At 63.6% G+C, this 54,982-nt stretch carries 60 protein-coding genes and 1 tRNA gene (2 of these 61 only partly in view); 44 read left to right on the forward strand and 17 right to left on the reverse strand.

The window, feature by feature from the left end; translation table 11 throughout:
* Positions 1 to 33 carry the beginning of a porphobilinogen synthase gene (gene hemB / locus EN862_RS21070; protein ID WP_127867823.1) on the reverse strand. 999 nt of this gene lie to the left of the window's left edge, so the window shows 33 of its 1,032 coding nt (coding positions 1-33); its start codon is at positions 31 to 33; its stop codon lies beyond the left edge, outside the window.
* A 265-nt stretch (positions 34 to 298) separates the two neighbouring features.
* Positions 299 to 1,120, reverse strand: a complete 822-nt coding sequence (locus EN862_RS21075; RefSeq protein WP_127867824.1) for a DUF2066 domain-containing protein — start codon at positions 1,118 to 1,120, stop codon at positions 299 to 301.
* Between the two features lie 90 nt (positions 1,121 to 1,210).
* Here EN862_RS21075 and EN862_RS21080 point away from each other — a divergent pair, with 90 nt between their 5' ends.
* The 5 genes from EN862_RS21080 to EN862_RS21100 all read left to right on the forward strand — a co-directional run bounded on the left by EN862_RS21080 (position 1,211) and on the right by EN862_RS21100 (position 5,814).
* On the forward strand, positions 1,211 to 1,759 hold the full coding sequence (locus EN862_RS21080) for an isoprenylcysteine carboxylmethyltransferase family protein (protein WP_127867825.1): 549 nt from the start codon (positions 1,211 to 1,213) through the stop codon (positions 1,757 to 1,759).
* Between the two features lie 110 nt (positions 1,760 to 1,869).
* Complete coding sequence (locus tag EN862_RS21085) at positions 1,870 to 2,913, forward strand: enoyl-CoA hydratase/isomerase family protein (protein ID WP_127867826.1); 1,044 nt, start codon at positions 1,870 to 1,872, stop codon at positions 2,911 to 2,913.
* The gene (locus EN862_RS21090; RefSeq protein ID WP_127867827.1) at positions 2,910 to 3,332 is read left to right on the forward strand and encodes a DUF6163 family protein; all 423 of its coding nucleotides are present in this window, start codon (positions 2,910 to 2,912) and stop codon (positions 3,330 to 3,332) included. Before EN862_RS21085 ends, EN862_RS21090 begins: the two co-directional genes overlap by 4 nt.
* A 251-nt stretch (positions 3,333 to 3,583) precedes the next feature.
* A complete protein-coding gene (locus EN862_RS21095; protein WP_040983294.1) occupies positions 3,584 to 4,099 on the forward strand; it encodes a MarR family winged helix-turn-helix transcriptional regulator in 516 nt (171 codons plus the stop codon).
* Positions 4,100 to 4,560: 461 nt separating this feature from the next.
* Positions 4,561 to 5,814 carry a L,D-transpeptidase family protein gene (locus tag EN862_RS21100; protein ID WP_127867828.1) on the forward strand — a complete coding sequence of 418 codons (1,254 nt, stop codon included), beginning with the start codon at positions 4,561 to 4,563 and terminating at the stop codon, positions 5,812 to 5,814.
* A 162-nt stretch (positions 5,815 to 5,976) separates the two neighbouring features.
* Here EN862_RS21100 and EN862_RS37420 read toward each other — a convergent pair whose 3' ends face one another.
* Complete coding sequence (locus tag EN862_RS37420; RefSeq protein ID WP_281035858.1) at positions 5,977 to 6,702, reverse strand: LuxR C-terminal-related transcriptional regulator; 726 nt, start codon at positions 6,700 to 6,702, stop codon at positions 5,977 to 5,979.
* 537 nt (positions 6,703 to 7,239) lie between these two features.
* Between EN862_RS37420 and EN862_RS21110 the strand changes: the two genes are divergently transcribed.
* The 9 genes from EN862_RS21110 to EN862_RS21155 all read left to right on the forward strand — a co-directional run bounded on the left by EN862_RS21110 (position 7,240) and on the right by EN862_RS21155 (position 15,875).
* On the forward strand, positions 7,240 to 8,880 hold the full coding sequence (locus EN862_RS21110) for a Na+/H+ antiporter (protein ID WP_127867830.1): 1,641 nt from the start codon (positions 7,240 to 7,242) through the stop codon (positions 8,878 to 8,880).
* Positions 8,881 to 9,005: 125 nt separating this feature from the next.
* Complete coding sequence (glyA, locus tag EN862_RS21115; RefSeq protein ID WP_127867831.1) at positions 9,006 to 10,319, forward strand: serine hydroxymethyltransferase; 1,314 nt, start codon at positions 9,006 to 9,008, stop codon at positions 10,317 to 10,319.
* A gap of 104 nt (positions 10,320 to 10,423) precedes the next feature.
* On the forward strand, positions 10,424 to 11,017 hold the full coding sequence (locus EN862_RS21120; protein ID WP_245519660.1) for a hypothetical protein: 594 nt from the start codon (positions 10,424 to 10,426) through the stop codon (positions 11,015 to 11,017).
* A 116-nt stretch (positions 11,018 to 11,133) separates the two neighbouring features.
* The gene (nrdR, locus tag EN862_RS21125; protein ID WP_095818383.1) at positions 11,134 to 11,613 is read left to right on the forward strand and encodes a transcriptional regulator NrdR; all 480 of its coding nucleotides are present in this window, start codon (positions 11,134 to 11,136) and stop codon (positions 11,611 to 11,613) included.
* Positions 11,614 to 11,615: 2 nt separating this feature from the next.
* Positions 11,616 to 12,743, forward strand: coding sequence for a bifunctional diaminohydroxyphosphoribosylaminopyrimidine deaminase/5-amino-6-(5-phosphoribosylamino)uracil reductase RibD (gene ribD, locus EN862_RS21130; RefSeq protein ID WP_189401271.1), 1,128 nt, complete (start codon positions 11,616 to 11,618; stop codon positions 12,741 to 12,743).
* Between the two features lie 61 nt (positions 12,744 to 12,804).
* On the forward strand, positions 12,805 to 13,422 hold the full coding sequence (locus EN862_RS21135) for a riboflavin synthase (protein WP_127867833.1): 618 nt from the start codon (positions 12,805 to 12,807) through the stop codon (positions 13,420 to 13,422).
* Between the two features lie 250 nt (positions 13,423 to 13,672).
* A complete protein-coding gene (gene ribH, locus EN862_RS21145; RefSeq protein WP_127867834.1) occupies positions 13,673 to 14,167 on the forward strand; it encodes a 6,7-dimethyl-8-ribityllumazine synthase in 495 nt (164 codons plus the stop codon).
* Positions 14,164 to 14,658 (forward strand): transcription antitermination factor NusB, encoded by a 495-nt coding sequence (gene nusB / locus EN862_RS21150; RefSeq protein ID WP_095818388.1) that lies wholly within the window; start codon positions 14,164 to 14,166, stop codon positions 14,656 to 14,658. The genes ribH and nusB overlap by 4 nt, the downstream gene beginning before the upstream one ends.
* Positions 14,655 to 15,875, forward strand: coding sequence for an MFS transporter (locus tag EN862_RS21155; RefSeq protein WP_245519661.1), 1,221 nt, complete (start codon positions 14,655 to 14,657; stop codon positions 15,873 to 15,875). The genes nusB and EN862_RS21155 overlap by 4 nt, the downstream gene beginning before the upstream one ends.
* A 47-nt stretch (positions 15,876 to 15,922) precedes the next feature.
* On the opposite strand, the gene EN862_RS21160 is transcribed toward EN862_RS21155, so the two are convergent.
* Complete coding sequence (locus EN862_RS21160) at positions 15,923 to 16,495, reverse strand: NADPH-dependent FMN reductase (RefSeq protein WP_127867835.1); 573 nt, start codon at positions 16,493 to 16,495, stop codon at positions 15,923 to 15,925.
* 240 nt (positions 16,496 to 16,735) lie between these two features.
* On the opposite strand from EN862_RS21160, the gene EN862_RS21165 reads away from it, so the two are divergent.
* From EN862_RS21165 to EN862_RS21180, 4 genes are read left to right on the forward strand one after another with little or no spacing between them, the layout of a single operon-like run.
* Positions 16,736 to 17,647: an ABC transporter substrate-binding protein gene (locus tag EN862_RS21165; RefSeq protein WP_127867836.1), complete on the forward strand. Its 912-nt coding sequence runs from the start codon at positions 16,736 to 16,738 to the stop codon at positions 17,645 to 17,647.
* Between the two features lie 52 nt (positions 17,648 to 17,699).
* Positions 17,700 to 18,866 carry an ABC transporter permease gene (locus tag EN862_RS21170; protein ID WP_127867837.1) on the forward strand — a complete coding sequence of 389 codons (1,167 nt, stop codon included), beginning with the start codon at positions 17,700 to 17,702 and terminating at the stop codon, positions 18,864 to 18,866.
* Positions 18,863 to 19,801: an ABC transporter ATP-binding protein gene (locus EN862_RS21175; RefSeq protein WP_127867838.1), complete on the forward strand. Its 939-nt coding sequence runs from the start codon at positions 18,863 to 18,865 to the stop codon at positions 19,799 to 19,801. The genes EN862_RS21170 and EN862_RS21175 overlap by 4 nt, the downstream gene beginning before the upstream one ends.
* Positions 19,798 to 20,547, forward strand: a complete 750-nt coding sequence (locus EN862_RS21180; protein WP_127867839.1) for an ABC transporter permease — start codon at positions 19,798 to 19,800, stop codon at positions 20,545 to 20,547. The genes EN862_RS21175 and EN862_RS21180 overlap by 4 nt, the downstream gene beginning before the upstream one ends.
* Before the next feature lie 6 nt (positions 20,548 to 20,553).
* Here the strand turns inward: EN862_RS21180 and EN862_RS21185 are convergent, their stop codons facing one another.
* Together EN862_RS21185 and EN862_RS21190 are read right to left on the reverse strand one after the other, a co-directional pair.
* Entirely contained in the window at positions 20,554 to 20,760 is a 207-nt protein-coding gene (locus EN862_RS21185) for a type II toxin-antitoxin system HicA family toxin (protein ID WP_127867840.1), read from the reverse strand.
* Positions 20,757 to 20,960 carry a type II toxin-antitoxin system HicB family antitoxin gene (locus tag EN862_RS21190; protein WP_095818392.1) on the reverse strand — a complete coding sequence of 68 codons (204 nt, stop codon included), beginning with the start codon at positions 20,958 to 20,960 and terminating at the stop codon, positions 20,757 to 20,759. The genes EN862_RS21185 and EN862_RS21190 overlap by 4 nt, the downstream gene beginning before the upstream one ends.
* 329 nt (positions 20,961 to 21,289) lie before the next feature.
* Here EN862_RS21190 and EN862_RS21195 point away from each other — a divergent pair, with 329 nt between their 5' ends.
* Positions 21,290 to 23,431 carry a sodium-translocating pyrophosphatase gene (locus EN862_RS21195; protein ID WP_127867841.1) on the forward strand — a complete coding sequence of 714 codons (2,142 nt, stop codon included), beginning with the start codon at positions 21,290 to 21,292 and terminating at the stop codon, positions 23,429 to 23,431.
* A 95-nt stretch (positions 23,432 to 23,526) separates the two neighbouring features.
* On the opposite strand, the gene EN862_RS21200 is transcribed toward EN862_RS21195, so the two are convergent.
* From EN862_RS21200 to EN862_RS21210, 3 genes are all read right to left on the reverse strand, one after another.
* Positions 23,527 to 24,516: a glycosyltransferase family 2 protein gene (locus tag EN862_RS21200; RefSeq protein ID WP_127867842.1), complete on the reverse strand. Its 990-nt coding sequence runs from the start codon at positions 24,514 to 24,516 to the stop codon at positions 23,527 to 23,529.
* 1 nt (position 24,517) lies between these two features.
* A complete protein-coding gene (locus EN862_RS21205; RefSeq protein WP_245519662.1) occupies positions 24,518 to 25,063 on the reverse strand; it encodes a dTDP-4-dehydrorhamnose 3,5-epimerase family protein in 546 nt (181 codons plus the stop codon).
* 132 nt (positions 25,064 to 25,195) lie between these two features.
* Positions 25,196 to 25,717, reverse strand: a complete 522-nt coding sequence (locus tag EN862_RS21210; protein ID WP_127867843.1) for an outer membrane protein assembly factor BamE — start codon at positions 25,715 to 25,717, stop codon at positions 25,196 to 25,198.
* Positions 25,718 to 25,834: 117 nt separating this feature from the next.
* Between EN862_RS21210 and EN862_RS21215 the strand changes: the two genes are divergently transcribed.
* From EN862_RS21215 to EN862_RS21245, 7 genes are all read left to right on the forward strand, one after another.
* Positions 25,835 to 26,377 (forward strand): ubiquinol-cytochrome C chaperone family protein, encoded by a 543-nt coding sequence (locus EN862_RS21215; protein ID WP_127867844.1) that lies wholly within the window; start codon positions 25,835 to 25,837, stop codon positions 26,375 to 26,377.
* A gap of 11 nt (positions 26,378 to 26,388) precedes the next feature.
* Complete coding sequence (locus EN862_RS21220) at positions 26,389 to 26,937, forward strand: DUF177 domain-containing protein (RefSeq protein WP_127867845.1); 549 nt, start codon at positions 26,389 to 26,391, stop codon at positions 26,935 to 26,937.
* Between the two features lie 130 nt (positions 26,938 to 27,067).
* Positions 27,068 to 28,138, forward strand: a complete 1,071-nt coding sequence (plsX, locus tag EN862_RS21225; RefSeq protein ID WP_127867846.1) for a phosphate acyltransferase PlsX — start codon at positions 27,068 to 27,070, stop codon at positions 28,136 to 28,138.
* A gap of 9 nt (positions 28,139 to 28,147) precedes the next feature.
* Positions 28,148 to 29,119 carry a beta-ketoacyl-ACP synthase III gene (locus tag EN862_RS21230; RefSeq protein WP_127867847.1) on the forward strand — a complete coding sequence of 324 codons (972 nt, stop codon included), beginning with the start codon at positions 28,148 to 28,150 and terminating at the stop codon, positions 29,117 to 29,119.
* A gap of 105 nt (positions 29,120 to 29,224) precedes the next feature.
* Positions 29,225 to 29,548, forward strand: a complete 324-nt coding sequence (locus EN862_RS21235) for an integration host factor subunit alpha (protein WP_040983242.1) — start codon at positions 29,225 to 29,227, stop codon at positions 29,546 to 29,548.
* A gap of 132 nt (positions 29,549 to 29,680) precedes the next feature.
* Positions 29,681 to 30,220: a MerR family transcriptional regulator gene (locus EN862_RS21240; protein ID WP_042640150.1), complete on the forward strand. Its 540-nt coding sequence runs from the start codon at positions 29,681 to 29,683 to the stop codon at positions 30,218 to 30,220.
* A 94-nt stretch (positions 30,221 to 30,314) separates the two neighbouring features.
* Entirely contained in the window at positions 30,315 to 30,617 is a 303-nt protein-coding gene (locus EN862_RS21245) for a DUF883 family protein (RefSeq protein ID WP_127867848.1), read from the forward strand.
* Between the two features lie 100 nt (positions 30,618 to 30,717).
* Here EN862_RS21245 and EN862_RS21250 read toward each other — a convergent pair whose 3' ends face one another.
* The 3 genes from EN862_RS21250 to EN862_RS21260 all read right to left on the reverse strand — a co-directional run bounded on the left by EN862_RS21250 (position 30,718) and on the right by EN862_RS21260 (position 32,844).
* Complete coding sequence (locus EN862_RS21250; RefSeq protein ID WP_127867849.1) at positions 30,718 to 31,689, reverse strand: ATP-grasp fold amidoligase family protein; 972 nt, start codon at positions 31,687 to 31,689, stop codon at positions 30,718 to 30,720.
* Between the two features lie 115 nt (positions 31,690 to 31,804).
* A complete protein-coding gene (locus EN862_RS21255) occupies positions 31,805 to 32,008 on the reverse strand; it encodes a hypothetical protein (protein ID WP_127867850.1) in 204 nt (67 codons plus the stop codon).
* A 230-nt stretch (positions 32,009 to 32,238) separates the two neighbouring features.
* Complete coding sequence (locus tag EN862_RS21260; protein WP_189401274.1) at positions 32,239 to 32,844, reverse strand: hypothetical protein; 606 nt, start codon at positions 32,842 to 32,844, stop codon at positions 32,239 to 32,241.
* Positions 32,845 to 33,135: 291 nt separating this feature from the next.
* On the opposite strand from EN862_RS21260, the gene EN862_RS21265 reads away from it, so the two are divergent.
* The 7 genes from EN862_RS21265 (at position 33,136) to EN862_RS21295 (ending at position 40,274) form a co-directional block, all read left to right on the forward strand.
* Positions 33,136 to 33,402 (forward strand): helix-turn-helix transcriptional regulator, encoded by a 267-nt coding sequence (locus EN862_RS21265; protein ID WP_127227536.1) that lies wholly within the window; start codon positions 33,136 to 33,138, stop codon positions 33,400 to 33,402.
* A gap of 154 nt (positions 33,403 to 33,556) precedes the next feature.
* Positions 33,557 to 34,015: a YbaK/EbsC family protein gene (locus tag EN862_RS21270; protein ID WP_127867851.1), complete on the forward strand. Its 459-nt coding sequence runs from the start codon at positions 33,557 to 33,559 to the stop codon at positions 34,013 to 34,015.
* Between the two features lie 246 nt (positions 34,016 to 34,261).
* On the forward strand, positions 34,262 to 35,590 hold the full coding sequence (locus EN862_RS21275; protein ID WP_127867852.1) for an NAD(P)H-dependent oxidoreductase: 1,329 nt from the start codon (positions 34,262 to 34,264) through the stop codon (positions 35,588 to 35,590).
* Between the two features lie 2 nt (positions 35,591 to 35,592).
* On the forward strand, positions 35,593 to 36,621 hold the full coding sequence (locus EN862_RS21280; protein WP_127867853.1) for a thiamine pyrophosphate-dependent dehydrogenase E1 component subunit alpha: 1,029 nt from the start codon (positions 35,593 to 35,595) through the stop codon (positions 36,619 to 36,621).
* Entirely contained in the window at positions 36,621 to 37,619 is a 999-nt protein-coding gene (locus tag EN862_RS21285; RefSeq protein WP_127867854.1) for an alpha-ketoacid dehydrogenase subunit beta, read from the forward strand. The genes EN862_RS21280 and EN862_RS21285 overlap by 1 nt, the downstream gene beginning before the upstream one ends.
* Before the next feature lie 3 nt (positions 37,620 to 37,622).
* Positions 37,623 to 38,996: a pyruvate dehydrogenase complex dihydrolipoamide acetyltransferase gene (locus tag EN862_RS21290; RefSeq protein ID WP_127867855.1), complete on the forward strand. Its 1,374-nt coding sequence runs from the start codon at positions 37,623 to 37,625 to the stop codon at positions 38,994 to 38,996.
* Between the two features lie 135 nt (positions 38,997 to 39,131).
* Positions 39,132 to 40,274: a DUF930 domain-containing protein gene (locus tag EN862_RS21295; protein WP_127867959.1), complete on the forward strand. Its 1,143-nt coding sequence runs from the start codon at positions 39,132 to 39,134 to the stop codon at positions 40,272 to 40,274.
* On the opposite strand, the gene EN862_RS21300 is transcribed toward EN862_RS21295, so the two are convergent.
* Both EN862_RS21300 and EN862_RS21305 read right to left on the reverse strand, forming a co-directional pair.
* Entirely contained in the window at positions 40,271 to 40,945 is a 675-nt protein-coding gene (locus EN862_RS21300; protein ID WP_127867856.1) for an HAD family phosphatase, read from the reverse strand. The genes EN862_RS21295 and EN862_RS21300 overlap by 4 nt on opposite strands.
* 87 nt (positions 40,946 to 41,032) lie before the next feature.
* A complete protein-coding gene (locus EN862_RS21305; protein ID WP_127867857.1) occupies positions 41,033 to 41,674 on the reverse strand; it encodes a hypothetical protein in 642 nt (213 codons plus the stop codon).
* A gap of 188 nt (positions 41,675 to 41,862) precedes the next feature.
* On the opposite strand from EN862_RS21305, the gene EN862_RS21310 reads away from it, so the two are divergent.
* From EN862_RS21310 to ptsP, 5 genes are read left to right on the forward strand one after another with little or no spacing between them, the layout of a single operon-like run.
* Positions 41,863 to 42,300 carry a transcriptional regulator GutM gene (locus EN862_RS21310; RefSeq protein WP_095818409.1) on the forward strand — a complete coding sequence of 146 codons (438 nt, stop codon included), beginning with the start codon at positions 41,863 to 41,865 and terminating at the stop codon, positions 42,298 to 42,300.
* 52 nt (positions 42,301 to 42,352) lie between these two features.
* The gene (locus EN862_RS21315; RefSeq protein ID WP_127867858.1) at positions 42,353 to 43,120 is read left to right on the forward strand and encodes a PTS glucitol/sorbitol transporter subunit IIC; all 768 of its coding nucleotides are present in this window, start codon (positions 42,353 to 42,355) and stop codon (positions 43,118 to 43,120) included.
* 15 nt (positions 43,121 to 43,135) lie between these two features.
* Positions 43,136 to 44,140 (forward strand): PTS glucitol/sorbitol transporter subunit IIB, encoded by a 1,005-nt coding sequence (locus EN862_RS21320; protein WP_127867859.1) that lies wholly within the window; start codon positions 43,136 to 43,138, stop codon positions 44,138 to 44,140.
* 27 nt (positions 44,141 to 44,167) lie between these two features.
* Positions 44,168 to 44,548, forward strand: coding sequence for a PTS glucitol/sorbitol transporter subunit IIA (locus tag EN862_RS21325; RefSeq protein WP_127867860.1), 381 nt, complete (start codon positions 44,168 to 44,170; stop codon positions 44,546 to 44,548).
* A 47-nt stretch (positions 44,549 to 44,595) separates the two neighbouring features.
* Positions 44,596 to 46,578, forward strand: coding sequence for a phosphoenolpyruvate--protein phosphotransferase (gene ptsP, locus EN862_RS21330; protein WP_127867861.1), 1,983 nt, complete (start codon positions 44,596 to 44,598; stop codon positions 46,576 to 46,578).
* Between the two features lie 16 nt (positions 46,579 to 46,594).
* Here ptsP and EN862_RS21335 read toward each other — a convergent pair whose 3' ends face one another.
* Positions 46,595 to 47,380 carry a hypothetical protein gene (locus tag EN862_RS21335; RefSeq protein ID WP_127867862.1) on the reverse strand — a complete coding sequence of 262 codons (786 nt, stop codon included), beginning with the start codon at positions 47,378 to 47,380 and terminating at the stop codon, positions 46,595 to 46,597.
* 141 nt (positions 47,381 to 47,521) lie between these two features.
* Between EN862_RS21335 and EN862_RS21340 the strand changes: the two genes are divergently transcribed.
* On the forward strand, positions 47,522 to 48,535 hold the full coding sequence (locus tag EN862_RS21340; protein ID WP_127867863.1) for a sugar-binding transcriptional regulator: 1,014 nt from the start codon (positions 47,522 to 47,524) through the stop codon (positions 48,533 to 48,535).
* 1 nt (position 48,536) lies between these two features.
* Here the strand turns inward: EN862_RS21340 and EN862_RS21345 are convergent, their stop codons facing one another.
* Positions 48,537 to 49,607 (reverse strand): acyltransferase, encoded by a 1,071-nt coding sequence (locus tag EN862_RS21345; RefSeq protein WP_127867864.1) that lies wholly within the window; start codon positions 49,605 to 49,607, stop codon positions 48,537 to 48,539.
* A 188-nt stretch (positions 49,608 to 49,795) separates the two neighbouring features.
* A tRNA-Pro gene (locus EN862_RS21350) sits at positions 49,796 to 49,872 on the reverse strand.
* A gap of 148 nt (positions 49,873 to 50,020) precedes the next feature.
* Between EN862_RS21350 and EN862_RS21355 the strand changes: the two genes are divergently transcribed.
* The 5 genes from EN862_RS21355 to EN862_RS21375 form a co-directional block, all read left to right on the forward strand.
* Positions 50,021 to 51,235, forward strand: coding sequence for a YcaO-like family protein (locus EN862_RS21355; RefSeq protein ID WP_210235676.1), 1,215 nt, complete (start codon positions 50,021 to 50,023; stop codon positions 51,233 to 51,235).
* Positions 51,232 to 52,554: a TfuA-like protein gene (locus tag EN862_RS21360; RefSeq protein ID WP_127867865.1), complete on the forward strand. Its 1,323-nt coding sequence runs from the start codon at positions 51,232 to 51,234 to the stop codon at positions 52,552 to 52,554. The genes EN862_RS21355 and EN862_RS21360 overlap by 4 nt, the downstream gene beginning before the upstream one ends.
* Positions 52,555 to 52,634: 80 nt before the next feature.
* Positions 52,635 to 54,005 carry a hypothetical protein gene (locus tag EN862_RS21365; RefSeq protein ID WP_189401277.1) on the forward strand — a complete coding sequence of 457 codons (1,371 nt, stop codon included), beginning with the start codon at positions 52,635 to 52,637 and terminating at the stop codon, positions 54,003 to 54,005.
* A 22-nt stretch (positions 54,006 to 54,027) separates the two neighbouring features.
* Entirely contained in the window at positions 54,028 to 54,210 is a 183-nt protein-coding gene (locus tag EN862_RS21370; protein ID WP_127867866.1) for a hypothetical protein, read from the forward strand.
* A 60-nt stretch (positions 54,211 to 54,270) separates the two neighbouring features.
* Positions 54,271 to 54,982, forward strand: the 5' portion of a protein-coding gene (locus EN862_RS21375) for a hypothetical protein (protein ID WP_127867867.1). 134 nt of this gene lie beyond the right edge of the window; the window shows 712 of its 846 coding nt (coding positions 1-712); it begins with the start codon at positions 54,271 to 54,273; its stop codon lies off the right edge, out of view.

Here is a 54,982-nt window from a genome sequence, read left to right on the forward strand (position 1 = left end):
ACCGGCAGGCTTTGCGGGGGTGAATTTGTTCATGGCCGAAACTCTCTTTTGCGCCGGCTTTTACCACGCGTCTTAGCCGCTGACCAATGCGACACGATAGTGCCAGCGGCAGAGCCGCGAGTTCCTCGCAACCCGCCAAAGGCGGGGAGAGGTGTCCGCGAAGCGGACGGAGAGGGGGCCTTCGTAGGGCGGAAGGTCTTCCAATACGAGGGCCTTTGCCGACGGAGCCGGCGTTCCCCTCTCCGTCTCGGCTTCGCCGAGCCACCTCTCCCCACTTTCGTGGGGCGAGGAAACGCCGTCACGGCTGCCCGTGCCCTGACAAAATCTGCGCCGCGCCCCTCATCGCCACTCGAAACGCCTCGTCGAAGCTGACGCCGCGCACCTGCCAGCGAAAGGTCTTGCCGCGATCGGCAAGCCGCCAGTCGGCGATCCAGCCGAGTTCCTTGTCGCTCCACACGATGCTGCCGGCGAGCGCCCGAGCCGCTCCTGCTTTCTTCGCCAATCTGTCGAGCCTTGCGATGTCCGCCTCCGAAAGCGCCTTCTCATCGAGGCCACCAAGCTGCCCGGCCTTTGGAAAGGTGACGCGCATCAGCAGCGGACCGGCCGCATTGGCGAAGGATTCGCGCATCGCGTTGCCGCGCTGATCCTCTTGCGTCAGCACGAATTGCCGCGCGCCCTGCTCGGCGGTCATGAAGACGGCGATCGGCGGCCGCTCGCCGGGCCAGGGCCTGCTGCCGAGCTGCGCGAGCAGCCTGTCGACGACGGCCGGCTTGTAGAGGCAGGTCAGGTCGTGCGGCCGGTCATGCGTGCCTTGCTCGTCATGGATCGGGATGCCCTCGAGCCGGTCATGGTAGCGGAAGGACTGGACGAAATCGGCAGCCTTCTCGCGCAGCGCCAGCATCTCCGTCTTCTGCGTCAGCCGCGGATCGCCGGAGACCTTGACCAGCACCTTGTCGAGACAATCCTTGAAGCCGATCTGCCGGTTCACGTCTCCGGTGCCGGTGACGATCGTTTGCGCCTGGTAAAGCTCGGCGGGCGTCGCGGCGATGACGGGGCGACAGACGAAACAGATGGCGATCATGCCGATCACCATGGCCGCGAGGCGAGAAAATCCGGGCATGGCTTGCCGTCCGGTTCAAGATGCCCATTTTCTAGCACCGGGCGCGCGCGGTGGCCAAGGCGGATTGCCGGCTAACCGAAGGAGCAGGGCATGGCCTTCATCTGGTTCATCTATGCCGCCTGGCTCATGCTGATCATCTTCCTGACCGTTCAGGCAATTGGCGTGAAGCGGGACACCGAACCGCATCTTTTGCAGAGCTTCGGCTTGATATTTGCCATCATCGCCGCCTTCCTGCTGCCGCGGCTGCCGATTTTCGACTTAGTCAATTTCGCACCCGTCAGCACGGTCCTGGGCGGCATCGGCGCCGCGATCACCGTCGCGGGCATGGCGCTGCTGGTCTGGGCGCGGCAGGCTCTCGGCCGCAACTGGAGTCAAACCGTTTCGGCCAAGCAGGAGCATGAGCTGGTAAGGTCCGGTCCATACAGTCGCCTGCGTCATCCCATGTACACCGGCGGCCTGCTCGCCTGTATCGGCTCGGCGATCGCGGCCGGCGGCCCCTTCGTCTTTCTGTTGATCCTGCTTGGGACGATTTTCATCTGGAGGGTGGGTGCCGAGGATCGGCTTTTGGCGCGGCAATTCCCCGACGAGTTCCCAGATTATGCGCGCCGCACGAACGCGCTTATCCCGTTCGTCTGGTAGTCTGCCCGCCGCAAGAGGCGCGGCCTGTCCTCGGTACTCGACAATTGACGTTGGCCCGGTCGCCGCTTAGCACTTCACCTCCCGCAGGCGCGGGGGAGGATTCTCTGACGATGGATTTTGGCGGAGGCGACGAGATCCGCTTCGAGCGGCTGGGCAGGGCGGGCGTGGTCACATTGACCCGGCCGAAGGCGCTCAACGCAGTCACGCACAACATGGTCAAGGCGCTCGGCAAGGCGCTCGACGCCTGGGAACAGGATCCGGGCATCGGGGTCGTCGTGGTCAAGGCCGAGGGCAGGGCGTTTTCCGCCGGCGGCGATATCCTGCACATCTACGAGGCCGGCCGCGCCGGCAGGCCGCCTGTCGACTTCTTCGCCGACGAGTACCGGTTGAACGCCCGCATCGCGCGCTTCAAGAAACCCTATGTCGCGCTGATCGACGGCATCGTCATGGGCGGCGGCGTCGGCATCTCTTTCCATGGCTCGCATCGCGTGCTGACCGAGAATGCGCAGTTCGCCATGCCCGAGGTCGGCATCGGCTTCTTCCCCGATGTTGGCGGCAGCCATTTGCTGCCGGATCTCGGCGGTTCGTTCGGCATGTATCTCGGGTTGACCGGAAACCGCATCCGCTATGGCGACGCGCTATGGTCCGGGCTCGCCACCCACACCATCAAGGCCGAGGACCAGGCGGGCCTGCTCGACGAGCTGGCGGCGAGCGGCGACGCCAATGCGGAGCTGCGCGATTTCTTCGTGCCGGCCAGACGCGAGACCGAGCGGCAGGACCTGGAGGCGATCGCGCGCCACTTTTCGCAATCTTCGCTCGCCGGCATCATCGACAGTCTGGAGCGGGCAGGGGCCGACGATGCTTTTGCCGCAAAGACGCTGGCGACGCTGAAGACCCGCTCGCCGACCAGCCTCAACATCGCCTGGCGCCAGATCAGCGCTGGATCGACGCTGTCGATGGACGAATGCATGAAGATGGAGTTCCGCATCCTGAACCGCATGTTGGCCGGCCATGATTTCTACGAAGGCATCCGCGCCGCCATCATCGACAAGGGCTCGACGCCCGCCTGGCGGCCGGCGAGCCTGGATGAGGTCAGCGCCGCCGATATCGACGCCTATTTCGCGCCACTCGGAGACCAGGAGCTCGTGCTGTGAGCGAGGTCACCTCCAGGCGCGTGGTGCTGCAGCCCTCGACCACCGAGGTCATCTTCGCCTGGTTCCAGCGTGTGATCGCCGGCTACTGCCTCTTGTTCGGCATCCTCTACTGGATCCGCCTGATCGGCATTTATCCAGGCGAATTGTGGCGCTTCGACCTGATGCCGGTGCACTGGCAGGTGGCGGCGGCCACGCTTGCCGTCTTTTTCCCTTTCGCCGCGGCAGGTCTTTGGATGCTGGCGTCCTGGGGGCCGGTGATCTGGTTCATCTGTGCGGTGACCGAGACGGTGATGTATGCCGGCTTCCCGAACCTCTTCGGCCACCGGATGCTGATCGTGATCTCGCATGCCTGCGTGGCCTTGCTCTACATCGTCTTCCGCGTCACCATCTGGCTGCAGAAGCGCCAACTCCGGCAATAGGCCGACGCGGCATCGTGCCCTATCTGTCCAGGGCCGATTTTGCGGCCTCGTTCCGCCCAAAAACCATTGGCTAAATCTTTAGGTTAATTGTTCTTGCTCGGGTGACCGATCGTTAAGCGTCTTCCGAAACCTCTTACCGGTAAGCTCTTGTTAGCCCTGGCGTTTAAGTCGAATTTTATGAGTATTCGATAGTGTCGCGATCAAGGTGAAAAACAAAAAATCACCAAGGCGACAAACGAGAGGCAAAGACAATGATCAATTCGCGTCCGGCGGCGAAGACCGCAAACGTATCCGACGATCGCCGCGAGGCTATCCGCTCGCTGTACATGGAATCGCTGCAGCTGGTGGAGCGTCTGCACCGCCGTCTGCTTGACGTGATCAAGGACGAGTTCGACCGCAACGGCCGTTCCGATATCAACGCCATCCAGGCGCTGCTGCTCTTCAACATCGGCAATTCGGAGCTGACCGCCGGCGAGCTGCGTTCGCGCGGCTACTATCTCGGCTCGAACGTCTCCTACAATCTGAAGAAGCTGGTCGACCTCGGCTTCATCAACCACCAGCGCTCGCGCATCGACCGCCGTTCGGTCCGCGTCTCGCTGACGCCGAAGGGCAACGAGGTGGCCGACGTCGTCGCCGGCCTCTACGAGCGCCATGTCGGCTCGATCGAAGCGGTCGGCGGCATCAATACCGACGAGTTCAAGCAGATGAACCGCGCACTGCAGCGCCTCGACCGCTTCTGGAACGACACGATCGCTTACCGGATGTAAGCGCTACGAATTAGGACAGGGAAGCCGCGCCGAAGAAGCGCGGCCGGGGGAAGAATATGGGGCCGGTGCGCCGGTCCGAAGGCGCCAGCCACGGGAATTTGACCGTAGCTCCGCGCGAGTTGAAGCTCTGTGCCTGACGGGGAGGGGCGCAGACTTCGCGAGGGCGCGCTGGCGTCGCTGCGATGCAAAAAAGCATCGCCCCCATTTCTTTCACCTTCTCGCCATATGCAAATCGCGGGCCAAGGCCACGTTGCCGCCATAATCGCGGGCAATGCGAAATGTGGATGATGCTGCGGGCCTATGCCCCGCGCTCCTTGGAACCTGCGTGGCGGCAGCGCGTTTCTGGCGGCCGGTGAAGCGGGGTCATGGTTGGCGAATTGTTAAGTTTGCCGACCCTAGAGTGTGGACAAAGCCGCCCGGCAAGCGATTGAGCGAGAGCGATCAAACAAAGAATGTCTGCCATGAGAACCAGCCGCCGTTTCTTCCTTACCGGAGCCTCCGTGCTCGCCGCCGCCGTAGTCGCCGGCCAGGCCAGCGCGCAGGATGTGATCGGGGACATCCTGAAATCCTCGACGCGCGGCAACTGGGACGACCAGTTCGACGCCCGCGGCAACGACACCAACAAGGTCGCCTCGACGCTGCCGATCTTCAGCCAGCAGACGGTGGCCTTCACCGAGCAGGCTGTCGCGCAGTACCAGAACATCGTCGCCCAAGGCGGCTGGGAACAGGTTCCGGCGACCAAGAAACTGCAGCTCGGCGTCGACGATCCGGATGTCGTTCCACTGCGCAAGCGCCTGATGGTCTCGGGCGACCTGCCGCAGAGCGCCGGCATTTCGACGGCTTTCGATTCCTATGTCGACTCCGCGGTCAAGCGTTTCCAGCTTCGCCACGGGCTGCCGGCCGACGGCGCCATGGGCAAGTACACCTATACCGCTATGAATGTCTCGGCGCAGATCCGCCTCGGCCAGCTGCAGACCAACCTGCAGCGCCTGAAGGAGAAGGCCGGCACGCTCGGCGATCGCTACGTGCTGGTCGACATTCCGGGCGCGCAGATCGAAGCGGTCGAGAACGACCGCGTGGTGCTTCGCCACACGGCAATCGTCGGCAAGATCGATCGCCAGACGCCGATCGTGAACTCGAAGATCAACGAGATTATCGTCAATCCGTACTGGAACGCGCCGGTCTCGATCGTGCGCAAGGACATCATTCCGCTGATGCGGAAGGATCCGAACTACCTCAAGGACAGCCATATCCGCCTGTTCGCGCCGGACGGCAGCGAGGTCGATCCGATGACCATCGACTGGTCGACGGACGATGCCGAGAAATACCGCTTCCGCCAGGATCCGGGCAGCAACAACGCCATGGCCTCGGTCAAGATCAATTTCCCGAGCCCGGACGGCGTCTACATGCACGACACGCCGCAGCAGAGCCTGTTCGGCAAGCTGATGCGCTTCGATTCCTCCGGTTGCGTGCGCGTCCAGAATGTGCGCGACCTCGTCACCTGGATCCTGCGCGACACGCCCGGCTGGGACCGTCAGCATTTCGAGGCGGCAATCAAGACCGGCGAGAACACGCCGATCCAGGTCGTCAATCCGGTGCCGGTCCACTTCCTCTATCTGTCGGCATGGTCGACCGCGCCGGGCGTCGTGCAGTTCCGCGATGACATCTACGGCCTCGACGGCGCCCAGGAGCTGCAGATCAGCTCGGCTCAGTAAGCATCTGATCTTGAACAAAAAAGGCCGCTCTCGTAGCGGCCTTTTTGTTGGGAAATGCTGACTAAAGCGTTTCACCGTTTCACGGAAAACGGCGAAACGCTTTATCTCCTTGTTTGACGCAATTCCTGACGGAAAACCGCTGACACTTTTCCTGGAATTGCTTTAGATAAGCCGCTGGTTTACCAGCCGCGCCACCGCTTGCGCGCGGTTGACGGCGCCGAGCTTGCGTCTGGCATTGTCGACATGGAAACGCACCGTGGCCTCGGCGATGCCGAGGATCACCGAGATTTCCCAGTCGGTCTTGCCCTCGGCGACCAGCGCCAGGCTGTCGCGTTCGCGCCGCGTTAGCCTGACGACAGTGGTCGGCGGCGGCGAGGTCAGGCTCATCAGCCTTTCCGTCAGCGCAAGGCCCGCCATATGGACGGCGAAGCGCTCGTCCGGGCCAAAATCCCGCCTGCGAAAGCCCAGATGCAGCGAGGCGATCACGCCATCCGCCCCGTAGGAGGTGGCGCAGAGCGCGTCGTCGATGTTGGCTTCGCTCAGCGCTTCCCAATAGGCGCCGTATTGGGCATCGTCGTGCGGCGCGAAATCGCTGAACCGGTAGCTGGTGCGGTTCTCGCGGATCGCGCCGAGCAGCGGGTTGCACTCGAAGCAGATATAATCGAAGGCTGGGCTGCCGGGCCAATCGACTGGCGCCAGCCTGGTGATGAAGCCGCCGGCCGCCCAGTGGCTGGCCGACGTCAGGATCGCCGCCGGCCGCCGGTAGAGCCTTGTCTGCAGATAAGAGGCGCCGAAATCTTCCATTGCCGCGAAGAAGGCCACGCTGGCGTCTTCGGCTGTAGGCGCCGCATACGCCGCCGCCACATGCGTCATCAATCGTGACAGCATCGCTCGCCCCAGTTCTAATCCCACCCGCAACGCAGGATCGCACGGGCCGTTCCGTGCCGCAAGGGCAGGCGCGCTTCGCCTGTCAACCCGGCGCTTTCGAGGGGTTGATGGAGTTGGCCTCTCGCTTATCAGGAAAGGTGCGGCGCCAGCCACCCGCGCACTTCCGGCGAAAGAGTGCGGATCCGGCGTCCTCTTCTGCATTTGCCGCGCTGATTCCAGGGCCTTGGCGTGGCGGCCGGCCACCCGGCGCCCCTTAGCAGCCTTGTGCTGACGCCGGGTGCCGGCCGGTTTTTTCGAATTTGGCTGGCGCTCCGGATATCGCTCGCCGCCGGATGCGCCCCGACATTGGGGGACGCTCTCGACCAAACGCCGCGACCGCGGCGAAAGAGCAGGCGTGGGGCCGTCGGGGCGCATCTTCGGCTTACTCAAATCTTCTATGGCCGCTTCGAAATCCACATTGCCTCGCCGGTCGCAAAGCCGTTGCTGGACGGCGCGCATCCAATTGCCCATGGTCGGCAGAACCGCTGGAATCGCGCCATGGACGTCGCCGTCTTCATCCTCGTCGTGCTCGCCTTCGTGACCGTTTCGGGCGCGCTGGTTCGGCTGGTGCGCGTGCCGCTGCCGGTGCTGCAGATCGCGATCGGCGCCGCCCTTGCTTGGCCGGCGAGCGGCCTGCATGTCGAGATCGATCCGGAGCTTTTTCTGCTGGTGTTCATCCCGCCGCTTCTGTTCGGCGACGCCTTCTCAGCACCGAAGCGTGAGCTGATCGCCCTGCGCGGTCCGATCCTCGACCTTGCGATCGGGCTGGTCTTCTTCACCATCGTCGGTTTCGGTTACGCCTTGCACTGGCTGGTGCCGAGCATCCCGCTGGTTGTCGCCTTCGCGCTCGCCGCCGTGCTGTCGCCGACCGATGCTGTCGCGGTGTCCTCGATCGTCGACCGCAATCTCGTCCCGGCGCGGCTGATGCACATATTGGAAGGCGAGTCGCTGCTCAACGACGCCTCCGGCCTGGTGATGTTCCGGTTCACGGTGGCGGCGGCGCTGACCGGCAGCTTTTCGTTTGCCGCGGCATCGCTGAGTTTCCTCCTGGCTGTGGCGATCGGCATTCTCGCCGGCATCGCGGCGCTGTTTATTGCCGCGAAGTCGTTGCAGATCCTTAGCCGCATCACCAGCACGCCGGCCGAAGCGCAGGTGCTGGTCATGGTGCTGCTGCCCTTCGTCGCCTATCTGATCGCCGAGCATTTGGGCGCGTCAGGCATCCTGGCGGCGGTGACGGCCGGGCTTTTGACAGGATATTCCGGCATCGTCCGCCACATGGCAGTCTCGGCGCGCATCCAGACGATCTCGCTCTGGTCGATGCTGATCTTCATGTTCAACGGCTCGCTCTTCATCCTGCTTGGCCTGCAGCTGCCGGACATCATCAGCAAGGTGCCACCGGAACTGACCGCCCGGCACTGGCTGTTCGAGCCAGCATTGACCGTGCTGTTGCTCACGCTCTGCCTGATCGGCCTGCGCTTCGCCTGGATCTGGATCGGCGATATCGGCGCCGTGCTTGCCGCGCGGTTCGGCAAGCGCAAAGCCGAGCCCTTTGGTTTTCGCGTCAGGCTCGCCGGCTCGATCGCCGGCGTGCGCGGCGCCGTGACGCTTGCCGGCATCCTGTCGCTGCCGCTTACCTTGCAGGACGGCACGCCCTTTCCAGCGCGCGACCTCGCGATCTTCCTCGCCGCCGGCGTCATCATCTGCTCGCTGGCGATTGCCAGCCTTGCTTTGCCGGCGGTCGCGCGCGGCCTCGTCGAACCGGGCAAGCATCCGGGCGCGGCCGAAGAGCGCAGGGCCCGGGTCGGCGCCGCCAACGCGGCCATCGCCAGGATCGAAGGCCTGGCCAGCGACGGCAGTGAAGGAGAGGCGGCTGAGATGAAGCTCGCCATCGCCGAGAGCGTCGCGTCCATCTACCGGCGCCGCATCTCGCTCTCCTACGGCGCCGATGAAGCGCGCGCCGAGGCCCGCGAATCCGGGCTGATCGAGCTGGAGCTCAGGCTGGCGGGAATCGAGGCCGAGCGCGCCGAGCTGCAGGCGATGCTTCGCCGCGGCGACATCAACGACCATACGGCGCGCAAGCTGTTCACCGAGATCACCTTCTCCGAAGCGATCCTGAAGGGCCGTGAACCGCGGGATTAGAGCCGGGTGCACTGTCTTGGCGCAAACCGGCCAGCAAATTTCGCGCCGCAAACGTGGCGGCCCGAAAACAACTGTGTTAATGCGCGGCGACCTCGCAGACCTCCGGCCCCAAGGGAAAGCAAGCCATGTCAAATGCAGCGGCAGCCTCCAGCAAATTCGAATCCTTCTTCGAGACCACGCTTGCCGACGCCGATCCGGAAATCTTCGGCGCCATCCGCAACGAGCTCGGTCGCCAGCGCCATGAGATCGAGCTGATCGCGTCGGAAAACATCGTGTCGCGCGCCGTGCTCGAAGCGCAGGGCTCGATCATGACCAACAAATATGCCGAGGGCTATCCGGGCAAGCGCTACTATGGCGGCTGCCAGTTCGTCGACGTGGCCGAGGAACTGGCCATCGAGCGCGCGAAGAAGCTGTTCGGCTGCAACTTCGCCAACGTCCAGCCGAATTCGGGCAGCCAGATGAACCAGGCGGTGTTCCTGGCCCTGCTGCAGCCCGGCGACACCTTCATGGGCCTCGATCTGAATTCGGGCGGCCATCTCACCCACGGCTCGCCGGTCAATATGAGCGGCAAATGGTTCAAGGTCGTCTCCTATGGCGTGCGCAAGGACGATCATCTGCTCGACATGGACGCCATAGAAAAGACTGCGCATGAGACCAAGCCGAAGCTTATCCTGGCCGGCGGCACCGCCTATTCGCGCATCTGGGACTGGAAGCGTTTCCGCGAGATCGCCGATTCGATCGGCGCCTATCTGATGGTCGACATGGCGCATATCGCTGGCCTGGTCGCGGGCGGCATGCATCCGTCGCCGCTGCCCTATGCCCATGTCGTGACCACGACGACCCACAAATCGCTGCGCGGCCCGCGCGGCGGCATGATCCTCTGCAACGACGAGGACATCGCCAAGAAGATGAATTCGGCGGTGTTCCCGGGCCTGCAGGGCGGCCCGCTGATGCATGTCATTGCCGCCAAGGCGGTGGCGCTCGGCGAAGCGCTGAAGCCGAGCTTCAAGGCCTATGCCGAAAGCATCGTCGCCAACGCCAAGGCATTGGCGTCCAGCCTGCAGGAGACCGGCCTCGACATCGTCTCGGGCGGCACCGACAACCATCTGATGCTGGTCGACCTGCGTCCGAAGAACGCCACCGGCAAGCGCGCGGAGGCAGCGCTCGGCCGCGCCAATATCACCTGCAACAAGAACGGCATTCCGTTTGACCCGGAAAAGCCGTTCGTGACCTCGGGCGTGCGTCTCGGCACGCCGGCCGGCACCACGCGCGGCTTCGGCCAGGCCGAATTCCGCGAGATCGGCAAGCTGATCGCCGAGGTGCTGGACGGTCTGAAGGTGGCGAATTCCGACGAAGGCAATGCGGCGGTCGAGGCCGCGGTGAAGGCCAAGGTCACGGCGCTGACCGACCGCTTCCCGCTCTACCCCTATCTCGGTTGATCCTTCGGCTGTCAGCCCTCGGTTGACCGGGCGCCGCGCGTCATCTTTTATCCTCGCGCTTCGCGCCGCTCCTTGATCGGGCGGCGCAGCTTACTGGAGATTTGATGATGCGCGCTTTCCATCTTGCCGCCCTGGCCTTGTCCGGCTCGCTGACCGTTTTCGTCCTGTCCGGCGCGGTTGCGCAGGAGCAGACGCAGCCTGCCTCCGACATGCCGGTCACAAACACCTTCGGCAGGTGGACCACCATCATCGACACGCTCGACACAGGGCAGGATGCGCACAAGACCTGCGCCGCCTCGACGGCCTTCGTCGATGGCAACGGCAACGCCGGCTCCCTGACGCTGTCGATCTCGACCGGCGACGCGCTGCCGCCGGACGCCTATCCGGCCATCATGTTCATCATCGACAACAAGACGCTGCCGACCGGCGACAAGATCGCCGCGACTTTCGGCGATCCTGGCGTGAAGGTCACCGCGACCGTCAGCTCCAACGCGGCAGCGGGCGGTCGTCCCAGCTGGATGGTCGACAACCAGGCCAAGACCAGCCTCGCCCTGTTGCGCGCCATGCGCAAGGTTACCTCGCTCGATGTGACCTTCGGCAAACAGCAGGTCACCAGCATTCCGATGGACGGCTTCACCAAGGCCTATCGCAATCTCGGCACGTCCTGCGGGTTTTCGACCAAGGACGTCGCGCCCTGACGCTTGCCGGCGGGCAGGGGGCGCAGGCGCTGGCAATCTTGCTCATGCCTCGCTATCTCTGAGGCATAAAAGGCTCTAAGCCTTTCGCCCACAGAATCGCGAACCCAAGGCTCTCCATGCGCTGCCCTTATTGCCAGTCTGAAGATACGCAGGTGAAGGATTCGCGTCCCGCCGAGGACGGCGCGGCGATCCGCAGGCGGCGGGTGTGCCCGGATTGCGGCGGCCGCTTCACCACCTTCGAGCGCGTCCAGCTGCGCGACCTCGTCGTCATCAAGAAGTCCGGCCGCAAGGTGCCTTTCGACCGCGACAAGCTCTTGCGCTCCGTCGAGATCGCCGTGCGCAAGCGCAATGTCGACCCCGAGCGCATCGACCGCGCCGTCACCGGCATTGTGCGCCAACTCGAAAGCTCCGGCGAAACCGAGATCGCTTCAGGCGAGGTCGGCCGGCTGGTCATGGAGGCGCTGAAGTCGCTGGATGACGTCGCCTATGTCCGCTTCGCCTCGGTCTATCGCAATTTCCGCGAAGCCAAGGATTTCCACGAGTTGCTGGGCGAATTGAAGGGCGACGAGGAAAAGGCCGAAGAGGACGCCGACTGATCATGCCGGGATCTCGATTGAGCAAGGCCGAGCAGGCGGCCCTTGATCGCCGTTTCATGGCCGCGGCCATCAGGCTGTCGCGGCGCAATGCCGGCCGCACCTCGACCAACCCTTCCGTCGGCACCATCATCGTGCGCGACGACGGCGCCGGTCCGATGATCGTCGGCACTGGCGTCACGGCTGTCGGCGGGCGCCCGCATGCCGAGACCGAGGCGCTGGCCGAGGCCGGCGAGCTCGCGCGTGGCGCCACGGCTTACGTTACCCTGGAGCCCTGTGCCCATCACGGCCGCACGCCGCCTTGCGCCAACGCGCTGGTCAATGCCGGCGTAGCGCGCGTCGTCGGCGCCGCGAGCGATCCCGACCCGCGCGTCTCCGGCAAGGGCTACGCCATCCTGCGCGCCGCAGGTGTCGAGGTGGTGGAGAAGGTGCTGGCAGCCGAAGCCGCAGAGCAGATGGCCGGCTATCTCACTCGTTCTCTGAAGAAGCGCCCGGAAGTAACTCTGAAGCTTGCGCTTTCGAGCGACGGCAAGATCGGCCGCAAGGGTGCCGGCCAGGTCGCCATCACCGGCGAGATCGCGCGGCGCGACGTCTATATGATGCGCGCCGAGTCCGACGCCATCCTGGTCGGCATCGGCACCGCGCTTGAGGACGACCCAGCGCTGACCGTGCGCCTGCCGGGGCTGGAGAACCGCTCGCCGGCGCGCATTGTCCTCGATCGGCAGATCCGGCTGCCAGAGACATCCAAGCTGGTGTCCGGCGTCGACCGCGTCCCGCTCTATGTCGCCGCTTGCCTGGAAGCCGACCCGCATCGGCGGGCCGCGCTCGAACGCGCCGGCGTGCGCTTCATCGGCACCGAAACCCATGATGGCGTCGTCGCTTTGCCGGAATTGCTGGAAGACCTTGCCGCGCTCGGCATGGCAAGCGTTTTGGTCGAAGGCGGCGCCCAGGTGGCCAAGGCCTTCCTCGAGGAAGACCTTGTCGACCGTATCGTCCTGTTCCAGGGGCCGGACGCCATTGGCGAAGACGGTATTGCATCGCCGATCGACGCCGACCATATCCCGGCTGGATTTCGCAAACTGCGCGACATGCGCTTCGGCGAGGACAGCTACGCCGAGTGGGTAAGACCATGATCCCAAAAAGTGGGAACCGGTTTTTGGATCAGATCATGGTCAAAACGAAAGACAGCCTCTGATGTTTACTGGGATTGTCACTGATGTCGGTACAGTTGCGACGGTGAAGCCATTGGCTGAGGGCGTCGGCCTGCGCATAGACACCGCCTACGATCCCGAGACCATCGCTATCGGCGCTTCGATTTCCTGCGGCGGCGTCTGCTTGACTGTCACGGCTCTGCCCGAGCATGGCTCCAACGCGCGCTGGTTCGAGGTCGAGGCCTGGGAGGAAGCACTCAGGCTGACCACCGCCTCGAGCTGGAAATCAGGCACGCGGATCAATCTCGAACGGGCGCTGAAGATCGGCGACGAACTCGGCGGCCACATCGTCTCCGGCCATGTGGACGGCATGGCCGAGATCGTCGAGCGCAAGGAGGAAGGGGATGCCGTGCGCTTCACGCTGGAAGCGCCGCGTCATCTGGCGAAGTTCATCGCGCCGAAAGGTTCGATTGCGCTCGACGGCACATCGCTCACCGTCAACAAGGTGGAAGGCACCCGCTTCGACGTGCTTCTCATCCATCACTCGCTGAGCGTCACCACCTGGGGCGAGCGCCAGGCCGGCGACCGCCTCAACATCGAGATCGACACCATGGCCCGCTACGCCGCGCGCCTGGCGGAGGCCGCGAAAGAGGGGCTGTGATGACCAAAGACGAAATTGGCTCCGCTCGGCGAGAAAAGCTCCATGTCGAGGACGCGCCCGACCTCAATCTGTCGGTCAACGATCGCAAGGTATTCACTGAAGCGCGCTAACCAATCCGCGGCCGGTGAACGACCGTCTAAGGGACACGGTGCGTCGCTATCGCCAGGCTAGTGGCGTCTGACTGCAGCAATCTTCCGCTTGCGATCAACCCCGCTTCGGCCTAAGTCACCGGCAACCCCCGGAGACTTCTATGGCAGGCACATCCCAACACGGCAAAGCGTTCATTCGCCCGAAGGCGAAGGCGCATCTGCTTATTGTCGAAGCGCGCTTTCACGACGACCTCGCCGACGCTCTGCTCGAAGGCGCGACCGGCGCGCTCGACGAGGCTGGCGCCACCTATGACGTCGTCACGGTTCCCGGTTCGCTGGAGATACCGGCCGTGATCACCTTCGCGCTCGATGGCGCGGCCGAAGGCGGCACGCATTATGACGGCTTCGTCGCGCTTGGAACCATCGTCCGCGGCGATACCTATCATTTCGACATCGTCGCCAATGAATCGAGCCGTGCCCTGATGGACCTTTCGGTGCAGGAGGCGGTCGCGATCGGCAACGGCATCCTGACTACCGAGAACGACGCGCAGGCATGGACACGCGCGCGAAAGACGGAAGGCGACAAGGGCGGTTTTGCCGCGCGCGCGGCGCTGACCATGATCGCGCTCAAAGAGAAATTCGGAGCCCAATCGTGACCGAGCCTGCCCCGACCGGAGCGGTACGCCACGCCAACAAGCGCGGCGCCGCCCGTCTTGCCGCCGTTCAGGCGCTCTATCAGATGGATGTGGCCGGCAGCGGTGTCTTCGAGATAACGGCCGAATACGAAACCTTCCGCCTCGGCAAGGAAGTGGATGGCGCGCTCTACCGCGAAGCCGACGCGCAATGGTTCCGCGCCATCCTGACCGGCGTCGTCGAGAACCAGAAGACCATCGACCCGGTCATCCGCCAGGCGCTGACCGAGGACTGGCCACTCTCGCGGCTGGATTCGACGCTGCGCGCCATCCTGCGCGCCGGCGTCTATGAATTGATGAAGCGCGAGGACGTGCCGGTAGCCGTGATCGTGTCCGAATATGTCGACATCGCAAAAGCTTTTTACGAGGAAGACGAGCCGAAGCTGGTGAATGCCGTTCTCGATCGCGTCTCGCGCCGGGTTCGCGGCGAGGGGCGTGGCAAGGACGCTTCGTGACGACCGCAACGGCCGCGATAGGCCGGACCGGCAGGGAAGGGCGCCGCACAGCCGTCCTGCTAGCCGCCGCGCAGGCGATCGTTGGTTCGGCCGCTCCGATAGCCATTTCGCTCGGCGCGCTCGCCGGTCAATACCTGCTCGGCCCGGACAAGTCGCTGGCGACTGCCCCGGTCACCGGCTTCAATCTCGGCGTGGCGCTCGGAGCCTTGCCGGCCGCCGCCATCATCCGCAGCCTAGGCTATCGCGGCGGCTTCATGACCGGCACCGTGGTCACGGCGCTCGGCGGCCTGATCGCGACGCTTGCGCTCTTCCAAGGGAGCTTTTGGCTGTTCGCCTTCGGCCTCTGCGTCATCGGCGTCGGCGGCGCCTTCGTGCAGCAGTTCCGCTTCGCGGCCGCCGACAACGCGCCGCCTCAATTCAAGGCGCGCGCGATCTCCTTCGTTCTGGCGGGCGGCATCATCACCGCCGTCCTCGGACCGCAGATCGTCATTTACACCCGCGAACTGCTGGCTCCGGTCATGTTCGCGGGATCCTTCGCCTCGATCCTGCCGCTTGCGGCGGTTGGCGCGCTCGTCCTGTCGTTCCTGCGGGTTTCCTCCCGGACCGGAGCCGTCACCGAAACCGCTGCAAGCGATGCCCGGCCGCTGGCCGAAATCGTCACCCAGCCGCGGTTCGTCGCAGCACTTTTCTGCACCGTCGGCAGCTACGCGCTGATGAGCTTCGTCATGACCGGCGCGCCGCTCGCCATGGTCGGCTGCGGCCTGTCGGAAGACGACGCGACGCTCGGCATTTCCTGGCACGTCATGGCCATGTTCGGGCCCAGCTTCTTCACCGGCTCGCTGATCCATCGCTTCGGCGCCGAACGCATCCTGGCCACCGGCCTCGTGCTCCTGATCGGCTGCGCCACGGTGGCGCTTTCCGGGCTGCATCTGTGGCAATTCTGGACGGCGCTGATCCTGCTCGGGCTTGGCTGGAACTTCGGCTTCATCGGCGCCACGGCCATGGTGGCGGCCAGCTACCGCCCCTCCGAGAAGAGCAAGGTGCAGGGTTTCCACGACTTCGTCCTGTTCGGCTCCGTCGCGTTCTCCTCACTCATGTCAGGCGCGATCTACAATGCATGGGGCTGGACGATGCTCAACTGGGTCGTCTTCCCGGTCGTCGCGCTTTGCTTCGTCGCGCTCGGCACGTTGAAGATGGTAGGCCCGCGCGAACTCTGAAGAAGGTGCCGAAGGCCGCTCCGGCGAGAAGTTCGAAGCGACCGGCATCATGCATCCGGCGGGAGCACCTGCAAGACCCGCGCGATGAACATGTGGAACTCGTCCATGTAGTTGCGCAGGAATGTTTCCGTTGACTCCACAGTCACCTCGCCATCGTCGGTGATCAATCCCGGGGTAAACTGGATGTAGGCTTCGGGAGAGTTCATCTGGGGTGCGTTGCAGAAGCTGAGCACGCTGCGCAGGCTCTGCTGGGCGACGGCTGTCGCGATCGCGCCCGGCGACGTTCCGATGACGGCTGTCGGTTTGCGGGCGAAAGAGTTCTTGCCGTAGGGCCGGCTCGCCCAGTCGATTGCGTTCTTCAGGCCGCCGGGGATCGAGCGGTTGTATTCCGGCGTGACGAAAAGCACTGCCTGGACGGACGCGATGGCCTTCTTGAACTCCTGGGCGACCGGCGGAAAGTCGGCGTCATAGTCGTAACTGTAGAGCGGTAGGTCCTTGAAGGGGATTTCCGTCATCTCAAGCTCGGGCGGCGCCAATTTCACGAGGGCCTTCGCAAGCTTGCGGTTGATGGAGCCCTTGGCAAGGCTGCCGATGAGGTAGCCGACTTTATGCTTGGCCATGACACACTCCCTGTTTTTGGCCGCCGACCCGCCTTTCCCTAATATTCCCCAGAACAGGGCAGGCCGCCAGCCGACCTTAGGTCGGCATCGCCATGTCGGGGTGCGGCCATGGCCTTCGTCCGGCCGAACAAAATTATTGCGTGTATCTCCCTAGTTATGAAACCGTATGCCCCGACCGGCCGTTGAAGCTGTGCTCATATGCGACCACCGATTGATCGGCTCATACAAGGGATTTTCACAATGTTTTCAGTTAGAAAGCTCGCTTTCGCGGCGATGGCGCTTGGCATCGCGACGGCATCGGCAAATGCCCAGGTGGTGGTGTCTTCCAAGATCGATACCGAAGGCGGCGTGCTGGGCAACATCATCCAGCTCGTGCTCAACGCCAACAACATCAAGACCACCGACCGCATCCAGCTCGGCGCGACTCCCGTGGTGCGCAAGGCGATCACCGCCGGCGAGATCGACATCTATCCAGAATATACGGGCAATGCCGCCTTCTTCTTCCAGAAGGCCGATGATCCGGTCTGGAAGGACGCCGCCAAGGCCTACGAGACCGCCAAGAAGCTCGACTACGACGCCAACAAGATCGTCTGGCTGTCGCCGTCGCCGGCCAACAATACCTGGGCGATCGCGCTGCGCAAGGAAGTGGCTGACGAGAACAAGCTCGCCACCCTGACGGACTTCGGCAAGTATGTCGCCGGCGGCGGCAAGGTGGTGCTGGCGGCTTCCGCCGAATTCGTCAATTCGGCGGCGGCGCTTCCGGCCTTTCAGACGACCTATGGCTTTACCCTGAAGCCGGACCAGTTGATTACCCTCTCCGGCGGCGACACCGCGGCAACCATCGCTGCCGCCGCCAACCAGACCAACGGCGCCAACGCCGCCATGGTCTATGGCACCGATGGCGGGATCCAGCCCTCCGGCCTCGTCGTGCTCGAGGACGACAAGGGCGTGCAGCCAGTCTACCAGCCGGCGCCGATCATCCGCGAAGAAGTCCTGAAGCAGCATCCCGAAATCGAAGCGCTGCTGAAGCCGGTCTTCGCCAAGCTCGATCTCGTCACCCTGCAGGAGCTCAATGGCCGCGTGCAACTGGGTGGCGAGCCTGCCAAGGGCGTGGCGGAGGATTTCCTGAAGAAGAACGGCTTCCTGAAGTAAGGTGAGTTCGGCGCGCCGTGTTTACGGCGCGCCGGCTTGATTGGGGACGATCGTGATCATCCGCTTCGACAAGCTCGGCGTCGTGATCGCCGCGATCGTCGCTTACGCAGCCTTGGCCGCACCCTTTGCCACGTTCCGCGCCAACCGCATCGTGCCGGGCCAGGCGCGCCCGATCCTCGAAGCGCTGCCGCCGACGCTTGGCATGCTGTTGCTGGCGATCGTGATCGCCGCCGCCATCGTTGCACTGCTCAGGACGCCGCTCATTCTCAGGCTGGCGGCCAGCGCGGCCGCGCTGATTGCGCTTGCGGTCCTGATCGGCATTGCCGGCGGTTTCCTGACGCCCGCCGGCAACACCTTCGCCCGCGTCGCGCCGGCCTCGGGTTTCTGGCTGCTGATCTTTGCCTTCACCTTGCTGCTTGCCGATGTGCTGAGCAGGCTGAACCTGTCACCCTGGGCGCGCGTCGGCGTGCTCGTGCTTGCCACGCTCGCCATTGCCGTACTGCTTGTCTCGGGAAGCTGGAACAGCCTCTCCATCCTCAAGGAATATGCCAGCCGCGCCGACAGTTTCTGGGCCGAGGCTTCCAAGCACGTCACGCTGGCGCTTGGTTCGCTGGCCGGCGCGGTGATCGTCGGCATACCGCTCGGCGTCCTTTGCCATCGCGTCGAGAAGCTGCGGGCAGGGGTGCTCAATGTGCTCGACATCATCCAGACCATTCCCTCGATCGCGCTCTTCGGCCTGCTGATCGCACCGCTCGGCTGGGTCGCCGTCCATGTGCCGGGCGCTGCAGCGGTCGGCATCAGGGGCATCGGCACCGCACCCGCTTTTGTCGCGCTCTTCCTCTATTCGCTGTTGCCGGTGGTGGCCAACACCGTGGTTGGGCTGGCTGGCGTGCCCCGCGCGGCCAACGACGCTGCGCGCGGCATGGGCATGACCGACCGCCAGCGGCTGCTCGACGTCGAGTTTCCGCTCGCTTTTCCGGTGATCCTGACCGGCATCCGTATCGTGCTGGTGCAGAATATCGGCCTCGCCACCATCGCGGCGCTGATCGGCGGCGGCGGCTTCGGCGTGTTCGTTTTCCAGGGCGTCGGCCAGACGGCGATGGATCTGGTGCTGCTCGGCGCGCTGCCCACCGTGGCGCTGGCCTTTGCGGCCGCCATCATCCTCGACGCTGTCATCGAGATGACCGCCACCAAGCGCAGGGTAGTTGAAACGGCATGATCGAGATCGAAGGCATCACCAAGCGCTATGACGAGACGACAGTGGTCGACGATGTTTCGATGGTCATCGAGCCGCGCACCATCGCCGTCATCGTCGGCACGTCGGGGTCCGGCAAGACGACGCTGCTCAGGATGATCAACCGGCTGGTCGAGCCGACTTCCGGCGTCATCAAGCTCGACGGCGCCGACAACCGCTCGGTGCCCGGCTATCAGCTGCGCCGCAGCATTGGCTACGCCATCCAGGGGCACGGCCTGTTTCCACACCGCACGGTGGCGCAGAACATCGCCACCGTGCCGCTCCTGCTCGGCTGGGACAGGGATCGCATCAAGGCTCGCGTCGATGAGTTGATGACGCTCTATCAGCTTGACCCGCAGGCTTACGGGCCGCGCTATCCGCATGAGCTTTCCGGCGGCCAGCAGCAGCGCGTCGGCGTCGCCCGCGCCTTGGCCGCCGAACCCGACGTGCTTTTGATGGATGAGCCCTTCGGCGCGCTCGACCCGATCATCCGCACCAAGGCGCAGGAGGATCTGCTGGCGATCCAGAAGCGCTTCGGCACCACCATCATCCTCGTCACCCACGACATGGAAGAGGCGGTGCATATGGGCGACAAGATCGCCGTCATGGATGCCGGCAAGCTGGTGCAATACGCCAAGCCGGCGGAGATTCTGGCCCGACCCGCAAGCGGCTTCGTCGAGACATTGGTCGGCGCCAGCGAAAGGCCGTTCCGGCTGCTGTCGCTCGGGCCTGTGCGTGATGCCGTGGAGCCGGGCGGCGCCGAAGGCGAGGCGATCCCCGGTGAGGCCACGCAGCGCGACGCGCTGGCCGAGCTGTTGTGGTCGGGCCGCCCCGCGCTGCCGGTGAAGGGCGCCGACGGCAAGCTCATTGGCCGCGTCACCATCGAAGGCCTGGTAAAGCGCGCGGCGAGGCCGCAATGAAGGCTTGGCTGCCCGCGCTGTTGAGGCTGGCCGTTCTGGTGCTGCTGGTGGTTTTCATCACCAGCCCCGGCTGGTTCGAGCCGCTGCTGAAACCGCTGACCGAGAACGGCGCGCCGGCTGTCTACAACCAGGGCAGCCTGCTGACGCTGACCTTGCAGCACCTGCGGACCGTGCTGGTCGCGACGGTAGCGGCGACGATCGTCGCGGTGGCGTTAGCCATCCTGGTCACCAGGCCGGCAGGCGCCGAGTTCCTGCCCTTGTCGCGCAGCCTGGTCAATATCGGCCAGACCTTCCCGCCGGTTGCCGTTCTGGCGCTTGCGGTACCGGCCGTCGGTTTCGGCGAGAAGCCGACGCTGATCGCGCTCTTCCTCTATGGGCTGCTGCCGATATTCGAGAATGCGCTGACCGCGCTGACCACGCTGCCGGGCAATGTGATGGAAGCGGCGCGCGGCGCCGGCATGACCGGCTGGCAAAGGCTAATGAAGGTCGAGTTGCCGCTCAGCGCCCCGGTGATCCTTGGCGGCATCCGGCTCTCGGTCGTCATCAGCCTCGCCACCGCGACGATCGGCTCGACGGTTGCCGCCAAGACGCTCGGCGAGGTGATCATCGCCGGCCTGATCTCGAACAACCTTGCCTTCGTGCTGCAGGGCGGCCTGATCGTCGCCGCGCTTGCAGTGCTGATCTATAACGGGCTTTCGGCGATCGAGCGCTACGCCGCGCGCCGAATGGGGCAGGGGGCGGAATAGAGATGTTCAGACGTCAGTTTCGCTGATTTCCGCCATCTTCAGAAGATGGCGCAAGAGACCTGTCTTGAGGGGCTTGTTGCCATGTATCGGGATGGAGAGACGAACAATGCTTCCCTCTTTTCCATAAATATGATGGCTGCCCGCTATTCGCAGAAGTTGCCAGCCTCGCTGCTCAATGGCCCTGGCCAGATCCTTACCCGAAATGGATTTCAAACTGCGATTTCCACCACCTTGCCGGGAACTGAAGTGACCGAAGACGGCAAATCCACCGAAAGGCAGCCTTCAATTGCCTCACGCAGATTTGCCATGAGTTCGTCCAGGGTTTCTCCTTCGGTCGCGCATCCCGGGATGGCGGGAACCTCGGCCCAGAATCCACCTTCTTCCGCTTCGTGCACGATAGCTTTGAACTTCATTGATCAACTCCTGCTCCTTCGGAAGATATGCTTGGCATTGAGCATTTGCAAAGCGTCGATCCATCAGCGGCCAACCTCGCCACGGATCGATCCTGAGCAGCCGGACGCAGCGTCATTTCAATCGATCTAACTCCAGGCTCGCGCTGGCACAACAATTCCCGCCTTCTTCTTTTGGGCGAAAGCCGGGCAAAAACCGAACAATATCTTGACGTTCCAAGCCCTGTTTCGCATACACCCCAACCAAGGGTGGATTCCGTGCGCGGCATGCATCTCATTCCAACGGCCCAGGGAGGGGTTCTTTTGGGCCAACAATCGAGGAAAATCCGGCAATGACCATCATTACCGCCGTCATCGCCTGCGGCTTGCTGTCAGTTCTGTACGCCATCTGGGCGACACGTTCGGTCCTTGCGTCCGATCAGGGCAATCAGCGCATGCAGGAAATCTCCGCGGCCATCCGCGAGGGCGCCCAGGCCTATCTGGCGCGCCAGTACACCACCATCGCCGTGGTCGGCATCGTCGTGCTCCTGCTTGCCTGGTGGTTGCTCTCGATCACCTCGGCGATCGGCTTCCTGATCGGCGCCGTGCTTTCGGGCGCCGCCGGCTTCATCGGCATGCATGTCTCTGTGCGCGCCAATGTCCGCACCGCGCAGGCCGCCTCGAACAGCCTCGCTGCCGGCCTCGACATCGCCTTCAAGTCCGGCGCCATCACCGGCCTGTTGGTTGCGGGCCTGGCACTGCTCGGCGTCTCGATCTACTACGCCATCCTGACCGGCCCGATGGGGCTCCAGCCGAATGACCGCGTCGTCATCGACTCGCTGGTTTCACTCGGCTTCGGCGCTTCGCTGATCTCGATCTTCGCCCGTCTCGGCGGCGGCATCTTCACCAAGGGTGCTGACGTCGGCGGCGACCTCGTCGGCAAGGTCGAGGCCGGCATTCCCGAAGACGATCCACGCAATCCGGCCACCATCGCCGACAATGTCGGCGACAATGTCGGCGACTGCGCCGGCATGGCCGCGGACCTGTTCGAAACCTATGCGGTGACCGTCGTCGCCACCATGGTTCTGGCCGCCATCTTCTTCGGCGGCACGGCCGCGCTGGGCGCTGCGATGCTCTACCCGCTCGCCATCTGCGGCGCCTGCATCCTGACCTCGATCGTCGGCACCTTCTTCGTCAAGCTCGGTTCCAACGGCTCGATCATGGGCGCCCTCTACAAGGGCCTGATCGTCACCGGTTTGCTGTCGATCATCGGTCTTGCCGCCGCGACCTCCGCTACGGTTGGCTGGGGCGAGGTCGGCACCGTTGCCGGCATCGCCATCACCGGCAAGAACCTGTTCATCTGCGGCCTGATCGGCCTTCTGGTGACCGGCCTTATCGTGGTGATCACCGAATACTACACCGGCACCAACAAGCGCCCGGTGAACTCGATCGCCCAGGCGTCGGTGACCGGCCACGGCACCAATGTCATCCAGGGGCTCGCGGTCTCGCTGGAATCGACGGCGCTGCCGGCCATCGTCATCGTCGGCGGCATCATCGCCACCTACCAGCTCGGCGGCCTGTTCGGCACGGCGATCGCCGTCACCACCATGCTTGGCCTCGCCGGCATGATCGTGGCGCTCGACGCCTTTGGCCCGGTCACCGATAATGCCGGCGGCATTGCCGAAATGGCTGGCCTGCCCAAGGAAGTGCGCCACTCCACCGACGCGCTCGACGCTGTGGGCAACACCACCAAGGCTGTGACCAAGGGCTACGCTATCGGCTCGGCTGGCCTCGGCGCGCTGGTGCTGTTCGCGGCCTATTCGAACGACCTCAGGTTCTTTGCCGCCAATGGCGACAAGTACCCCTACTTCCAGGGCATGGGCGACGTCTCATTCGACCTCTCCAACCCCTACGTCGTCGCCGGCCTGATCTTCGGCGGCCTGATCCCCTATCTGTTCGGCGGCATAGCGATGACCGCCGTCGGTCGCGCCGCGGGCTCGATCGTCGAGGAAGTGCGCAAGCAGTTCCGCGAGGACAAGGGCATCATGGCCGGCACCTCCAAGCCGAACTATGCCCGCGCCGTCGACCTGCTGACCAGGGCGGCGATCCGGGAAATGATCATCCCGTCGCTGCTGCCGGTGCTGGCGCCGCTCGTCGTCTATTTCGGCGTGCTGCTGATCTCGGGCTCGAAGGCCTCGGCCTTCGCGGCGCTCGGCGCGTCGCTGCTCGGCGTCATCGTCAACGGCCTCTTCGTCGCCATCTCGATGACCTCCGGCGGCGGCGCCTGGGACAACGCCAAGAAGTCGTTCGAGGACGGTTTCACCGACAAGGACGGCGTCAAGCACCTGAAGGGCTCCGAGGCGCACAAGGCCTCGGTCACCGGCGACACCGTCGGCGATCCCTACAAGGACACCGCCGGCCCGGCCGTCAACCCGGCGATCAAGATCACCAACATCGTCGCGCTGCTCCTGCTCGCCGTGCTCGCGCACGGCTGATCGCGGCGGCTATTCCGGGATAAGCCCGCGGGAGCGATCCCGCGGGCTTTGTTTTTTCGCATTACACCATGCGTGCCGCCTTCCCGGCGGGGCACTCAGTTGGCTTCCGGCCTTTCGCTGCCATGGCGATAGCGGGCCAGCAACGCATCGATGTCCGGCTCTCGCTCGGGCATTGGCGGTAAGCCGCGTGTCTGGCGCAGCATGGCAATGAAGGCGCCCCGGCGATGTTGGCGGCGGAAGGAACGCGCCCGCGGATGTATGCCAAGCATCGCCAGAAGCCTGCGTTTAAGGTAACGGGAGCGTTTGAGGGGAGCAGGTTCCTCGGCATTGCCGAGAATCCTGGCGCGCAGCGCGTCCGGCGAACTCATCGCGTCCATCAGTTCTTCCTGCTCCTGCGCGGTATCACGCGCATAGCTGCCTTCGCGCTTGCCCGAATGCAGCATGAGCACGGTCAGATGCGGCATTGTCGCGATCACGGCACCCTTGCGCCAGGCACGGAACAGCCAGTCCTGGGAACTCTCGCAAACGCACTGGCTGGCCGGGCGCCATGGTCCAAGCCTTGGCAGCGACGTCCGCCGGACCATTTGCGCGGAGCCAAATCCGACTGTGGTGACCGGGTCATAGAAGCCATCCCGCCCCATCCCGAGGATCATATGCCTGGAACCCTTGCTCGCGGACGACTCGATGACCGCGCCCCGAGCGATCACCACATCGGCACCGGTGGCGTCCATCCAGCCGCTCATCGACGCCAGATGGTCGGGAAACCAGAGGTCGTCATGATTCAAGATCGCGACGAAGCGGCCGCAGGCCCTGGCGAAGCCGATGTTGTTCGGCCCCGATTGCTCGCCGAAATTCACCGGAAGATCGATGTAGGAGATGCGGCAATCATCGAAGGCGGCGACAATTGCCGGTGTCTCCGACCGGCACGCGTCGCCGACGACGATGGCTTCCCAGTCCTGCAGGGTCTGACCGATGAGGCTCTTCAGCGTCTGGCGCAGGACCGCCGGGCGGTTATGCGTCGCGATGACGACCGAGACAAGTGGTTCGATCCGCCCTGTTGGCGCGCTCTGGCCGGCCTGTTCCACGCTATGCCAGCTTGTAGGGGATCTGTTCTGTATCGGGCGGTAGCCGCCAGTGATCGGGCGCGTCATAGGCGTAGGCCTTGTCGACCAGATTGAGCACCAGAGCAATGTCCGGTCCGAGCGCGACGACACCGTGCCAGACGCCGGGCGGAATGCCGACGATGGCGGGCCTGACCGCTCCGACGATCTTGTGCCAGACTGTGCCGAATGTCGGCGAGGCCTTGCGACCGTCGAACAGCGAGATCCGAACGCTGCCCACCGAGCAAAAAAGCCGGTCGGTTGTGACGCCATGGGCATGCCATCCCGTCACCGCGCCCGGATAAAGCGTGCGCTGAAACACCTGTCCGACGGGAAGTCCGTCGAGATCCCATTCTTCGCGAAAGACTTCAGTGAGGTAGCCGGTCGAAGTCGCGACAGGCCGGATTTCCTTGAGCGCAACGCCGTCGATTGTCGGCGCATCGACGACAAGCCAGTCAGGTGTCACGGTCTGCCGGTCTGGCGTGCCTGTCGCCATCCAGCCTTGCGGCACAGTACGATCGCTGTTGCTCATGACCGGTCCCGAATCCCCGGCAAATTGATAGGGGGACGTCTGAATGTAAGCAAGTATGCGTCTTGGCCGCGCGTGAACAAGACCCGCCGGCGCGCCGGCGGGTGCTGATTGTTCTGCGGGCCGTCGATAGACTTAAGGCGTGCCGCTGCCGCCGCCGGGGATGCCGGGTGCCAGCTTGCTGGCACCGTTGATGACCTGGCTGAGGAAGTTCTGGTCCTTGCCGCCGGTCGGCGTCGTCCTGGAGATGAAGTCGAAGATCTTGCCGTCCTTCAGGCCATAGTTGGCGATCTGGGTCACGCGACCGTCAGCGCCGAAATAGACCGCCAGCACATGCTGGTCGATGATGTGCGGGTTGTCGAAGGCGACGTAGCGCTTGCGCGTCTGCGAGATGTAGTAGAAGGCCTCGTTGTCGAAGGTCGCCGTCGTCGATGGGGTGCCCAGCGCCAGCAGCACCTGTTCACGGCTCGATCCGACCGGCACCGAATCGATTGCCTGCTGGTCGATCACATAGCCTTTCGTCAGCGTCTCGCTTGGATGGAGATCGCCGAACATCTTGGACGAATTGCAGGCGGAAAGCGCTGATGCCACCACCAGCAGTGACGCCACCCCCACTGGGGCGGGCGCAAAGAACGACTTGAATTTCAGGGCACCCAACAACAATTCTCCATCACATCCCCGCAACTTGCGCTGGGCCGCAAAACCGGTAAACCAGCTTGCATGCCGATGCAACAAGGCCAAATCAAACAACAGGTCCCCGGGAGACCGCCCTCAATGTTCCAGCGCCTTTTTGGCCGCGAACGCAATGCCAACCGCGCTATCACCGAGGCGCTCTACGCACAAATCGTGGCGGCGGCGCGGCAAACGGTGTTTTATTCGGACTGGAATGTGCCGGATACGCCGCTCGGCCGCTTCGAGATGCTGTCGCTGCATATCTATCTCGTCCAGCACCGGCTGCATGGCGAGCAAGGCGTGGCGGCCGAGGTCGCGCAAGTGCTGATCGACGAGTTCTTCCTCGATGTCGATCACTCGCTGCGCGAACTCGGAATCAGCGATGTCGGAGTGCCCAAGCGTATGAAGAAGCTGGCAAGGATGTTTTACGGCCGCACGGCCGCCTATGACGACGCCCTCCGGGAAAACGACCGGGTGGCGCTCGCGGCGGCGCTTTCCCGCAATGTCAGGCCGGACGCGGGCCCCTGGCCGCAGGCGCCGCTTCTGGCGGACTATGTCTGCGAGGCCAGCCGGAAGCTCGCCGTGCAGCCGACCGAATCGATCGCCGCCGGCACCGTCGCGTTCCAGGCCGCCGGGGCCGCTTGAAGGAGGCCAGCATGAAAGACGCTGAATTGCGCAGCCCGGTATCCTTTGTCGCCAATGTCGCGCGGCTGCCGCAAAAGGGCCTGCCGGTCCTGATCGAGGCGGATCAGCGCCAGCGTGCCGCACTTGCCGCCGAATACGACCTGCTCTCGGTCGAAAGTTACCGCGCCGAGCTGCTTGTTGCTTCGTGGAAACGCAACGGCGTCAAGGTTACGGGCCGCGTCGAGGCCGACATCACGCAGGCCTGCATCGTCACCCTGGAGCCGGTAAGCGCGCATATAGACGAACCGGTCGAGGCGCTGTTCCTGCCCGAGCAGTCGAAGCTTGGACGCGAGGGTTTCGAGGGCGGCGGCGAGATCATTCTCGACGCCGACGGACCGGACAGCCCGGAAACGTTCTCCGGCGACACGATCGATGTCGGCGCGCTGGCCGAACAGTTCTTCGGCCTGGCGATCGATCCCTATCCGCGCAAGCCGGGAGCCTCGCTCGACGTCGCCGGCGACGATCAGCCCGAGGAAAGCGAATTCCAGAAAAAGCTGCGTTCGCTGCTTGGAAAATCCTGAGAGTGGTCCGGATTTTGGAAAAGTTGGTTGTGCGCAGGCGCAAAACCGCTATTTTCGCCGAACCTTCGCGAGCCCCCTTACCTTGGCAGGCGTCCTCCGCTAGCCAGGCAAACCGTGAGAAAAACACCGAGTGATCAGGATTTCCATCGATGCCATGGGCGGCGATCACGGACCGAGCGTGGTCATCCCGGCGCTGATGACGGTCGTCATCCGCCGCCCTGACATCCGCTTCGTCATCTATGGCCGCGAGGACGTGGTGCATCCCGAGCTCGCCAAGTTCCCGAAGCTCGCCGAAGTAAGCGAGTTCGTCCATTGCGAGGTCGCCGTGCGCATGGACGACAAGCCGAGCCAGGCGCTCCGCCACGGCCGCTGGAAGTCGTCGATGTGGAAGGCCGTCGAGGCGGTGAAGAGCGGCGCCGCGCAGGCCTGCATCTCGGCCGGCAACACCGGCGCGCTGATGGCGATGTCGAAATTCTGCCTGCGCACGATGGCCACCATCGACCGCCCGGCAATCGCGGCGCTCTGGCCGACGACGCGCGGCGAGAGCGTCGTGCTCGATGTCGGCGCCACCATCGGTGCCGACGCGCATCAGCTGATCGATTTCGCCATTCTGGGCACCGGCATGGCGCGCTCGGTGTTCGGCATCGAGCGGCCGAGCGTTGGCCTGCTCAACGTCGGCGTCGAGGAGATCAAGGGCCAGGAAGAGGTCAAGGAGGCCGGCCGCATGCTGCGCGAGGCCAACATGGCCTCGATGAATTACCGCGGCTTCGTCGAAGGCGACGACATCGGCAAGGGTACGGTCGATGTGGTGGTCACCGAGGGCTTTGCCGGCAATATCGCGCTCAAGACCGCCGAGGGCACGGCAAGGCAGATCGCCGGCTATCTGCGCGCCGCCATGAGCCGAACGCTGATGGCCAAGATCGGCTACGTCTTCGCCAAGGGAGCCTTCGACCGGCTGCGTGAGAAGATGGATGTCGGCCGCTCCAATGGCGGCGTCTTTCTAGGCTTGAACGGTATCGTGGTGAAAAGCCATGGCGGTGCCGATTCGGATGGCTTCGCTGCGGCGATCGAGCTCGGCTACGACATGGTGCGCAACAATCTGCTTGACCGGATCGAGGCCGACCTCGATCTGTTTCACGCGCGCAACCCGAACGCCCAGGCAAACAGGAAATCCGGCGTCGCCGCCAACGCCGAGGAATAGGAACGGACCTTGATCAGATCAGTCGTGCGCGGCAATGGCGCCGCGCTGCCCCGCCGCATTATGAAGAATGCCGACTTCGAAGGCATGGTCGAGACCTCCGACGAGTGGATCGTCCAGCGCACCGGCATCCGCCAGCGCCATGTCGCGGCCGATGACGAGACGACGGCCTCGCTCGGCGAGGCGGCGGCGCGCGCAGCGCTCGACAGCGCGGGCATGACACCCGCCGAAATCGACCTCATCATCCTGGCGACTTCAACGCCCAACAACACGTTCCCCGCGACCGCCGTCGAGATCCAGAACAGGCTCGGCATGCATCACGGCTTTGCCTTCGACATGCAGGCCGTGTGCTCGGGCTTCGTCTATGCCGTCGCCACCGCCGACCTTTATATCCGTGGCGGCTTGGTCAGGCGTGTCCTGGTGATAGGCTCGGAGACGTTCTCGCGCATCCTCGACTGGAACGACCGCTCGACCTGCGTGCTGTTCGGCGACGGCGCCGGGGCGCTCGTTCTCGAAGCCCAAGAGGGCGCCGGTGCGATCACCGACCGCGGCGTGCTGGCGGCGAGCCTTCGCTCCGATGGCGCGCATAAGGACAAGCTATTCGTCGATGGCGGGCCTTCGACAACGGGAACCGTCGGCCATCTCAGGATGGAAGGCCGTGAGGTGTTCAAGCATGCCGTCGGCATGATCACCGATGTCATCGAGGCGACCTTCGGCGAGGCCGGCATAACGGCGCAGGAGCTCGACTGGTTCGTGCCGCATCAGGCCAATAAACGGATTATTGACGCTTCCGCCAGGAAGCTCGGGATAGCCGAAGAGAAAGTTGTGGTCACCGTCGATTTACACGGTAACACCTCGGCTGCTTCGGTGCCGCTGGCTCTCTCGGTGGCCGTCGCCGACGGCCGCATCAAGAAGGGCGATCTGGTGCTTCTCGAGGCGATGGGCGGAGGCTTCACCTGGGGCGCGGTATTGCTTCGCTGGTAAGTGCCGAACGCGCCGGTTCGGTCCTTGACCTTGCCGGATCAATTACTTAGGCTCTGCCTTTGGCTGTATCGATTTACATTTTCTGCGAGCAGATGGGACGGTCGCATGGGGGGAAAGACACTGACGCGTGCCGACCTTGCTGAAGCCGTTTATCGGAAGGTTGGCCTGTCGCGGACTGAATCGGCGGAACTCGTCGAAGCCGTGCTGGACGAAATCTGCGAAGCCATCGTTCGGGGCGAGACGGTCAAGCTTTCGTCCTTCGCCACCTTCCATGTCCGCTCCAAGAATGAGCGCATCGGCCGCAACCCCAAGACGGGCGAGGAAGTGCCGATCCTGCCGCGCCGGGTGATGACGTTCAAATCCTCCAACGTACTCAAGAACCGGATCCTGCGTTCGCACCAGAACAGCAAGGGCAAGGGCGGCAAGTAGTTTGCTGGCGAATGCGGTTGAAAACCGCCGGCGGTTTTGACGCCGGGCTTGAATATCGTTCTATAAATCGCTGAAATAAGGGGCGATTCGGCATCGTGAGCCGGATCGTGGTCCAGTGTGGAGGATTGGCCCATGGACAAGAGTCCCGATGCTTTCCGTACCATCAGCGAAGTGGCGGAAGATCTCGACCTGCCGCAGCACGTGCTGCGTTTCTGGGAGACGCGCTTCACCCAGATCAAGCCGATGAAACGCGGCGGCGGCCGTCGCTACTACCGGCCGCAGGATGTCGAGCTGATCAAGGGCATCCGGCACATGCTGTACGATCAGGGCTATACGATCAAAGGCGTGCAGAAGCTGTTGCGCGAGAACGGCAACCATTTTCTGGTCGCCATCGGCAATGGCGACATGGCCGCCGTGGAGGCGATCGCCCAGCGCCGTCAGGCCGAGCAGGTGCCGCTGACGGCGGCCGCGCAGCCGCGCGGCGACGAGGACGCGCTCGTCGGCCAGCCGAAGGTGAAGCCCAGTCGTCGTTTCTTCGGTCTCGGCAAGAGCGACGACGAAGGTCCGGTGCAACCAGACGCTTCAAAGTTATCGCGTGACAATCGCGCCTTGCTGCAGGAGGCGCTGTTCGATTTGCTGGAGTGCAAACGCCTGCTCGACCAGGTTCGCTGAACGGTCATCATTGCACTTGATACCGCGCGGTCGGGCCGCCGGAACTGGCCCGTCGTCCGTGCGTTAGGCCTTCTCGAAGAGAAGGACAATTGGCATGGCATCGTTTTCGACCCTCTCCGACCTCGATATCGATAAACAGGTCGCGGCGCTTTCGCGGCAATTGAACGACCTCAAGAAGGTCTTGGCCAGACGTGGTGACGCCTACTACGAGGATGGCCGCGAGGCGGCGTCCGACTATTATTCTCAGCTATATGATCGCCTTCACGAGGCGCTGCCGGCAATAAGGCGCAGGGGCAGGACGATCGAACGAACGGCGCGTGACCATCCGGCGACGGCCGCCGCCGTCGGCCTTGTCGTGGTCGGATTGCTTGCCGGCCTTCTGATCAGCCGGCGCTGATCTATTCGGAAGCGCCATTTCCATGTGGTGGGCGGCGATCAGCGAGCGAGCTTGATCTTGCTCTTCGGGTCGAACTGAACCGTGATGCGCTTGACGTCGCTTAGCGGCGCGCAGCGCATCGGGCGCGTAGCGCCTCGGCATAGAGGCGACCGATCCCCTGTCGTGGCCGCCTGAGATAGGCCGAGTGCTCCAAACTCCAGTAGCGCTCGATCCGCCTGGCGATCTCGGGATTCGTCCAGGTGCCGTAGCCGGCGGCGGTATAGATGCATATCTCACCGGCATAGAGACCTTTGTCGGTGACCAGAAAATCCACCCTGACATGGTCGAGATCGCCGGCGATTCTTGGCGCCAGCGCTATGGCCTGTCGAACGAAGTCGAGCAGCCTGGGGGTTAGCGGCAGCGCCTGGTCCTCGCGCGGATAGTCCGGGTCGCGGCCGGGGAGCGGCGTGCCCTGGTCATCGAACAGATGCGAGCGCTCGGCGAGCTTGTCCTCGGCCCAGACATGGCTGACGATGCCGCTGCAGACATGAACCTTGATGTCGGTGGCGATTGATCCGCCTGCGAGATCAAGCCTCTCTTCGATGAAGAGCGCGCGATCGATCGGCCAGTAGGCCCATTCGCCATTGCGCCGCCCGAAAGGTTTGCCGAGCCATCGCCTGGCCTTGCGGATGATTTCCGCCCGCTCGGGGCCGCCCTCCGAGACGAAGATGTTCATCGCGCAACCGTGGTTCGGCTTGACGACAACTCCGCCGGACAACAGGTCCGCCGGGAGGTCTTCAGGGCGCCGGCCGGACCATAATGTTTCGGGTATCGGCAACTCGGGGCAGGCAGCGCGGATATGGGCTTTTGCCGCCAGCTTGTCGGTCAGCGTCACGAAGAGAGGATTGCGGTCGACGATCTTCCGCCACAGCATCAGCTCGTTGTAGCGCGACGGAGCGGCGGGATTCGGCAGATAGCCGAGCCTCATGGCGAAGCGGGCAATAAGAGCCGGATGACGAAGCGTCAACACGATGCGCGCGGCCATCAGCACCAGGCGGTGTCTGACCGGCAGGTCGGCACGGGTTCCCATCATGCAAAGTCCGGAGCGCGATTCGGCATCACCGGATGCTTAATCAGAAGAACTCCGATGGGAAAGCCGGGTCTCTCAAACGGCGATGGCCTGCCTTCCCATCGGCAAGACGGAAGGATCAGGCCTTCTTCGGAGCCATCTTCTTGTGGTGGTGATGATGGTGGTGATGGTGATGATGGTGGACGCGATGATGCCTGCGATGATGACGATGGTGGTGGTGCTTCTTGGCCGGAGCAGCGTCAGCGCTGGTGGTGCCGAGGATGGGCATGGTGAACGCCAGGGCCAGAGCCAGCCCGAGCGCGGAGAGGAGGGACTTCTTCATGACTTCGTTTCCTTTTACGCGGGCGTTCCGAGATTCACCGGACCAAATCGGTGACCCTAGCCCCGCGGTCGGGACTATCCTCCTGGTTTTTTTCGACAATTTTTCCCAAGTGTAGATTTTTGTTTCCGGATTGTCTCTGAGGATACTCGTGCCCGTGCGTGCCCAGAGTTGGTTGGGGCGTCCTCCGGAAATCCGCGAGTGGGAACTGGCCGGCCGCAGTCCGCCCGGCTTCACATGGGCGGCGCGATGCCGTGATTCCCGACCACGACCCGATTCGCGGCGAGCTTGCCGTCGCCGCCTCGCTCGGCGTTGACGAACACCGCGGCGCCCGGCGTCAGATCCGCCGACGTGGCCGTGGCGAATGTCACGATCGGTGTGGTCTGCGGGATGGCAATCTGTTTCTTCTGGCCATTGTCATAGCTGAGCGTGACCGTGCGGCCCTGGATTTCCGTGACGTCGGCCACGGTGCCATTGGTCATGCGGCTGTTGGGCTGCAGATCCCAGTCGCGGTCGCCTTCTCCGGTGCCCTTCAGCGCCGCGGGAAAGATCACGACCTCCAGCGCCCCGCTGCCGCCATCTGCTTTCGAAATCGAGGCGATGCCAAGGAAATCGCCTTGCTTGATATCGGCGGCCGATGCTTTGGCGACGCCCGAAATCTTCCAGCCGTCGGCAAGCGTGATCGCATCGGTTTTGCCGTCGCGGTCCTTTACTGTGAGCGTCGATCCGGCAACGCTGACGACCGTGCCTCGAATACGTGCGACATCCGCCCGTGCTTCCGTTGCGCCGACGATGCTTGAGATTGTGCCGAGCACAATTGCGAACGATTTCAAATTCATCGTATTCGATCCTTCCGTGAGATGTCCGGTGCGGGGGCTGCTGCCGGTGACGGCTAGCTAACGAATCGAGGCGTCGAAAATGCCGGCGAAACCGGTCGCGGAGCTTCAAAAGAACTTGATTGGGCGCCGCGTGACCCTACATCTACGTGGCCTGCGATACCGGCCGGAATGCCGCTTCACGATGGCGTGACGGCCTAAGCTCTTGGCAAATCATTTGTTAACGAGCATTCTCCCGCCAGTCTCAGGCAACGCCACATTTCATCAGACCCTGTTTCATCTCAAGGAGTTGCCATGCCCAACACCGCACGGAACGCCGTTTCCAACGACATCATTGCCGCGTCCGGCCTCAATCCGCTGAAAGCCGCTCGCGAAACAAGGGGATATACGATCGAGGAACTCTCTTTGACCTGCGGCCTTGCCGTGGGCGAGATCATCGACATCGAGGACGGCAAGGACGCCGATCCCGCCAAGCTCCGGCGCATTGCCTCGGCATTGCAGATGCCGGAAGAGGAATTGATCACAGTGCCGGCCGCCGAGAATCGGCCCACGCAGCAATAGAGGCACGAAAAGCGTCCATTCGAGAGCCCGCCGCGGTTTCGCCCGGCGGGCTTTTTAATGCCTGAAAGACGGAAGCGCTGGCTCTTGCCAACAATGCTTGCGCCATGCGAATCGCCGACCGCTGCTATCCGACAGACTTGACGAGGGGTCCACCATGAGCTTGGAATCGGTTCGCGCTTTCTTTGCCGAGCATGCGCCCGACATCGAAGTCATTGTCACCGAGGCCAGTTCGGCAACCGTGGCGCTGGCGGCGGAAGCCCATGGCGTGATGCCGGCGCAGATCGCCAAGACGATCTGCCTGCGTGTCGGCGACGAGACCATGCTGGTCGTCACCAGCGGCGTCGCCAGGCTCGACAACCGCAAGTTCAAGGACAGGATGGGCGGGAAGCCGCGCATGCTTGGTGCAGAGGAGGTGCTTGCGGCCACCAGCCATCCGCCGGGTGGCGTCTGTCCGTTCGGCTTGCCGGCACCGCTTCCCGTTTATTGCGATCTGTCACTCAAGGCCTTCGACGAGGTCGTCCCCGCTGCCGGCGCCACCAATGCCGCGGTGCGTATCGGGCCGCAGCGCATGGCCGATCTGGTCGGCGCCATATGGGTCGACGTTTGCCAGTAACAATTGCCGCCTAGATATCTCCTTGCGGTCCGTCGAACGGCCTTGGTCGGCATTCGGCCGCGGGCGCTCGCTCGCATTCGGTTTGATGGCGGCGCTCATGGTCCATGCCCTTCGCGCCCGCGCCCCGACCAACCCGAAAAGCGTCGACTAACGGTCAAAGATTTGGACATTAGTCTTGACAGAAATACAGATGTTCAATACCCGTCAAGCAATCAAACAGCATGCGATATGGGAGGAATAAGCGGCATGGCTTCCAATATTTCGTTGACGGGTCTCGCCCGGGATCTCGATGAACGCGGCAAGTCCGGCAAGCCTATCCGCATCGGCCTCATCGGCTCAGGCGAAATGGGAACCGACATCGTTACCCGCGTCGCCCATATGTCCGGCATCGAGATCGGCGCCATTTCCGAACTCAACCTGCCGGCGGCGAGCAGGGCCGTCGATATCGCTTTCCAGGAAACCGGACACGCGCGGGAAGTGTCGAACGCCTCGGCCATGACCGCTGCCATGGAGGCGGGCAAGATCGCCGTCACCAACGATTCCAGCCTGGTCATCGGCAACGACCTCATCGACGTCGTGATCGACGCGACCGGCGTTCCGGCAGTCGGCGCCGAGATCGGCCTGCGCGCCATGGAGCACGGCAAGCACCTGGTGATGATGAATGTCGAGGCCGACGTCACCATCGGCGCCTATCTCAAGGCCGAGGCCGACCGTCTGGGCGTCACCTATTCGCTGGGCGCCGGCGACGAGCCGTCTTCCTGCATGGAGCTGATCGAGTTCGTCTCCGCCATGGGCCACCCGATCGTCGCCGCCGGCAAGGGCAAGAACAATCCGCTCAACATCGACGCCACGCCTCCGGACTATGAGGAGGAGGCGAAGCGACGGCATATGAATGTACGCATGCTGGTCGAATTCGTCGACGGTTCGAAGACCATGGTCGAGATGGCGGCGATCGCCAACGCGACCGGGCTGGTTCCCGACAAGCCCGGCATGCACGGTCCGGCAGCCACGCTCGGCGAATTGTCGAAGGTGCTGGTGCCTCAGAAGGACGGCGGCGTGCTGTCGAAGGTCGGCGTCGTCGACTATTCGATCGGCAAGGGCGTCGCCCCCGGCGTCTTCGTCGTGGCCGACATGTCGCATCCGCGCATCTCGGAGCGCATGGAAGACCTGAAGATGGGCAAGGGCCCATACTTCACTTTCCATCGCCCCTATCACCTGACCTCGCTCGAAGTGCCGCTGACCTGCGCCCGCGTCGTGCTTTACGGCAAGGCTGACATGGTGCCGCTGGCAAAGCCGGTCGCCGAGGTCTGCGCCGTCGCCAAGAAGGACCTGAAGCCTGGCGACAAGCTCGATGCCATCGGCGAGTATTGCTATCGCGCCTGGATTATGACGGCGCCGGAAGCCCATGCGGCGCGCGCCATCCCCTGCGGCCTGCTGCAGGGTGGCTCCGTCACGGCGCCCATCAAGAAGGGCGACCTGATCACCTATGCCAACGCGGCCCCCGCACCGGGCTCGAAGATCGCCGAGTTGCGTGCCCGCCAGGATAAGCTCGTCTATGGCGCTGTGGGGGCGTGATCATGGCCGGAGCCAGCAAAGCCGTTGCGGATAGCCGCGCCAACCTGCCTTTCGTCTATCGTCAGTACAGTCCGGAGCAACTGAGGCAGGTGCTTCACAAGATGTATCTCATCCGCCGCTTCGAAGAGGGTGCGGAAGAGTGCTACATGCGCGGCCTCATCCACGGCACCATGCACCTGTCGATCGGCCAGGAAGCCAGCGCCATGGGTATCTGCATGCCGCTCGCCGAGGATGACCAGATCACCTCGACGCATCGCGGCCATGGCCATTGCATCGCCAAGGGCACCGAGGTCAGCCGCATGTTCGCGGAGTTCTTCGGCAAGACCACCGGCTACTGCAAGGGCAGGGGCGGCTCCATGCACATCGCCGATGTCGCCAAGGGCAATCTCGGCGCCAACGGCATCGTCGCCGGGGGCATTCCGATCGCCGTGGGCGCCGCGCTTTCGTCCAAGATGATGAAGACCGGCAAGGTGGTCGTCTCCTTCTTCGGCGACGGCGCCAACAATGAGGGCGCCTTCCACGAGGCGCTGAACATGGCGGCGATATGGAAGCTGCCGGTGATCTTCGTGTGCGAGAACAACGGCTACGGCATGTCGACCTCGACGGCGCGCTCGACGGCGGTGAAGAACATCGCCGAGCGCGCGGCCGCCTATTCGATGCCGGGCGTCATCGTCAACGGCAACATCTTCTCCGAGGTGGCAGAGGCGTCCTTCAAGGCGGTGGAGCGGGCGCGCGCCGGCGAGGGGCCGACGCTGATCGAATCCAAGACCTACCGCCATCGCGGCCATTCCAAGAGCGACCGCAACCGTTACCGCACCAAGGAAGAGATCGAGGATTGGATGGCGAACCGCGATCCGATCACGCTCTTCGAAAACGAGCTGCGCGATTTCGGTTTCATCGACGACCAGGGCATCGAAGTCATCCGCGACGCGGTCGCCCAGGAGATCGCCGACGGTATCGAGTTCGCCAAGGCAAGCCCGGCCCCCGAGATCGCCACCCTCGAGAACTATGTTTACACGGAGCAAACGTGATGGACGCTGTGATGCGTGAGCTCAGCTACGCGCAGGCGATCCAGGAAGCCATGGCGATCGCCATGGACATGGACGAGCGCGTCTTCCTGATGGGCGAGGACATCGGTGTCTATGGCGGCGCCTTCCAGGTGACCGGCGATCTCGTCGAGCGCTACGGCACCGACCGGGTGATCGACACGCCGATCTCGGAACTGGGCGGCGCGGGCGTCGCGGTGGGCGCGGCCGTTACCGGCATGCGGCCGATCTTCGAATTCCAGTTCTCGGATTTCGCCACGCTCGCCATGGAACAGATCGTCAACCAGGCGGCCAAGATGCGCTTCATGCTGGGCGGCGAGGTTTCGGTGCCGGTGGTGATGCGTTTCCCGGCCGGCTCCGGCACGGGCGCCGCCGCGCAGCACAGCCAGAGCCTGGAAGCCTGGCTCGGGCATGTGCCCGGCCTCAAGGTCATCCAGCCGGCGACGCCGCACGATGCCAAGGGCATGCTGCTTGCCGCCGTTGCCGACCCAGATCCTGTCATGATCTTCGAGCACAAGCTGCTCTACAAGATGAAGGGCCATGTGCCGGAAGGCCACTACACCGTGCCGATCGGCAAGGCCGAGATCCGCCGCGAGGGCCGCGACCTCACCATCGTTGCAACATCGATCATGGTGCAGAAGGCGCTCGACGCCGCTGCGGCGCTGGAAGGCGAGGGCATCGATATCGAGGTGGTCGACCTGCGCACGATCCGGCCGATCGACCGGCAGACAATCATCGACAGCGTGAAGAAAACCTCGCGCCTGCTCTGCGTCTACGAGGCGGTGAAGACGCTCGGCATCGGCGCGGAAGTGAGTGCGCTTGTCGCCGAAAGCGAGGCCTTCGACTATCTCGACGCGCCGATCGTGCGCCTGGGCGGCGCCGAAACGCCGATCCCCTACAATCCGGATCTTGAAAAGGCGACGGTGCCGCAGGTTCCCGACATCATCGCCGCCGCGCGCGACCTCGTGAAAGGGGTCCGCTGAGCGATGCCGACAGAAGTCATTCTTCCCAAGGTCGACATGGACATGGCGACCGGCCAGATCTCGCGCTGGTTCGCCGAGGAGGGCGCCAAGGTCAAGAAGGGCGATGTGCTCTTCGAGATCGAGACCGACAAGGCGGCGATGGAGATCGATGCGCCGGCCAGCGGCACGCTGCGCAACGTCACCGGCAAGGAGCGCGTCGACATCCCCGTCGGTGAGCCCGTTGCCTGGATCTATGCCGACGACGAGGTTTATGAGGCCAAGCAGGGTGAGGCGCCAATCTCCCCCCTCGTGGGGGAGATGTCGGCGAAGCCGACAGAGGGGGGCGCTGTCCCGCCTGCCTCTCATTCCTTCGCGCCCCCCTCTGCCCTGCCGGGCATCTCCCCCACAAGGGGGGAGATTGGCCAATCACAAGGCGAGCGCGCAACGCCGCTGGCGCGCCGCTTGGCTCGTGAAGCCGGTCTTAAGATAGCCGAAATACAAGGCAGCGGTCCGCGCAGCCGTGTTGTGCGCGCCGACGTCGAGGCCGCAGTTGCGGCGAAGGCCGCCGCTCCTGCTCAACTGGTCGCCGAGATCGCAGCGCCAAGCCCGGTCGAAGCCCCGTCCGCTCCTTCGCCCGCGCCGAAGCCGATGTCGGACGACCAGGTGCTGAAATTGTTCGCCGAGGGCTCTTACGAGCTTGTGCCGCATGACAATATGCGCAAGACCATCGCGCGCCGCCTGGTCGAGGCGAAATCCACCATCCCGCATTTCTATCTGACGCTCGACTGCGAGCTCGATGCGCTGCTGGCGTTGCGCACGCAGCTCAATGCCGCGGCCCCGATGAGGAAGACCGAGAAGGGCGAGGTTCCAGCCTACAAGCTCTCGGTCAACGACATGGTGATCAAGGCGATGGCGATGGCGCTGATGGCGGTGCCGGATGCCAACGCCTCGTGGACCGACAACGCCATGGTCAAGCACAAGCACGCCGATGTCGGCGTCGCCGTGTCGATCCCCGGCGGTCTGATCACGCCGATCATTCGCCATGCGGATGAAAAGACGCTGTCGGTCATCTCCAACGAGATGAAGGACCTCGCCAACCGCGCCAGGAGCCGCAAGCTGAAGCCGGAAGAGTATCAGGGCGGCACGACGGCGGTGTCCAATCTCGGCATGTTCGGCATCAAGGACTTCGCCGCCGTCATCAACCCGCCGCATGCGACGATCCTGGCGGTCGGCGCCGGCGAGGATCGGGCAGTGGTGAAGAAGGGCGAGATCAAGATTGCCACCGTGATGTCGGTGACCTTGTCCACCGATCATCGTGCCGTCGACGGCGCGCTCGGCGCGGAATTGCTCGGCGCCTTCAAGCGCATGATCGAGAACCCGATGGGCATGCTGGTGTAAGCCATCCCCGCAGGCCCTTGATCCGGCTTGCTCTTACGCCACGGGCCCTACGATCACTGACTTGTCAGCCCGGCAGCTCGCAGGAATCCGGCCCGGTGCTTGAAGCCGCGGCTGTTTCGTTCCACATCGGGCGCAATGAACGGCAAGATGCGGGAATGGTTTCGGAATTCGCGATGGGCCTTGGCCGCATCGCTGTTCCTGCATGCCCTGATCGCAACGTTCCTGTTCTATGGCCTGCCGAGACCCGAGCAGCAGCCGGACCAGCAGGAACAGCCGGTCAACGTGGCGATCGTGCCGCCGCCGGAGCAGCCCAAGCCGAAGCCCGAAAAGAAGGCAGAAAAGCCGCCTGAACAGAAGCCGCCCCCGGAACTTCCGAAGCTGCCAGACGACCGGGTTTTGAAGCGTGTTTTTCAGTATGGCAAAAAGGATACCGGGCCGGAGAAATCTCTCGAGGGAGAAAGTGCCAAGCCCAACGCGTCGCGGCCCGCCAAGGACGAGCCGGCGAAGCCGGTCGTTGCACCGACACCCGCGTCGCCCCAGTTCCCCCAACCCGCTAGTCCCGAGCAACAGGCGCAGTCCAGCAAGCCTGAGGAGAAATCCGCCGCCGTTCCGCCGGATGCCAAATCCGCGCAAAGCGAGGAGAAGCAGGCGACAGAAGACAACGACAAACAGCAGCCGGAGAACCAGGAGGAGCAACCGCAAACCGCTGATCAGCAAGCAGCGGAAACACCAAAGCCATTGACGGCGGAGACCGGCAGCAAGCCGGCGCCTCCAACCTCGGTCGCCAAGGCAAAGCCCAAACCGGTCAAGACAATGACGTTCAAACCTGCAAGGGCCTTCAGGGCGCCAAGTGGGAATGCGGGAAGGTCAAATCCCACAAACAACGAAGTTGCAGGATCGCCGGTCTATGCCGGTCTTCCGGGCGTTCGAAAACTCTATTCGCAGGGAGCGACCGGCGACATGTTTGCCACCAGCTCCATGGATAATGTTCCGCGCGGTCTGCGCGTGGCGACCCTTTGCGGCAACGTCCTGAGCCGAGAATTGCAAAATGCCGACTATCCGGTCAAATGGGTGCCAACTATTGAGTTGGACAAAGGCAATATCCTCAACCCTCCACTAGCCGCATTCAGCACGAGAAAAACTTGGTACAACCTGAGCTTCCGGTGCGAGGTAGACGACGATGCGACGAGGGTCCGGTCCTTCAACTTCCGTGTTGGGTCACTGATTCCGCGCGGCGAGTGGGCCAGTCGTGATTTAGTTCGGTGGCCACTAAACTAAGCCGGCACACCGAGCTCGGCCAACTGCCGGCCAACCTCGTGCCAATCGGCGCACACAAAATCGGCGCCGGCAGCCTTCAGACGCACACCGTGCTCGGGATAGGTGTGACCGCCGCCGGTAAAGCCGATAGCGATCATGCCGGCCGCGACCGCGCCCTGGACGCCGAAGGGCGAATCCTCGACCACGATGCAGTCGGACGGCTTCGCGCCCATCTTCTCGGCGGCATGGAGGAAGATGTCGGGCGCCGGCTTGCCGTTCCTCACCATCGAGGAGGAGAAGATCGCCTCGCCGAAGAAGCGCGACAGTCCGGTTACCGACAGGCTGTGGTTGATGCGTTCGACCGAGGATGACGAGGCGACGCAGCGGTCGCCGGCAAGCGCGTTGAGGAACGGCACGATCCCCGGCGTGGATTTAAGCTCCTCGGAGAACAAAAGCTTGGTCTCGGCCCAGATGTCGCCTTCGGCGGCGGGCGGGAACTGATGGCCGGTCAGTGTCTTGATCTTGGCGATGATGTCGGACTGCTTCATGCCGATGCACTGCGCGATGATGCCGCCATGCACGCCGGGCATGCCGTGCTTTTCGTAAACGCGCTCATAGGCCTTGGCGGCCAGCGGCTCGCTGTCGACGAGAACGCCGTCGCAGTCGAAAATCATCAGTCTACGTTGCGCCACGCGCCTCTCCCGGCTCCTGTGCCAATGCGCACATCGCTATCGATAAAAAGTCAGATGTTCAATAGTGGGTGATTCCGTGTACAGCTCTCAAAGTTGGCGCAGCACCTCGCTGACCGGCGAGGATCCGAGCGCGCGCTGCATGGCCTGGCGCGACTGGGCGCGGTCGGGCGTGATCCAGTTTGGCTCGGCGCCGAGAAAGCGGTCGAGGAAGGCCACGGCATAGGCGGGCATTTCCGTCGCGTTCTCGCGGTAGGACCACCAGGTGCGCAGGTCGTCGGCGCATTTGTCGATGCTGGGCGCCGTGCCGAACTCCTGCTCGTGCACCGCCAGGATGGCCGACACGCAGTAGTTTGTGTAGAGGAAACCTTCCGGCCAGAAGCGCACGATTTCCGCTGTGCCGGCAGTTGCCTCGGTCTCGATCATTTCCTTCAGACCTGAGACCTCCCGCGCCGGCGCCTGCCGGATCAGCTCGCGCAGCACCAGTCCGGCGGCGAACACGATGAAGTCTGCGCGATCCACATCAGCGAATCGCTTCTGCGCTTCCATGACCTCGATCCAGTCGAGGAAGGCGCGCGTCAGCTTGGCCTCGTCGATCTCGAAGCGCACGCCGAAGGTTTCGGACACCACCTTCGCGCTGCTGCGGAAGGTGGCGCGGAACCAGCGCAGCTGCCGCAGCCGGTGGCGAAGGTCCGGCATAAGCGCCAGTTCGTGCCTGAAGGGCAGGTCCATGTCTCACATCCCGTTTGACGACAGGCTAGCACAGCGCCGCCGATGCCGAAATCGGCCGGTCGCCTGTGGAGCGTTATGGCCGCTAATATAATACATGTTGACATTCGAGGAAACAAATGTTCTCACTTTCGGGTCGTCTCGCCTCCGTTCAATATGCACAGGAGGAAGCGACTCGGGAGGAGACCGAAATGGCGATCTGGCAGTGGGCGCTGCTTCTGCTTTTTGTCGTCTGGGCGCTGCAATCGCTCGGCGTCTGGCTGCAGATGCGGCACTATTCGGACGTTTTCAAAGGCGTCACCAGCCAATACAAGGACGGCTTCGTCGGCGCCGGCAATTTCCGCGGCCGGCTGGCCAAGGGCACTATTGCGCTGATCGTCGTGACGCCGGACCTCATCGTGCGCCGCATGATGGTCATGAGCGGCCGTTCGGTGCTGACCAAGTTCAAGCGACATGAAGAATTCGAGGGCATCCCCCTCGATCGACTCCGGTCCAACCCTGCGATCATGGGGGAGGGGGAACCCGGTGTGGCCGAGGCCGTGAAACGGGCGATCGAGCAGATCGACCGCGCGCGGTCGGAGCCGGGGAAGAAGCCGGGCCTGGCCGGCTTGAACGTAGCAAGGGCTTAAACGACGCCGGCAGCCGGCTGGGAATGACCGGCAGGGGTCATAAGGAGGAGAAATGTCTGTAATTTCGTTATTGGCGCAGCATGCCGACCTGGCGGTGCATAACCTGCATGTCGCAGGCACCATGGTCTCGGATGCTGCCTGGCACGGCAAGCTCGGCGTCGAGCATGCCACCGATCATCTTGTGGTCCTGGCGCAGGCGACGACCGACAACGCGCCGGTCACCGCCGATCAGCTGAAGGAACAGCTGAAGAACGTGCAGCAGGAAGAGCAGCTGGGCTGGCTCACCGCGATCGGCAAATACTTCATCGGCATCTTCCAGAAGGGCGGCGAGGTGTTCGCCGGCTTCGTCACCGGCATCATCCCGACCCTGGTCGTGCTGATGACCGCCTTCTACGCCGTCACCGAGCTGGTCGGCGAGGAGCGCGTCCACGGCCTGGCGCGCGGCGCCGGCCGCATCGCGCTGACCCGCTACACCGTGCTGCCGGTGCTGTCGGTGTTCTTCCTCACCAACCCGATGGCCTACACCTTCGGCTCCTTCCTGGAAGAAAAGCACAAGCCCGCCTTCTATGACGCTGCGGTGTCCTACGTGCATCCGCCGCTCGGCCTCTTCCCGCACATCAACCCCGGCGAATATTTCGTCTGGGGCGGCATGCTGGTCGCGCTGCTCGACCTCGAGAAGCGGGGCGTCATCGCCAACGGCTATCACGTCAAGGTGGCCATCTGGTACGCCATCGTCGGCCTCGTCGTCATCCTGCTGAAAGGCATGCTGACCGAGCGCATCACGGCCATCATGGCACGCCGCCAGGGCGTCGAGCTCTAAGGGCGGGAGGACACCATGGCCAAGACATACAAGGCAGTAAAGATCTCGAGGGGCTCCACCGGTTGGGGCGGCCCCCTGGTCATCGAGCCGACCGATCAGCGCAGCAAGGTCGTGTCGGTGACCGGCGGCGGCATTCATCCGGTGGCGCAGCTCATCGCCGATATGACCGGCGCCCAGGCCGTCGACGGCTTCAAGTCGCCGCCGATCGAAAGCGAGATGGCGGTCGTCGTCGTCGACTGCGGCGGCACGGCGCGCTGCGGCGTCTACCCGCGCAAGCGTATCCCGACCGTCAACCTGACGCCGGTCGGCCAGGCGGGTCCGCTCGCTCAGTTCATCACGGAAGACATCTACGTTTCGGGCGTGAAGCCGGCCAACGTCGCAATGGCGGACGGATCCGAAGCGGTCACCACTGCGGGGGGAGCAACAACCATGAATTCAAGCAGCAACACTACGACCAGGGCGGCTGAGCCGCTGCCGAGCGAAGGCGGGCTTATCGGCCTGATCAGCTCGATCGGCCGCGTCATGGGCCGCGTGGTCGGCATCTTCTTCAACTCCGGCCGCCGCACCATCGACCAGGTCGTCCGCAACGTGCTGCCCTTCATGGCCTTCGTGACCATGCTGATCGGCCTCATCCTCTATACCGGCATCGGTGACGTGCTGGCGCAGCCGATGGGTCCGCTGGCCAACAACATCGTCGGCCTGCTGGTCATCTCGGCCATCTGCGGCCTGCCGTTCCTGTCGCCCATCCTGGGACCGGGCGCGGTCATCGCTCAGGTCATCGGCGTCGCCATCATCGGCCCGCAGATCGCCAACGGCACCATCTCGCCGGCGATGGCGCTGCCGGCGCTGTTTGCCTACAACACCCAAGTGGGCTGCGACTTCGTTCCCGTCGGTCTGGCGCTCGGTGAGGCCAAGCCGAAGACGATCGAAATCGGGGTGCCGGCGGTGCTTATCAGCCGCCAGATCATGGGCCCGGTCTCCGTGCTGATCGCATGGGTCGTGTCCCTGATCGTGTTCTAAAACATTCATAAAAACGAGGTTCGCCATATGTCGGTTCTTCTCAAGACACGGGTCACTGCAATAGGACCCGAAGTGGCGGACCTCGCCGAGGGCGGCGTGGTCATCCTGTTCGCGGATGGCTCGCCTCCCGAACTGGCCGAGGTCTCCGTGCTGCACAAGACGGAGGAAGGCCCGAGCGATAACGGGCCAGCGAAAGGCGCGTCGATCACGCTCGGACCGGTTTCGGCTGTTATAACGGCGGTCGGCGACACGGCCTGGAGCAAGGTCCGCGAGATGGGCCATGTCGTGATCTCCTTCAACGGAGCGACCGAGGCCGAAAGGCCGGGCGAAGTCTGCGCATCCGAGGTCGATACCGGAGCGCTCGTGGCGGCCCTTACACCGGGCGCTGTCATCACCATCGCCGCCTGATAATATCCGCGCTGTCTGTCGACGGCGCTCAAACCTAGAGTATTGCCATGGAACGCTCGACCATCGTCAGAGTGCACGAAGGTTTGCACGCCCGTCCCGCCACGCGGTTCGTGAAGCTCGCCAAGGGTTTTGAATCCGAGGTCGAGCTGGTCAAGGACGGCAAGGCGGTCAGCGCCAAGAGCTCGGTCAAGCTGATGCTGCTGGCGGTCAAGGAAAACCAGGAAGTCACCGTGCGCGCCAATGGCGCCGACGCCATCGAGGCGGTCGAAGCGCTGATCGGCTATCTCGAGAACCCGCGCGCCGGTCTCGACGACGAGGCAGGCGAGGGAGGCGGCCTGGAAGCCGCGGCTGCAGCACTCGCTCCTGAGGCCACGCCAGCGGATACCGCGCCCGCCGATGGAACACCGAAGCTGCAGGGCGTCGCCGCCAGCGAGGGCGTGGCCATCGGGCCGGCTTTCGCGCATTTTCCCGCCGAGATCGAAGGACCGGGCCGGCGCCTGCAAGCCGATGAGATCGACGGCGAGGTCGAACGGTTCCGTGCGGCCGTAGCGCAGGTCCAGGCGCGCATGGATCGAACCCTTGCCGAGGATAATCTCTCCGCCGGCGACCGTGGCATCGTCGCGGCCCTGCGCGACATCGCCGCCGACGACAGCCTGACCGGCGAGGTCGAAAGGCTCATCAGCGAGGGCGATGACGCGGTGTCCGCCGTTATCGGCGCGGCCTCTACCATCGCCGCCGATTTCAGCGCCGTCGACGACCATTACCTCAACGCCCGGGCCGACGACGTTCATGCCGTCGGGCGGCAGATCTGCCTGGTGCTGCTCGGCCAAGACGAGGTCAGCCTGGAGACCATACCGCAGGGCGCGATCCTGATTGCCGACGACATCGGTGCCTGGGATCTGGCACGCGCGCCGCTGAAGCGCATCGGCGGTGTGGTCTGCGGCCATGGCGGCGCCACCTCGCACATCGCCATCATCGCGCGCTCGCACGGCATCCCGGCGGTGCTGGGTCTCGGTGATAAGGTCAACCAGTTGCGCACCGCAAAGGAAGTGGCGCTCGACGGCAATGCCGGGCATGTGATCGTCGATCCGGATGAGACGACGCGCTCCGATTTCACCCGGCGCGTTGAAGCCGCAACGCATGAGCGCGCGGGCCTCAAGATATTCAAGGGAGTAACTCCTACACGCGCCGACGGCACGGTGATCGAGGTCGCCGCCAATATCGGCTCGCTGGAGGAGATCGAGGCCGCGCAGGAAGCCGGCGCCATGGGCGTCGGCCTGTTCCGCACCGAGCTGCTCTTCATGCGCCACATGCACCTGCCTTCGGAAGACATGCAGGCCGAGACCTACAGCGCGCTGGCCAAGGCGTTTGCGCCGCATTCGGTCATCGTGCGCACGCTCGACATCGGCGGCGACAAGCCGATCGCCGGCATCGAATTTCCCGACGAGGAAAACCCCTTCCTCGGCTGGCGCGGCATCCGCATGTGTCTCGACCGTCCCGACATCTTCAAGAAGCAGCTGCGGGCGCTGCTCAGGGCCGCTGTCCATGGCAATATCAAGGTGATGCTGCCAATGGTCTCGGAAATCGCCGAGGTGACGCGCACGCGTGCACTGGTCGATGAATGCGCCGCCGAGTTGAAGGCCGAGGGCGTGGAGCATTCAAGCTTCGACCTCGGCGTGATGATCGAGACGCCGGCCGCCGTGCTGATCGCGCCGGCGCTGGCGAAGGAAGTGGCGTTCTTCTCGATCGGCACCAATGATCTCACCCAGTACATCATGGCCGCCGACCGCCTCAACCCTACGGTCGCCAAGCTCAATGACGTCACCAATCCGGCGGTGATGTCGGCGATCGAGCTGACGGCCAAGGCAGGTGCCGCCGCCGGCATCATGGTCGGCATGTGCGGCGAGGCCGCCGGCCGACCGGACCTGATCCCGGCCTTCATCGGGATGGGCCTGACTGAGCTCAGCATGAGCCCGGCCTCGATCCAGCGCGCCAAGAAGACCATCGCGGCCATGGCGGCCGAACGATAGCGGATCCTTGCGGCGGTTACGTCAGATGCGCGAGCAGCGTGGCGAGAACCGGTGTCAACTCCTGGACGGCGTTGGCCTGGGCGCAGGCCTGCCGGATGCGATCCTCCCGCACCTCGGCCGCCAGCACGGCGATCTCGAGAATATCAGGCTCCGGCGCGCCGCCGTCCGCCTTGGTCGCCAGTCCGCAAGCAAGCACCACCGGCGCAAGGCATTTGATGTCGAGAGACCGGTCGCCGGCGATTGCCGGGCCTGTCCCGATCTCGCCAGGCTGAACCGGACGGTGGTTGAGGCATTCGACGAGGAGAGCCGCGCAGGCCGCCGCGACCTGGTCCGTGGAGGCCGCGTCCGCCGTCGCCCCAGCCAGAAGATCGGCATGGCGCTTGCGCATCGCGGCGTGCACGGCGGAAAAGCTTGCCTCGTGTACGCGGGGATTGTCGACGCCGTAACCGGCCAAAACCGCGCGGGTCAGATAATACATGTCGCGCCTGAATTGACGTTCGCCGCCGATCTGCCGGTCTTCATCGCCATCCGGGAAATAGGAGCGCAGGCTTTTCACGGTCGTCCCGTCGACCTTGAGCGGCCGGGAATGCGGAACGAAGGATTCGGCGATCGTCAGCGCGTCGTCGACAGCGCTCGCGGCGTGGCCGAGCAGGCTGCGGCCCGGAAAGGGAGGCAAATTGCCGGCTATATCGTGAGAGGTCTCGCCGGTGCTGTCGTGGCGGCTTTGGCGAATGGCGTCGCGCAGTTCCCGAAGCCGGTCCTTCAGGTTGGCGCGCACATCTTCGGAAATTTGTCGCAGCATCGCCAATTGCCTCGAAATGCTGAAGCCGGTCAGGGCTCTGGGGCGCCAGTCGCCCTCTCTAGATTGTTCGTCTCGCTTGGTAGATCAATAGACGATATTTAACCAGCACGCAGAATCGGCGACGGCATCGCGGAGGGGAACTTGGGCAGGCGACGGCAGGGCGAAGCTGAAAACGGCAAGGCGACAGCGGAGGCGGCCGAGCAGGTCGTCAATGAAAGCCGGACCGACCGGCTCAGGATCCGCGCCGCCTGGATGTATTTCGTCGAGCAGATGACACAGAACGAGATCGCCGACGTGCTCGGCGTCGGCCGGGTCACCATCGTGCGCATGCTGGCGGAGGCGCGGGCGCGCAACGAGGTGAAGATCACCATCGAGAGCGAACTCCTGGAGATCGTGCGCCTGGAACGCGCGCTGGAAAAGACGTTCGGTCTGCAGCAGGCGCTGGTGGCGCCGCTCTCCGACCCCAACGCCGATCCGATCCCGGCGATTGCCGCCAAGACCGGCATGTTCCTGTCGGACGCGATGAAATCCGGCATGCGGGTCGGCGTCGGCTGGGGCGTCACGTTGTTCAACACCTTGCCGTTCATCAGCGCCAAATCGCTGACCGACTTCAGCGTGATCTCGCTGCTTGGCGGCATCGGCGTCGCGCGCCGGGTCAACCCGGCCGAGTTCGCCTGGCGCTTCGCGCAGATTTTTCAGGGTGACGGCTATCTGATGCCGACGCCGGCCGTCGTCGACAGCGTCGAGACCAAGATCGCGCTGGTCGAGCGCTGCGGCCTGCAGGAGATTTTTGCAATGGCCGACGCGCTCGATGCGGTCCTGCTGAGCGTCGGCGGCATCGCTTCGGCCACAACCTTCTCGCGCGGCGGCTTTCTCAAGGAAGCGGACCGGGAAGCCCTGCTGGCGCGTGGCGCCGTCGGCGATCTTCTGTTCCATTTCTACGACCGCAAGGGCGACCTGGTCGACCATCCGGTCAACAGCCATGTGATGTCGGTGGATGTCGATCGGCTGCGCAAGGCCCCGATCCGAATCCTCACCTCCGGCGGCGCGGAGAAGACCGAAGCGCTGCTCGGCGCCATGAACCTGATCGCGCCGACCGTGCTCATCACCGACGAGGAAAGCGCGCGCCGCATGCTGGCGGCGCATGGGGCGTGAATTAAGCGATGAATGGGCTCGCGCGTTTTGGAATTGAGCCTCGGAGGAACCTGCGGGCCGGCTCCTCCAGCAGGATGAAGACGGCGACCGAAATAATGACAAGCAAGGGCTGATACAAAAGCCGTCCGATCCAGTCCCATTCTCCCGTGAATATCACTGGCATCCACTTTCGAAGCGGAATTTGCAGGATGTAGAGGGCATAGCTTGCATTGCCCAGCAGCACGAGAGGTTTGTGCGACAGCGCGCGTCGGACCATGCCCTGATTCACGGCGCATGTCACAATCAGGGCAACGAAGCCGATTCCCGCGAAAGACGCTATGGTCGCCGTGCTGGTTGCGACAAGCGCGACAACCGTGAACGCACCGGCCAGGATGGCGGCCGAGTCGCCGCGAAAGCGATCGAGCGCGCCAGCCCGAAAAAGCAGGGCGCAGATGATGCCGGTGATGAATTCGGGCAGCCTCAAAAGCGGGAGAGGCATTGGCGCCATCCAGCCGAAAGCCAGGTAACCTGTCGGCCCGAGACCCGGAAGGCACATAACGGCAAAAATCGACACCGCTGCCGCCAGGCCGGCCCACAGAGCCGCGGTCGTAAGTCTTGACAGGAGGGGAAGCAGAAGCGGGAACATGAGGTAGAAGAAGAACTCAACCGAAAGCGTCCAGCCGGCGGGGTTCCAGAAGAATGCAAGCAATGACGCTGGTGCTCCCCAGGCCTGAATGAGGCCAAGCGTTGCCAGCGACGCAAGCGGGTAATCGAAAAGCCCTTTTGCCAGCGGCAGAGCCACCGCGAGGGCAAGGAGATAGACCGGATAAATTCTGGCGAATCTCGCTACGGCGAACTGTCGAAACTCGTCCCAATGAGACATTTTGTCGACGTAGGAATGGGTCAGGATGAATCCAGACAGCAGGAAGAAAAACGAGACGCCGAGATAGCCATTTTTCACAAAATTGGCGATCAGGTGTGGCGCTCCATCGACGTCGACCGAATGGTACGCAAGCACATAGACAGCTGAGAAAAACCGCAAGCTGGTCAGCTGCGTCAGGTTCGATCCGGCCGGATAATGCTTCGATTCCATACGGAGCGCCCGTGGCTGCAAGGGTAAGGCGGTGCTCGGAACTCTCGATGCTGCCAGGAAACTCCTGTACTCCGGGCCACATTAACAAACCCGTTATGCTCGACGATGGGGGCCGTTCTTCTGCGGGAATCGGTCGACCCGGCCGCTCGCGGTCGATGAAGGTCTGGGGCCAAGTTTTAGGTTGAAAATGGTCGGAGTGGCCGGATTCGAACCGACGACCCCTTGACCCCCAGTCAAGTGCGCTACCGGGCTGCGCTACACTCCGGACCGCGCAAAGCCCTATAGTCTCAAAGGTTGGAGTGCAAGGGTCCGTTGGGCAAAATCATTGAAATTGTGGACTGACGGGCGAGACCCTGCTCTGTTGGGTGCCGGTGGAAACCGGTAAGCTCTCGCGATCTCTTGGAGATAACCCAGTGTCGTTGGCGAATGGCGCCGTACCGGGAATTCCATATTGCGCGGACAGCGCGCACAGCGCGATTGCCCGGATTCGCCCACACTGGGCACGGATGGGGATTACCAGGGTCGCCAATGTGACCGGGCTTGATCGCATAGGCATACCGGTGGTGATGGTGTGCCGTCCTAACGCCCGGTCGCTGGCTGTTTCGCAAGGCAAGGGCATCGATCTGGAATCGGCCACGGCTTCGGGCCTTATGGAAGCGGCGGAGCTTTATCACGCGGAGCACATCGAGCGCCCGCTGAAGCTCGGCAGCATGGCTGAGCTCTCGCAATCGCACCGGTTTGCCGAGGTCGGAAGGCTGCCTCGCATCAGCGGCAGGGCATTCACGAAGGACATTGTGACGCTATGGATCGAGGGCCGGGAGATGATCTCCGGCGAGGCACGCTGGCTGCCTTACGAGTCGGTGCGGGCCAACTTCACTGTTCCACCGCCGCCTGGAAGCGGCTTCTTTGACTGCAGCAGCAATGGGCTCGCCTCTGGAAATACCGCCGATGAAGCGGTCCATCATGGGATTTGCGAAACCATCGAACGCGACGCGACTTCCTTGTGGAACCGGATGCCATCCGCCGGCCGCCGGCGCACCGGCGTCGACCTCGGCAGCGCGCCGGACGGCCCGTGTCGCGACGTGTTGAAGAAACTGGAAGGTGCGGACTTCGACGTCGCGGCGTGGGAAACGACTTCTGACGTTGGTGTTCCGGCCTTTTTCTGCCTGATCGCGGATCGCCGGGACCGGTACAGCCATTACGGCATAGGCGCGGCGGCGCACCCGGTGCCGGAGACTGCCTTGCTAAAGGCGCTCATCGAGGCCGCTCAGGTGCGAACGACCTACGTATCGGCGGCACGGGACGATCTGACCGCCGAGGAATATAGCGAAGACTATCGCGACAAACGCCGCCGGCAGGCAGAGAGACTGCTGGCCGAACGTTCCAGCATCAGGCGACTTGCCTCCGCCGAGGGCAGGGCTGCACAAGATGTTGCAGCGAATGTGACCTGGCTGGCTGAAAGGTTGCAGGCGGCAGGCGTAAGCGAGATCATCACCGTCGATCTGTCCAAGGAGGAGATCGGCCTCCCTGTGATCCGTGTTGTGATACCTGGCCTCGAAGGTCCTGACGACCATGACGCCTATATGCCGGGCGAGCGAGCTCGACGAATGTCGGATGGCGGACGGTGAAGCCGATCGTCTTTTGCGGCCCAAGCCTGCGGGCGGATGACATCGCATCCTACGACGGCTTCGAATTTCGCCCTCCCGTGCGCCAGGGAGACCTCTATGCCGCCACGCGCGACGGTCCCAGGGCAATCGGCGTCATCGACGGTTATTTCGACGGTCAGCCGGCTGTCCTGCACAAGGAGATACTTTGGGCCTTGACGCAAGGGATCACCGTGTTCGGTGCGTCCAGCATGGGGGCGCTCCGCGCCGCGGAGCTGCATTCGTTCGGCATGCGCGGCGTCGGGCGTATTTTCGAAGCCTTTCGCGACGGCGAGCTCACCGACGACGACGAGGTCGCGCTCATTCATGGTCCGCCGGAAACCGGCTATATCCATCTGAGCGAGCCGATGGTCAACATTCGCGCGACGCTCGAGCGGGCGGTTGCGGAAGGTATCATCGACAGACCGACAGGGTTGCGCCTTGCGGCCTCGTCCAAGGCGCGCTTCTACCCGGAAAGAACCTGGCCCGACGTGCTGACGGACATCGGCGATCCCCGTACGGAGCACGAGCTGGCGGCCTGGCTGCGAACGAGCAAGGTCGACAGGAAGCGCGAAGACGGGCTCGAGCTGCTGAAGGAGATGGACGCGTTTATCCGCAATGGCGCTGCGCAGGGGGCTCCCACCTTCCATTTCGAATGGACTGAGAACTGGCACAATGCATCCTGGCGAAACGAAGCCGCCCAGCAAGGCGGCAAGGCCACGGCTGAACAGGATGCCATTCTCGATGAGCTTCGGCTGAGCGGCGACTATGCGCAATTGCGTCGCGAGGCGCTGCTTCGCCTGCTAGCCCGGGGTGAGCGGGCAGCACCGGATCGCCAGGCGGTCAAGCGTGCCATGGGCGATTTTCGCTCGCGACGCGGGCTTATGCGGCAGGCGGACGTCAGCGCCTGGGCGCGCGACAACGGAACGGATCTTGCCGGCCTTGATCGCATGATCGAGGATGATGCGGCCATCGAGACGCTCGCGCGAGACCGCGATGCCGAACTGCATCGCGCCATCCTGGACAGATTGCGCGAACAGGGTCTCTACCCTGGTTATCGAGACAAGGCTCTGGCCAGACAGCGGTCGCCTTCGCTGTCGGTGCCGCGCGCCCTGCTCGCAGCCTGGTTTTTCGAGAAGCGACTCGGCCGCGAAGTTCCTCGCGACATCGACGACTATGCCATCTCCATCGGATTGCCCGGCATCGACAGCTTCTACGACCTGCTGGCTCGTGAATATGCATTCACGGTCGGCCGCAGCTCTACCGATCACTCTGGCCTGACCAACGAAAACGGGCTAACTTGAAACCGCATTCGCCGACGATACCGCAGCCAGTTTGACGTGCATGTCTTTGTCCATTGCGAGGGGCAAGTGTGACATCTGGAGTGGAAGGCTCTGCATTCAAGAACGGGACGCGCTTCCGGCTGTTTGCTCAGGCGCCGTTCCTCAAGGCGTTTCATCGACCCGAAATCGTGCTCGTGTCGCCGCCGGCGGGGTCGGTCGGTCCCGGCCCGGGCGACGATCGCATGTATGTCGTCGACCCCATTGGCAAGGCGTTTGCCTACGGCCTTGCCGAAAATGTTCGCGGCGACCCGCTTTATTTAATGCCGCCCTGGCGCGGCGACGTCTTTCCTCCGGCGTTTCCTGATCCCGACGGCCATTTCGATCACATCGACCCGGACGATCCGACATTCGAGGCGGCGCATCTGTTTGGCTCGGTGCGTTTCACGCTGGACGTGTGGGAGAAATATTTCGGCCATCCGATCACCTGGCATTTCCAGCGCGACCTCGACCGCCTGGAATTGGTGATACAGCGCAATCTGCATGAAAACGCCTTCATGGGATACGGCTTTCTCGAGGTCGGCATCCACGAGACGCCGGATGGCCGGATTGAGCCGTTCACCCTGAACTTCGACGTCGTAGCCCATGAGGTTGGCCACTGTGTCATCTATTCCATCATCGGCGTGCCCGATCCCGGGACGGCCAGCGCGGAATATTACGGCTTCCACGAATCCTCGGCCGACATCGCGGCCCTCGTCGCCGCCCTGCATTTCGATTCCGTCATAGATGAGTTGCTGGAGACCAGTCACGGCAATCTCTACACGTATAATCTCGTCAACCGCGTCGCCGAGCTATCCTCCAACAGCCAGATCAGGCTCGCGGCCAACCCGCTGTCGATGCTGGATTTCGTCCAGGGCTGGAGCGACGAGCATGCCCTTGCGCAGCCGCTCACTGGCGCAATGTTCGACATTTTTGTCGACCTCTTCCATGAGGAACTCGTCGCCCGGGGTCTGATCACCCAAAGCCAGGAAGACCTGTCCGACAGGCTGGAGGACAGTACCGACTATTTCCGCGTAATCCAGCCGATGTTCGACGAAGCCTATGCGGCGGCGCCTTTGGCGTTTCGCGAAGCACTGGTCGCCTCGCGCGACGAGCTCGGCATGCTTCTTGCCGAAACCTGGCGGCGCCTTGCGCCGGACGGTCTCAGCTACGCGGAAGTCGGATACACGTTGCGCGCCGTTGACAGGCTGATGACGGGCGGACGCTGGCGCACCATCATCGACGTCAACTTCAACCGCCGCGCGATCGGTTTTGTGAGCGCCGGCCCCAAAATCAAGCCGTCCGGACCCAAAAGCCACTTCGGTTTGCCAAGGGTATTCGTGCCGGCGCGTCACGGCGCTTGTTGTGCACGGCATCTGCATGTTGCGAGACGGACGGGAACGCGAGACAGACTGGCCAGGGCCGGCGTTCTTTGAGTCAGATGAGGAGGAATGTCCAATGCCTTACGTCGTTACGGAAATCATGGACGACATTGAATTGTTACAGGCCCATGTGGACAGCATTTCCAAAAAGCGAGGCAGGGTCATAGGCGTATTATGGCGTGAAAGTGATCGCACTTATGTCGTGACGCATGAGGTAGAAGCGGCTGAGAAGCAAAACAGAAGACAAAGAGCTGCATAATGCCAAGAAATCATACTGTCTAAGTTAGATACATGATCCAGGAACCGGAGGGTTGCGGCAATGGTAGAGAGCCTTCTTAGCGTGTCGGGTATAAATCTATTCGGCCATTTTGTGATCGATTTGCAGGTTGTGAACCCACTTCTCAATCCTATCGTGGCGCAGGTGGCGACTGCCAAGCACATACCGGCATTGACCGGCAACAAGGTCGTGAACGGTGTGCGTGTGGCAGAAAAGAGCAAGATTGTTGTTTGGAAACAGAAGGTTCCGGATCAGATCGGTGTGTACACGGTTGGCGGCGCGGACGGTCGGTGGACCAAGGATGACACGCCTGTCGGTGCGATAATCCAGGTGACCGGCGGGGATAGTTTCGTCGGCTATTTCATGAAACTTGAGGGCGGGTTCGAATTCATCGGGCGCCGCCCGGGCGCTGCCAACCGAAGCGGCAAGAACAGGCTCCTTGAAGACCAACTGCAGAACGGCAGGTTTGCAAGGATATATGGCTTCAGTTTTGAGGGAAGCTACTACGACCTTCCGAGGCCCATAATATTCCTTGTGCATGGTGATGGGGAGCTTGTCGCGGAAGATCTCGGCACGTTCAGCGCCGCCCGCTCACCCAGCCCGACCGGACTGACGGGCCTCGCTGCGGCCGACTTCGATTTCGCCGATGGCCTGCGTGTCTGGTCCTACGACAAGGCCGACTACACGGTCCGCATGGATGTCGAGACAGGCATGTTCGAGGATGTGCTGCTCGCTGCGATACTCGGCGGCGGCG

Origin of the sequence: Mesorhizobium sp. M2E.F.Ca.ET.219.01.1.1 (assembly GCF_004016445.2) — a bacterium.
In the GTDB taxonomy this organism is placed as follows: Bacteria; Pseudomonadota; Alphaproteobacteria; order Rhizobiales; family Rhizobiaceae; genus Mesorhizobium.

Excerpts from the sequence above, each read along its gene's own strand:
- EN862_RS21310 (WP_095818409.1), top strand. The coding sequence starts at position 41,863 with ATGGCGATCTGGCAGTGGGCGCTGCTTCTGCTTTTTGTCGTCTGGGCG.
- EN862_RS21100 (WP_127867828.1), top strand. The coding sequence starts at position 4,561 with ATGAGAACCAGCCGCCGTTTCTTCCTTACCGGAGCCTCCGTGCTCGCC.
- EN862_RS21285 (WP_127867854.1), top strand. The coding sequence starts at position 36,621 with ATGGACGCTGTGATGCGTGAGCTCAGCTACGCGCAGGCGATCCAGGAA.
- EN862_RS21205 (WP_245519662.1), bottom strand. The coding sequence starts at position 25,063 with ATGAGCAACAGCGATCGTACTGTGCCGCAAGGCTGGATGGCGACAGGC.
- EN862_RS21305 (WP_127867857.1), bottom strand. The coding sequence starts at position 41,674 with ATGGACCTGCCCTTCAGGCACGAACTGGCGCTTATGCCGGACCTTCGC.
- ribD (WP_189401271.1), top strand. The coding sequence starts at position 11,616 with ATGCCGGGATCTCGATTGAGCAAGGCCGAGCAGGCGGCCCTTGATCGC.
- EN862_RS21280 (WP_127867853.1), top strand. The coding sequence starts at position 35,593 with ATGGCCGGAGCCAGCAAAGCCGTTGCGGATAGCCGCGCCAACCTGCCT.
- EN862_RS21255 (WP_127867850.1), bottom strand. The coding sequence starts at position 32,008 with ATGAAGAAGTCCCTCCTCTCCGCGCTCGGGCTGGCTCTGGCCCTGGCG.
- EN862_RS21165 (WP_127867836.1), top strand. The coding sequence starts at position 16,736 with ATGTTTTCAGTTAGAAAGCTCGCTTTCGCGGCGATGGCGCTTGGCATC.
- EN862_RS21220 (WP_127867845.1), top strand. The coding sequence starts at position 26,389 with ATGAAAGACGCTGAATTGCGCAGCCCGGTATCCTTTGTCGCCAATGTC.
- EN862_RS21175 (WP_127867838.1), top strand. The coding sequence starts at position 18,863 with ATGATCGAGATCGAAGGCATCACCAAGCGCTATGACGAGACGACAGTG.
- EN862_RS21240 (WP_042640150.1), top strand. The coding sequence starts at position 29,681 with ATGGACAAGAGTCCCGATGCTTTCCGTACCATCAGCGAAGTGGCGGAA.
- EN862_RS21245 (WP_127867848.1), top strand. The coding sequence starts at position 30,315 with ATGGCATCGTTTTCGACCCTCTCCGACCTCGATATCGATAAACAGGTC.
- EN862_RS21370 (WP_127867866.1), top strand. The coding sequence starts at position 54,028 with ATGCCTTACGTCGTTACGGAAATCATGGACGACATTGAATTGTTACAG.
- EN862_RS21085 (WP_127867826.1), top strand. The coding sequence starts at position 1,870 with ATGGATTTTGGCGGAGGCGACGAGATCCGCTTCGAGCGGCTGGGCAGG.
- EN862_RS21265 (WP_127227536.1), top strand. The coding sequence starts at position 33,136 with ATGCCCAACACCGCACGGAACGCCGTTTCCAACGACATCATTGCCGCG.
- EN862_RS21080 (WP_127867825.1), top strand. The coding sequence starts at position 1,211 with ATGGCCTTCATCTGGTTCATCTATGCCGCCTGGCTCATGCTGATCATC.
- EN862_RS21275 (WP_127867852.1), top strand. The coding sequence starts at position 34,262 with ATGGCTTCCAATATTTCGTTGACGGGTCTCGCCCGGGATCTCGATGAA.
- glyA (WP_127867831.1), top strand. The coding sequence starts at position 9,006 with ATGTCAAATGCAGCGGCAGCCTCCAGCAAATTCGAATCCTTCTTCGAG.
- nrdR (WP_095818383.1), top strand. The coding sequence starts at position 11,134 with ATGCGCTGCCCTTATTGCCAGTCTGAAGATACGCAGGTGAAGGATTCG.
- EN862_RS21215 (WP_127867844.1), top strand. The coding sequence starts at position 25,835 with ATGTTCCAGCGCCTTTTTGGCCGCGAACGCAATGCCAACCGCGCTATC.
- EN862_RS21110 (WP_127867830.1), top strand. The coding sequence starts at position 7,240 with ATGGACGTCGCCGTCTTCATCCTCGTCGTGCTCGCCTTCGTGACCGTT.
- EN862_RS21190 (WP_095818392.1), bottom strand. The coding sequence starts at position 20,960 with ATGAAGTTCAAAGCTATCGTGCACGAAGCGGAAGAAGGTGGATTCTGG.
- ptsP (WP_127867861.1), top strand. The coding sequence starts at position 44,596 with ATGGAACGCTCGACCATCGTCAGAGTGCACGAAGGTTTGCACGCCCGT.
- EN862_RS21325 (WP_127867860.1), top strand. The coding sequence starts at position 44,168 with ATGTCGGTTCTTCTCAAGACACGGGTCACTGCAATAGGACCCGAAGTG.
- EN862_RS21250 (WP_127867849.1), bottom strand. The coding sequence starts at position 31,689 with ATGATGGGAACCCGTGCCGACCTGCCGGTCAGACACCGCCTGGTGCTG.
- EN862_RS21120 (WP_245519660.1), top strand. The coding sequence starts at position 10,424 with ATGATGCGCGCTTTCCATCTTGCCGCCCTGGCCTTGTCCGGCTCGCTG.
- EN862_RS21270 (WP_127867851.1), top strand. The coding sequence starts at position 33,557 with ATGAGCTTGGAATCGGTTCGCGCTTTCTTTGCCGAGCATGCGCCCGAC.
- EN862_RS21075 (WP_127867824.1), bottom strand. The coding sequence starts at position 1,120 with ATGCCCGGATTTTCTCGCCTCGCGGCCATGGTGATCGGCATGATCGCC.
- EN862_RS21290 (WP_127867855.1), top strand. The coding sequence starts at position 37,623 with ATGCCGACAGAAGTCATTCTTCCCAAGGTCGACATGGACATGGCGACC.
- EN862_RS21315 (WP_127867858.1), top strand. The coding sequence starts at position 42,353 with ATGTCTGTAATTTCGTTATTGGCGCAGCATGCCGACCTGGCGGTGCAT.
- EN862_RS21320 (WP_127867859.1), top strand. The coding sequence starts at position 43,136 with ATGGCCAAGACATACAAGGCAGTAAAGATCTCGAGGGGCTCCACCGGT.
- EN862_RS21345 (WP_127867864.1), bottom strand. The coding sequence starts at position 49,607 with ATGGAATCGAAGCATTATCCGGCCGGATCGAACCTGACGCAGCTGACC.
- ribH (WP_127867834.1), top strand. The coding sequence starts at position 13,673 with ATGGCAGGCACATCCCAACACGGCAAAGCGTTCATTCGCCCGAAGGCG.
- EN862_RS21335 (WP_127867862.1), bottom strand. The coding sequence starts at position 47,380 with ATGCTGCGACAAATTTCCGAAGATGTGCGCGCCAACCTGAAGGACCGG.
- EN862_RS37420 (WP_281035858.1), bottom strand. The coding sequence starts at position 6,702 with ATGCTGTCACGATTGATGACGCATGTGGCGGCGGCGTATGCGGCGCCT.
- EN862_RS21295 (WP_127867959.1), top strand. The coding sequence starts at position 39,132 with ATGAACGGCAAGATGCGGGAATGGTTTCGGAATTCGCGATGGGCCTTG.
- EN862_RS21135 (WP_127867833.1), top strand. The coding sequence starts at position 12,805 with ATGTTTACTGGGATTGTCACTGATGTCGGTACAGTTGCGACGGTGAAG.
- EN862_RS21095 (WP_040983294.1), top strand. The coding sequence starts at position 3,584 with ATGATCAATTCGCGTCCGGCGGCGAAGACCGCAAACGTATCCGACGAT.
- EN862_RS21235 (WP_040983242.1), top strand. The coding sequence starts at position 29,225 with ATGGGGGGAAAGACACTGACGCGTGCCGACCTTGCTGAAGCCGTTTAT.
- EN862_RS21180 (WP_127867839.1), top strand. The coding sequence starts at position 19,798 with ATGAAGGCTTGGCTGCCCGCGCTGTTGAGGCTGGCCGTTCTGGTGCTG.
- EN862_RS21160 (WP_127867835.1), bottom strand. The coding sequence starts at position 16,495 with ATGGCCAAGCATAAAGTCGGCTACCTCATCGGCAGCCTTGCCAAGGGC.
- EN862_RS21195 (WP_127867841.1), top strand. The coding sequence starts at position 21,290 with ATGACCATCATTACCGCCGTCATCGCCTGCGGCTTGCTGTCAGTTCTG.
- EN862_RS21260 (WP_189401274.1), bottom strand. The coding sequence starts at position 32,844 with ATGAATTTGAAATCGTTCGCAATTGTGCTCGGCACAATCTCAAGCATC.